The organism is Cellulosimicrobium sp. CUA-896, from assembly GCF_001942335.1.
GTDB lineage: Bacteria > Actinomycetota > Actinomycetes > Actinomycetales > Cellulomonadaceae > Cellulosimicrobium.
Map to the genome: position 1 here is coordinate 1 of NZ_MKKH01000023.1, position 46226 is coordinate 46226.

Annotated in this window: 30 protein-coding genes and 10 pseudogenes; 7 read left to right on the forward strand and 33 right to left on the reverse strand. The window is 75.0% G+C overall.

Going from position 1 to position 46226, the window contains the following annotated elements:
* Positions 1-1956: 1956 nt before the first annotated feature.
* A pseudogene (locus tag BJF88_RS21905) lies at positions 1957-2963 on the forward strand (YbhN family protein).
* 109 nt (positions 2964-3072) lie between these two features.
* On the opposite strand, the pseudogene BJF88_RS09155 reads toward BJF88_RS21905, so the two are convergent.
* From BJF88_RS09155 to BJF88_RS09215, 9 genes and pseudogenes are all read right to left on the reverse strand, one after another.
* Positions 3073-3911: pseudogene (locus tag BJF88_RS09155) on the reverse strand (CoA ester lyase).
* A 104-nt stretch (positions 3912-4015) separates the two neighbouring features.
* Positions 4016-4627, reverse strand: a complete 612-nt coding sequence (locus BJF88_RS09160) for a MaoC family dehydratase (protein WP_083649008.1) — start codon at positions 4625-4627, stop codon at positions 4016-4018.
* Positions 4628-4763: 136 nt separating this feature from the next.
* Positions 4764-5939, reverse strand: a complete 1176-nt coding sequence (locus BJF88_RS09165; RefSeq protein WP_075828576.1) for an acyl-CoA dehydrogenase family protein — start codon at positions 5937-5939, stop codon at positions 4764-4766.
* A complete protein-coding gene (locus tag BJF88_RS23425) occupies positions 5936-6118 on the reverse strand; it encodes a hypothetical protein (RefSeq protein ID WP_075828577.1) in 183 nt (60 codons plus the stop codon). Before BJF88_RS23425 ends, BJF88_RS09165 begins: the two co-directional genes overlap by 4 nt.
* A 37-nt stretch (positions 6119-6155) precedes the next feature.
* A pseudogene (locus BJF88_RS18305) lies at positions 6156-8355 on the reverse strand (biotin carboxylase N-terminal domain-containing protein).
* 5 nt (positions 8356-8360) lie between these two features.
* A pseudogene (locus BJF88_RS09185) lies at positions 8361-10023 on the reverse strand (carboxyl transferase domain-containing protein).
* Positions 10020-11741 (reverse strand): annotated as a pseudogene (locus BJF88_RS18310) (dihydrolipoamide acetyltransferase family protein). Before BJF88_RS18310 ends, BJF88_RS09185 begins: the two co-directional pseudogenes overlap by 4 nt.
* Complete coding sequence (locus tag BJF88_RS09210; RefSeq protein WP_255371911.1) at positions 11738-12751, reverse strand: alpha-ketoacid dehydrogenase subunit beta; 1014 nt, start codon at positions 12749-12751, stop codon at positions 11738-11740. The pseudogene BJF88_RS18310 and the gene BJF88_RS09210 overlap by 4 nt, the downstream one beginning before the upstream one ends.
* A pseudogene (locus tag BJF88_RS09215) lies at positions 12748-14024 on the reverse strand (thiamine pyrophosphate-dependent enzyme). The gene BJF88_RS09210 and the pseudogene BJF88_RS09215 overlap by 4 nt, the downstream one beginning before the upstream one ends.
* Before the next feature lie 140 nt (positions 14025-14164).
* On the opposite strand from BJF88_RS09215, the gene BJF88_RS09220 reads away from it, so the two are divergent.
* Positions 14165-14638, forward strand: coding sequence for an Lrp/AsnC family transcriptional regulator (locus BJF88_RS09220; RefSeq protein WP_075828579.1), 474 nt, complete (start codon positions 14165-14167; stop codon positions 14636-14638).
* A gap of 51 nt (positions 14639-14689) precedes the next feature.
* On the opposite strand, the pseudogene BJF88_RS23430 reads toward BJF88_RS09220, so the two are convergent.
* The 6 genes and pseudogenes from BJF88_RS23430 to BJF88_RS09250 all read right to left on the reverse strand — a co-directional run bounded on the left by BJF88_RS23430 (position 14690) and on the right by BJF88_RS09250 (position 19926).
* Positions 14690-16071 (reverse strand): annotated as a pseudogene (locus BJF88_RS23430) (YibE/F family protein).
* A 31-nt stretch (positions 16072-16102) separates the two neighbouring features.
* Positions 16103-16273, reverse strand: a complete 171-nt coding sequence (gene rpmF / locus BJF88_RS09230; RefSeq protein ID WP_075828580.1) for a 50S ribosomal protein L32 — start codon at positions 16271-16273, stop codon at positions 16103-16105.
* A gap of 155 nt (positions 16274-16428) precedes the next feature.
* Complete coding sequence (locus BJF88_RS09235; RefSeq protein ID WP_069387465.1) at positions 16429-16710, reverse strand: HU family DNA-binding protein; 282 nt, start codon at positions 16708-16710, stop codon at positions 16429-16431.
* Positions 16711-16904: 194 nt separating this feature from the next.
* Positions 16905-17720 carry a metal ABC transporter substrate-binding protein gene (locus tag BJF88_RS09240; protein WP_255371912.1) on the reverse strand — a complete coding sequence of 272 codons (816 nt, stop codon included), beginning with the start codon at positions 17718-17720 and terminating at the stop codon, positions 16905-16907.
* Between the two features lie 227 nt (positions 17721-17947).
* Positions 17948-19360 carry a zinc metallochaperone AztD gene (gene aztD, locus BJF88_RS09245; RefSeq protein ID WP_075828581.1) on the reverse strand — a complete coding sequence of 471 codons (1413 nt, stop codon included), beginning with the start codon at positions 19358-19360 and terminating at the stop codon, positions 17948-17950.
* Positions 19361-19488: 128 nt separating this feature from the next.
* A complete protein-coding gene (locus BJF88_RS09250) occupies positions 19489-19926 on the reverse strand; it encodes a Fur family transcriptional regulator (RefSeq protein WP_075828582.1) in 438 nt (145 codons plus the stop codon).
* Between the two features lie 450 nt (positions 19927-20376).
* Between BJF88_RS09250 and BJF88_RS09255 the strand changes: the two genes are divergently transcribed.
* The 4 genes and pseudogenes from BJF88_RS09255 to BJF88_RS23435 all read left to right on the forward strand — a co-directional run.
* On the forward strand, positions 20377-22188 hold the full coding sequence (locus BJF88_RS09255) for a choice-of-anchor M domain-containing protein (RefSeq protein WP_075828583.1): 1812 nt from the start codon (positions 20377-20379) through the stop codon (positions 22186-22188).
* A complete protein-coding gene (locus tag BJF88_RS09260) occupies positions 22185-22799 on the forward strand; it encodes a hypothetical protein (RefSeq protein ID WP_139315988.1) in 615 nt (204 codons plus the stop codon). The genes BJF88_RS09255 and BJF88_RS09260 overlap by 4 nt, the downstream gene beginning before the upstream one ends.
* A complete protein-coding gene (locus BJF88_RS09265) occupies positions 22796-23161 on the forward strand; it encodes an LPXTG cell wall anchor domain-containing protein (RefSeq protein ID WP_139315989.1) in 366 nt (121 codons plus the stop codon). The genes BJF88_RS09260 and BJF88_RS09265 overlap by 4 nt, the downstream gene beginning before the upstream one ends.
* A gap of 141 nt (positions 23162-23302) precedes the next feature.
* Positions 23303-24190: pseudogene (locus tag BJF88_RS23435) on the forward strand (GTP-binding protein); the annotation flags it as partial.
* Between the two features lie 63 nt (positions 24191-24253).
* Here the strand turns inward: BJF88_RS23435 and BJF88_RS09280 are convergent.
* From BJF88_RS09280 to rpmB, 10 genes and pseudogenes are all read right to left on the reverse strand, one after another.
* Positions 24254-25198 (reverse strand): anchored repeat-type ABC transporter permease subunit, encoded by a 945-nt coding sequence (locus BJF88_RS09280; RefSeq protein WP_222843969.1) that lies wholly within the window; start codon positions 25196-25198, stop codon positions 24254-24256.
* Entirely contained in the window at positions 25195-26031 is an 837-nt protein-coding gene (locus BJF88_RS09285; RefSeq protein ID WP_083649011.1) for an anchored repeat-type ABC transporter ATP-binding subunit, read from the reverse strand. Before BJF88_RS09285 ends, BJF88_RS09280 begins: the two co-directional genes overlap by 4 nt.
* Positions 26028-27011: a choice-of-anchor M domain-containing protein gene (locus BJF88_RS09290; protein ID WP_075828586.1), complete on the reverse strand. Its 984-nt coding sequence runs from the start codon at positions 27009-27011 to the stop codon at positions 26028-26030. Before BJF88_RS09290 ends, BJF88_RS09285 begins: the two co-directional genes overlap by 4 nt.
* Positions 27012-27072: 61 nt before the next feature.
* On the reverse strand, positions 27073-28599 hold the full coding sequence (locus BJF88_RS09295) for an anchored repeat ABC transporter, substrate-binding protein (RefSeq protein ID WP_255371913.1): 1527 nt from the start codon (positions 28597-28599) through the stop codon (positions 27073-27075).
* A 96-nt stretch (positions 28600-28695) separates the two neighbouring features.
* Complete coding sequence (locus BJF88_RS09300) at positions 28696-32544, reverse strand: TIGR03773 family transporter-associated surface protein (RefSeq protein ID WP_075828587.1); 3849 nt, start codon at positions 32542-32544, stop codon at positions 28696-28698.
* Between the two features lie 188 nt (positions 32545-32732).
* A complete protein-coding gene (gene ykgO, locus BJF88_RS09305) occupies positions 32733-32855 on the reverse strand; it encodes a type B 50S ribosomal protein L36 (protein ID WP_069387640.1) in 123 nt (40 codons plus the stop codon).
* A complete protein-coding gene (locus tag BJF88_RS09310) occupies positions 32852-33145 on the reverse strand; it encodes a type B 50S ribosomal protein L31 (protein ID WP_075828588.1) in 294 nt (97 codons plus the stop codon). Before BJF88_RS09310 ends, ykgO begins: the two co-directional genes overlap by 4 nt.
* A 23-nt stretch (positions 33146-33168) precedes the next feature.
* Positions 33169-33474 (reverse strand): 30S ribosomal protein S14, encoded by a 306-nt coding sequence (rpsN, locus tag BJF88_RS09315; protein ID WP_075828589.1) that lies wholly within the window; start codon positions 33472-33474, stop codon positions 33169-33171.
* Positions 33474-33641, reverse strand: a complete 168-nt coding sequence (gene rpmG, locus BJF88_RS09320; RefSeq protein WP_075828590.1) for a 50S ribosomal protein L33 — start codon at positions 33639-33641, stop codon at positions 33474-33476. Before rpmG ends, rpsN begins: the two co-directional genes overlap by 1 nt.
* Positions 33641-33876 (reverse strand): annotated as a pseudogene (gene rpmB / locus BJF88_RS09325) (50S ribosomal protein L28). Before rpmB ends, rpmG begins: the two are co-directional and overlap by 1 nt.
* 118 nt (positions 33877-33994) lie before the next feature.
* Between rpmB and BJF88_RS09330 the strand changes: the two are divergent.
* The gene (locus BJF88_RS09330; RefSeq protein WP_075828591.1) at positions 33995-35185 is read left to right on the forward strand and encodes a GTP-binding protein; all 1191 of its coding nucleotides are present in this window, start codon (positions 33995-33997) and stop codon (positions 35183-35185) included.
* A 219-nt stretch (positions 35186-35404) separates the two neighbouring features.
* On the opposite strand, the gene BJF88_RS09335 is transcribed toward BJF88_RS09330, so the two are convergent.
* The 8 genes and pseudogenes from BJF88_RS09335 to BJF88_RS09370 form a co-directional block, all read right to left on the reverse strand.
* Positions 35405-35824: a DUF1775 domain-containing protein gene (locus tag BJF88_RS09335; RefSeq protein WP_075828592.1), complete on the reverse strand. Its 420-nt coding sequence runs from the start codon at positions 35822-35824 to the stop codon at positions 35405-35407.
* A gap of 274 nt (positions 35825-36098) precedes the next feature.
* The gene (locus BJF88_RS09340) at positions 36099-38606 is read right to left on the reverse strand and encodes a DUF1775 domain-containing protein (RefSeq protein WP_075828593.1); all 2508 of its coding nucleotides are present in this window, start codon (positions 38604-38606) and stop codon (positions 36099-36101) included.
* A gap of 106 nt (positions 38607-38712) precedes the next feature.
* On the reverse strand, positions 38713-39954 hold the full coding sequence (locus tag BJF88_RS09345; RefSeq protein ID WP_075828594.1) for a Dyp-type peroxidase: 1242 nt from the start codon (positions 39952-39954) through the stop codon (positions 38713-38715).
* Positions 39951-40658, reverse strand: a complete 708-nt coding sequence (locus BJF88_RS09350; protein ID WP_075828595.1) for a copper chaperone PCu(A)C — start codon at positions 40656-40658, stop codon at positions 39951-39953. Before BJF88_RS09350 ends, BJF88_RS09345 begins: the two co-directional genes overlap by 4 nt.
* The gene (locus BJF88_RS09355; protein ID WP_075828596.1) at positions 40655-42145 is read right to left on the reverse strand and encodes a PepSY domain-containing protein; all 1491 of its coding nucleotides are present in this window, start codon (positions 42143-42145) and stop codon (positions 40655-40657) included. Before BJF88_RS09355 ends, BJF88_RS09350 begins: the two co-directional genes overlap by 4 nt.
* 159 nt (positions 42146-42304) lie before the next feature.
* Positions 42305-42601 carry a hypothetical protein gene (locus tag BJF88_RS09360; protein WP_075828597.1) on the reverse strand — a complete coding sequence of 99 codons (297 nt, stop codon included), beginning with the start codon at positions 42599-42601 and terminating at the stop codon, positions 42305-42307.
* Positions 42602-43184: 583 nt separating this feature from the next.
* A pseudogene (locus BJF88_RS09365) lies at positions 43185-45280 on the reverse strand (cytochrome c oxidase assembly protein).
* On the reverse strand, positions 45231-46112 hold the full coding sequence (locus BJF88_RS09370; protein WP_075828598.1) for a copper resistance CopC family protein: 882 nt from the start codon (positions 46110-46112) through the stop codon (positions 45231-45233). Before BJF88_RS09370 ends, BJF88_RS09365 begins: the two are co-directional and overlap by 50 nt.
* Between the last annotated feature and the right edge of the window lie 114 nt (positions 46113-46226).

The following is a 46226-nucleotide window of genomic DNA, read 5'->3' on the forward strand; positions in this document are numbered from 1 at the left end:
CACCGCGCGCGCCGTCACGCGCCGCCGACCGGTGCCCGGGGCGCCGTCGCCGACCCCCGAACGCGCGGAGGAAACGGCCAAATACCGCGCTCCTCCCAGGGCTGCGCCCTAGACTCGCGGCATGTCCTCGCCCGCTCCCGAGCCGCCCGGGAGCCACCCGCCCACCGGGCCCGTGGTGGAGGTCGGCAGCCTCGCGGCACCGGCGGCGCAGGACCCGCGCCCGGCGACGGCGCCCTCGCGTCCTTGCTGGCACGACCGGTGGACGCCGACGCGCGCACGGTCCGCATCGTCGACACGACCGAGTCGCGCGTGCGCCACCCCAGCGACGTCGTGAACCTCGTGCTCTGCGCGCTCGGCGTCGCGCTCGTCATGCTCATGTCCGTCTTCGCGCACGGCACCACCGAGGGCGTCGCCGAGGACGTGCGGAACTTCTCCGACCTCCTGTACGAGGTGCTGTTCATCCCCGTGGCCGTGCTCGAGGGGCTGCTCACGCTGTTCGTCCCCGCCGCCGTCCTCGTCGAGCTGGGGGTGCGACGTCTCGGACGGCAGGTCGTCGAGGCCATCGTCGCCGCCGCGCTCGGTCTGGTCCTCGCCGTCGTGGTGGTGCTCGCGGTGCGCACCTGGGGCTCCGACGAGCTCGTGCGCGGGTTGTCGGTCTTCACGCGCGGCGAGTGGCGCATCACCATCCCGGGCTACGTCGCCGCGCTCGCCGGCCTCCTCACGGCCGCCGGGACGCGCACGCGCCGGCGCACGGTCAAGTGGTCGTGGAACCTCATCTTCGTCGCGGTCGGCGTGGTCCTCGTCACCGGCCAGGTCTCGCTGCCGGGCATCATCATCACGCTGCTGCTCGGCCGCATGGCCGGGATGGCCGTGCGGTACGCCTCGGGCGTCCGCAGCGAGCGTGCCTACGGCCCCGATCTCGTCGCCGGCGTCCGCCGCGCCGGGTTCGTCCCCGCCGCGCTCGTCCGGGTGCGCGACGTCACCGACGACGAGGAGCTCGCGGAGGCCGCCGACGACCCCCTCACCGAGCTCGACGCCGAGGGCCACGTCACCTCCGAGGTGCACATCGGGGTGCTGCGCGCCCCGGGCGCCGCGCACGACGTCGGCACGGTCCTCACCGCGGACGCCACCCTCGCGCGCCAGCACCTCGGCGCCGGCCCGACGGCGGGGACGACGCTCGGCGACGGTGCCGGGGACGGCGCCCCGACCGCGACACGGGCGGGCACCTCGGCGGACGCCCACGGCCGGCGCGAGGGCGAGGACGCGCCGTCGGACCCCGCGGCGATCGCCCTGGCGCGCGCGGGCGACAACCGCGTCTACGCGATGATCGACGACGGCGGCGAGCGCCGCGACGTCGTCGTGCTCGACGGCGACCGGCAGGTCGTCGGCTTCCTCGCTCGGCTCTGGCGGTCGCTGCGGCTGCGCGGCATCGAGGGCCGCACCGCGATCTCCCTGCGCGCCGCGGCCGAGCGGTCCGCACTGCTCACCTACGCCGCGCGCGCCGCCGGCGTGCGCACGCCGCGGCTGCTCGGCGTCGCGGAGTCCGCCGACTCGATGGTCCTCGTGCAGGAGCACGCCAACGGGGCCGTGTCCCTGCGCGACCTGCCGGCCGCCGACGTCTCCGACGCCGTGCTCGACGAGGCGTGGCGCCAGCTCACGCTCGCGCACGCGGCGGGCATCGCGCACCGCGCCCTCACGTCCGACGTCGTGCTCGTCTCCCACGACCCGGCGACGGGCGCTCCCCGGGTCTGGCTCACCGGCTGGGAGCAGGGCGACATCGCGTCGTCCGAGCTGGCGCGACGCATGGACCTGACGCAGATGGTCGCGCTGCTCGCGCTGCGGGTCGGGGCGCGGCGCGCGGTCGAGTCCGCGGTCGACGTGCTGCCCGACGAGGACATCGCCGCGATCGGACCCCTCCTGCAGTCCATCGCGCTGCCGCCCAGCACCCGCGAGGAGATGCGGCAGAACAAGGAGCTGCTCAAGGACCTGCGCGCCGCGCTCGTCGACCGGCTGCCCGAGGCCGACGTCGAGCCGCAGCGCATCACGCGGTTCGGCGCGCGGACGATCCTCACGCTCACGCTGACGATCGTCGCGGTCACCGTCGTCGTCACGACGATCAACTTCGACCAGATCACCGAGGCGCTCGCCGAGGCGAACCCCTGGTGGGCGGTCGTGTCGTTCCTGCTCGGGATGCTCACCTGGGTCGGCGCGGCGCTCACGCTCGTCGCGTTCGCCCCGGAGCGCATCCCCATGTGGCGCGCGACCCTCACGCAGGCCGCCGGCTCCTTCGTCGCGCTCGCCGCGCCGGCCGGCATCGGTCCCGCCGCGCTCAACCTCCGCCTGCTCACCCGGCGAGGCGTCCCCGTGCCCGTCGCCGTCGCGACGGTCGGGCTCGTCCAGGTGTCGCAGTTCGTCGTGACGATCCTCATCCTCGTCGTGCTCTCGACGTTCACCGGCGAGGGCGGGCTCGTGCAGCTGCCGTCGACGACGGTGCTGCTCGCCATCGGCGGCGTCGCGCTCGCCGTGCTCGCGACGCTGCTCGTCCCCGCGGTCCGCGCCTGGGCACTGGCGAAGATCCGCCCGACGGTGCAGCAGGTCTGGCCCCGGCTGTCGGAGCTGCTCGGGCAGCCGGGCGCCTCGCGCTGGGCCTCGTCGGCAACGTCGTGATGACCCTCGGCTACGTGCTGGCGTTCGACGCCGCCCTCGCGGCCTTCGGCCAGGAGCTGTCGCTCGTCGACGTCGCGGTCATCTACCTCGTCGGCAACGCGGCCGGCGCCGCCGTGCCCACCCCCGGCGGCCTCGGCACCATCGAGGCCGCGCTCATCGTCGGGCTCACCGCCGCGGGCGTCCCCGCAGCGCTGGCGACGTCCGTCGCCGTGATCTTCCGCGTCGCGACGTACTGGGGGCGCATCCCGTTCGGCTGGGCGGCGATGCGCTACCTGCAGCGCAAGGGCGACCTGTAGCGACGCCGCTCGTCCTGGACCTCCGGGCACGCGCCCGGCGACCGGGAGGCCGCCGACGGGGAGGCCGCCGAACACGACCCTGGTGTCGTTCTGGCGCCCCTGACGACGCTCATGACGTGCTCGGCGGCGAGGAACGTCGTGCTCGGCGCAGCACGGCCTCGGCGTGGCGCAGCACCGGGCCGTCGACCATGCGGCCGTCGAACGTGAACACCGCGTCGGCGCCGCCCGGGTTCGCCGCGGCGGCATCGAGCAGCGCGCGGGCCTCGGCGACCTGGTCGGGCGTCGGCGCGTACGCCTCGCGGATCACCGGCACGTGGCTCGGGTGGATGCACGCCGTCGCGGCGAAACCGCTCGCGGCGGCGTCCTGCGCCTCGGCGCGCAGCCCGTCGAGATCGGCGATGTCGACGTGGACGGCGTCGACCGCGGCCTTCCCGGCCGCTCCCGCCGCGAGGAGCACGGACGCGCGGGCGTGACGCGCGACGTCCCGGTACGTGCCGTCCGCGCGGCGGTCGACGTCCCGCCGAGCGAGGCGACGAGGTCCTCCGCACCCCACATCAGCGCGGCGACCTCCTCGCGGTGCGCGAGCTCCGGCGCGGCCAGGATCCCGGCCGCGGTCTCGCACAGCGCGATCACGCTAACGCCCGGGAGCGTCGCGGCGAGCGCCGGCAGCGACGCCAGCAGCTCCGGGCCTGCCTTGGCGACCATCACGGTGCGCAGGCGCGTGTCCGCGAGCGCCGCGACGTCGAGCGCGTGCTCGGGCGTGCCGACGGCGTTGACGCGCACGACGGTGCTCTCCGGGTCGAGCGTCGCCGACGCCTCGACGACGGCCCGGCGCGCGGCGGCCCTGGCGGCGGGGGCGACGGCGTCCTCGAGGTCGAGGACCACCGCGTCGGCGCGCTCGGCGGCCTTGGCGAAGCGGTCGGGCCGGTCGCCGGGGCAGAACAGCAGCGCGGGCCCGAGGTCGAACGGGCGGGGCCCGGGGGACGCGGACCGGCCGGGAGCGGAGGCGGAGGCGGTGCCGGGCGCGGGCGGCTCGTACCCGACGTCGCGGCTCACCACGCGCCCTCCTCGTCGCCGGCGCGGAGCGTCGGCTCGCTGCCGAGCCCCGGGTCGTCCACCGATCCGGCGCCCGATCGGCGCGCAGCCCGGGGTTCGGCAGCGGTGGGTGACCCCGCGCCGTCGGGCACCGTGGCCTCGTGGGCGGCGCGCGTCCAGAACAGCGCGGAGCGGACGGCGCGCGCGACGAGCACGCCGTCCTGGTTGCGTCCGCGGTGCTCCATCGTGACGACGCCCTGCCCGGGCCGCGACGCCGACAGCCGCTTCTCGAGCACCTCCGTCTCGGCGTAGAGCGTGTCGCCGTGAAACACCGGCTTCGGGAACTCGACCTCGCGGAACCCGAGGTTCGCGACGATCGTGCCCTGCGTGACCTGCCCGACGGACAGCCCGACGAGCGTCGAGAGCGTCATCATCGAGTTCACGAGCCGCTGCCCGAACGGTTGGGTCGCGGCCCACGCGGCGTCGAGGTGCAGCGCCTGGTGGTTCATCGTCAGCGTGGAGAAGAGCACGTCGTCGGCCTCGGTGAGCGTGCGGCCGGGCCGGTGGCGGTACACCACGCCGGGCTCGAGCTCGTCGTAGTACAGGCCCCGCTGGACCACCTCACGCATGCGCCGTCCTCTCCCCACCGTCCGTGCCGTGCCGTGCCGTCCCCGTGCCGACCACGACTCTGCTCGCCGTCGAGCACGCGACCGGTGCCGTTCTGGGCATGAGAACGGCACCAAGGTCGTGCTCGGCGGTCACGGGTTACGCCTCCAGGCCCAGACTCCTCGCGATGACCATGAGCTGCACCTCGGTCGTTCCCTCGCCGACCTCGAGCACCTTGGAGTCACGGTAGTGCCGCGCGACCGGGGTCTCGTTGAGGTAGCCGTAGCCGCCGAAGACCTGCGACGCGTCGCGCGCGTTCGCCATCGCGGCCTCCCCACCGACGAGCTTCGCCACGGACGCCTCCGCCTTGAACGGCTTGCCGTGCACGAGCTTCTGCGCGGCGTCGAGCCAGGCGAGCCGCGCGGTGTGGACGCGCGTCTGCATGCGGGCGAGCGTGAACGCGACGTGCTGGTTCGCGCCGATCTCGCGCCCGAACACGACCCGCTCCCTCGCGTACCGCAGCGCCTCCTCGAGGCAGCCCTGCGCGGCACCCGTCGCGAGCGCCGCGAACGCGATGCGGCCCTCGTCGAGCGCGCGCAGGAAGTTGGCGTAGCCGCGCCCGCGCTCGCCGAGCAGGTTGGCCTCCGGCACGCGGACGTCGGTGAGCGTGAGCGGGTGGGTGTCGGACGTGTGCCACCCGACCTTGTCGTACGGCGGCCCGACCTCGAGGCCCGGCGTCCCCGCCGGCACGAGGATGCTCGACAGCTCCGTGTGCGGCGTGCCGTCGGGCCCGAGCCGTTCCCCCGTGACCGCCGTGATCGTCACGAGGCTCGTGATGGGGGTGCCCGAGTTGGTGATGAACTGCTTGCTGCCGTCGATCACCCACTCGCCGCGCTCGAGCCGCGCGGTGGTGCGCGTCCCGCCGGCGTCGGAGCCCGACTGCGCCTCCGTCAGACCGAACGCCGCGAGCGCCCGCCCGGCGAGCAGGTCCGGCAGCCACCGCTCCTGCTGCTCGCGCGTGCCGTGCCGGTAGATCGGCACGATGCCGAGCCCGACCCCGGCCTCGAGCGTCACGGCGATGGACTGGTCGGCGCGCGCGAGCGCCTCGACGGCGAGGCACAGCGACACGTAGTCCTTGCCTTGCCCGCCAACGTCGCGCGGGAACGGCAGCCCGAACAGCCCGAGCTCCCCCATCTGCGCGATGATCTCCATCGGCAGCCGGCGCTCGGTGTCGTACCGGTAGGCCGCGGGGGCGACGACGCCGTCCGCGAAGTCCCGCACGACGTGGTACAGCTTCGACTGCTCGTCGGTGAGCAGGGTGTCGACCTCGATCATGGTGCTCCTCGGGTGTCGGAGGTGACGCCGGACGCGGCCGGGTGTGCCGCGGGCGCGTCGGGTGCGGTTCCGGAGTCCTGGTCGGTGGCAGGGTCCGCGGCCCGGTCGGCAGCGGGCTCGACGACGGCGACGACCTGGTCGCGGCGCACGAGGTCGCCCGGCTGGACGGTGACGCGCACGACGCGTCGTGCGGCGCGAGGACGGGGTGCTCCATCTTCATCGCCTCCACCGTGACGAGGACGGCGCCCGCGGCGACGGGGTCGCCGTCGTCGACCGTCGCGACCACGGTCCCGGGCATCGCGGCGCGCACCTCCGGGTCGGTCGCGGTGGCTCTCCCGCGTGCCCGACGACGCGCGGCCCGGCTGCGCGCCCCGCGCTCGGCACGGTCCGGGGCGACCAGGGCGACGGTGCGCCCGTCGCGGTGCAGCCACACGACCGCGGGCTCGCCGTCCGCGGCCGGCCGGCGCGCGAGCCGCACGCGCTCGCGCACGCCGTCGAGCGTGAGCCACCACGCGTCGTCGGCGGCGGGGTCGGGCTCGAGCGAGGCCCGCACGGTGCGCGTCGTCGCGCCGTCGCCTGCCCGGCGCCCGCGGGCGCCGCGTCGAGGCCGGCGAGGTGCACGACGGCGTCCCGCGCCGTCCCGACGACCCGCACCTCGTGCTCGCGCCCGCCCGCCGGCGCGGTCGCGTCCCGCAGCACGACGACGCGCGGCGCCGCCGGCGCGTTGAGCCGCCACCCGTCCCCGCTGCGCCACGGGTCCCCGGCGCGGTCCCCGCCGACGACGAACAGAGCCGCCGCGACAAGATCGCAGAACGACACACCGGACGAGGTGAGGAGGTCGGGGCTGTGCGCGCCGTCGTGAGCGGATGGCGATCCGACCTCGGAGGCGAGGTGCGGGGGAGGGGGCGCGCCGTCGTGGTCGGGTCTGGCGGGAGCGCCCGAGGGACGAGGGCGCGGATGGTAGACGGCGCGCCCCCTCCCCCGTTCCTCGCCGGACCCGACCACGCCGCCGGACCCGACCAGCCGGTCGATCAACCCGGTGTCGAGCCGCCCCGCCCGCACGTCGCCGTCCGCGAGCAACGACCTCAGGAACCCGACGTTCGTCTCGACGCCCAGCACGACCGTCCGCCCGAGCAGCCGGTCGAGCCGCTCGACCGCCTGCTCGCGCGTGGGCGCCCACGCGACGGCCTTGGCGAGCACCGGGTCGTAGTGCCCGCCGACGACGGACCCGCGCCGGATCCCGGAGTCGAGCCGGAGCGGCGAGGCGTCGGGGCCGGCGCCCACGCTCGCGTCGTCGTACGCGAGCACGGTCCCGGTCGCGGGGAGGAACCCGCGCGCGGGCGCTCGGCGTAGACCCGTGCCTCGACGGCGTGACCGCGCAGCGCGACGTCGTCCTGGGCGAGCGGCAGCGGCTCCCCCGCGGCGACCCGGAGCTGGAGCTCGACGAGGTCGAGGCCGGTGACCATCTCGGTGACGGGGTGCTCGACCTGGAGGCGCGTGTTCATCTCGATGAAGAAGAACTCGTCCGGCGAGGCGCCCGGCACGAGGAACTCGACGGTCCCGGCGCCGACGTAGCCGACGGAGCGCGCGACCTCGCACGCCGCCTCGCCCATGCGCGCCGGTCGGCCGGGGTGAGCAGCGGCGACGGCGCCTCCTCGACGACCTTCTGGTGCCGGCGCTGGAGCGAGCACTCGCGCTCACCGAGGTGCACGACGTTCCCGTGGCCGTCGGCGAGCACCTGCACCTCGATGTGCCGCGGACGGTCGACGAGGCGTTCGAGCAGCAGCGTGTCGTCCCCGAACGACGCGGCGGCGACGCGCCGTGCGGACGCGATCGCGCCGGGCAGCTCGTCGGCCGTCCGCACGACGACCATGCCCTTGCCCCCGCCCCCGGCGGACGGCTTGACGAGCAGCGGGAAGCCGACGTCGCGCGCGGCGGCGACGAGCGCGTCGTCGGGCATCCCGGGCTCTCCCGCGCCGGGGACGACGGGCACGCCGCGCGCGGCGACGATGCGCTTGGCGGCGAGCTTGTCCGCCATCGCCTCCAGCGCGTCGACCCCCGGCCCGACGAACGCGATGCCCGCTCGCGCGCACGCGACGGCGAGCGCCGGGTTCTCGGACAGGAAGCCGTACCCGGGGTGGACGGCGTCGGCGCCGGTCGCGACGGCGGCGGCCACCACCGCGTCGACGTCGAGGTACGACCGCGCCGCGGCGGCAGGCCCGATCCGCACCGCGACGTCGGCCTCGTGGACGTGGCGGGCGCCGGCGTCCGCGTCGGAGTGGACGGCGACGGACCGGACGTCGAGGCGGCGCAGCGTGCCGATGACGCGGCACGCGATCTCGCCGCGGTTGGCGACGAGGACGGTGCCGAACGGGCGGCCCCGGGGGTCCGCCGGGTGCGCGGGAGTCGTCGTCACGGGGCTCACATCCGGAAGAGCCCGAACCGCGGGCCGGTCTCGAGGGGTGCCAGGGGTGTGCGCGCGCACACGCCGAGCGCGAGGCCGAGCACGCGGCGCGTGTCGGCGGGGTCGATGACGCCGTCGTCCCACAGGCGGGCGGTGGCGTAGTAGGGGCTGCCGTGCTCGTCGTAGTCGGCGCGGATGCCGTCGGCGAACGCGGCCTCCTCGTCGCGGTCCCACGTCTCACCGCGCGCGGCGAGCTGGTCGCGCTTGACGGTGGACAGCACGGACGCGGCCTGGGGGCCGCCCATGACGGAGATGCGGCTCGCGGGCCACGACCACAGGAAGCGCGGCGAGTACGCCCGCCCGCACATCGAGTAGTTCCCCGCGCCGAAGGACCCGCCGACGATCACGGTGAGCTTCGGGACGCGGGTCGTCGCGACGGCGGTGACCATCTTCGCGCCGTCCTTCGCGATGCCGCCCGCCTCGGCGTCGGTGCCGACCATGAACCCGGAGATGTTCTGGAGGAACAGGAGCGGGATGCCGCGCTGGTCGCACAGCTCGACGAAGTGCGCGCCCTTGAGCGCGGACGCGCCGAACAGCACGCCCTGGTTCGCGAGTATCCCCACCGGGTGGCCGTGGATGCGCGCGAACCCGGTGACGAGCGTGTCGCCGTACTCGTGCTTGAACTCGTCGAACCGGCTGCCGTCGACGAGGCGCGCGATGATCTCGCGCGGGTCGTAGGGCGCCTGTACATCCGTTGGGACGGCGCTGTACAAGCCCTCTCCCGTGGCGTCGCGCCCGGGCTCCGGCGCCCCGGAGCCGTCGGACCGCCCGACGACGGGCGGCTCGCTCGGCGCGACGTCCCACGCGGGCTCGGGGTCGGGCGGCAGCGTCGCGACGATGCGGCGCACGGTGTCGAGCGCGTCGTCGTCGTCCTCGGCCAGGTGGTCGACGACGCCCGACCGCCGCGCGTGCAGCTCGCCGCCGCCCAGTTCCTCGGCCGAGACGATCTCGCCGATGGCCGCCTTCACGAGCGGTGGACCGCCGAGGAAGATCGTGCTGGTCGCGCACGATGACGGTCTCGTCGCTCATCGCGGGCACGTAGGCGCCGCCCGCGGTGCACGAGCCCAGCACGGTCGAGATCTGCGGGATCCCCGCCGCCGACAGCCGGGCCTGGTGGTAGAAGATGCGACCGAAGTGGTCGCGGTCCGGGAAGACCTCCGCCTGCCGCGGCAGGAACGCGCCGCCGGAGTCGACGAGGTAGACGCACGGCAGCCGGTTCTCGAGCGCGATCTCCTGGGCGCGCAGGTGCTTCTTCACCGTCAGCGGGTGGTACGTGCCGCCCTTCACCGTCGCGTCGTTGCACACGACCATGACCTGCCGGCCGGCGACGAGGCCGATGCCCGCGACGACGCCCGCGGCCGGCCACGCGCCGTCGTCCACGCCGTGCCCGGCGAGCGGGGCGATCTCGAGGAACGGGCTGCCCTCGTCGAGCAGCCGGTCGACCCGGTCGCGTGGCAGGAGCTTGCCGCGCGACACGTGCCGGTCGCGCGCCGACGCCGGTCCCCCGAGCGCGGCGGCGGCCGTGCGCTCGCGCAGGTCGGCGGCGAGCGCCCGCTGGGCGTCGTCGTTCGAGCGGGCGGCCGCGGAGCCCTCGTCGACGGCGGTCGTGAGGACGGTCATGCCGGCGCCCCCTCCCGCTGCCGAGCCCCGGGTCGGGCACCGTTCGCGACGTCGAGCGGTGGGTGGTCCAGGGTTCGGCCGCCCAGCGCGAGCGCGAGCGCCGGGTCCTCGAGGAGCGCGCCGACGTCGGCGAGGAAGCGTGCGGCTTGCTCCCCGTCGACGACGCGGTGGTCGAACGAGAGGCTGAGCGTGACGACGTCCCGCAGCGCGACACCGCCGTCGTGCTCCCACGGAAGCCGACGCACCGCGCCCAGCCCGAGGATCGCCGCCTGCCCGGGCACGAGGATCGGCGTGCCTGCGTCGACGCCGAAGACCCCGACGTTGGTGATCGTGATCGTCCCCCCGGCGAGCCGTTCGGGTGCGGTGCGACCGCGCGGGCGGTCGCGGTGAGCTCCGTGAGCGCGTCCGCGAGCGCCGGCAGGTCGAGCGCGTCGGCGCGGGGCACGTGCGGGACGACGAGGCCGCGGTCGGTCGCGACGGCGATGCCGAGGTCGACGTGCGGGTGGTGCCAGATCTCGGCCGACCCGTCGGGCAGGTCGTGCCACGCGCCGTTGAGCTCGGGGTGCCGCGGCACCGCGAGGCACAGCGCGCGGGCGGCGAGCGCGGGGACCGTGATCCGGGCGCGCGCGCGAGCCGGTGCGTGCGCAGCCGTGCCAGGAGCTCGGTGCTGCGCGTGACGTCGGCGGTGAGGAACACGCTCGCGTGCGGCGCGGTGAACGCGCTCGCGACCATCGCGGCGGCGGTGTGCTTGCGGACGCCGCGCACGGGCACGACCTCGGTGTCCGTCCGGCCGGCCGACGAGCTGCGAGAACTTGTCGTGCCGGGAGGGCCGGGAGCGACAAGTTCTCGCAGCTCGCGTGCGGATCCGGCCGGGACGTCGGGGGGCGATGGTGCGTGATGCCGCGCGACGTCGTGGCGCGGCGGGCGCGCGACGTCGCGGTGGCAGCTCACGGCCGTGAGGACGTCGTCGCGCGTGACGAGACCGCCCGGTCCGGTGCCGGCGACGCGCTCGACGTGGACGCCGAGCTTCTTCGCGAGCGCCCGGACGGGCGGGGTGGACCGGGGTCGCTCGACCACGTTGTCTGCCGGGGCGAGTCCGTCGGGTGCGGACGACCGGGCGCCGTCGGGCACGGGTCCGGTGCCGAACCCCGGGATGTCCACCGATCCTGGCGCGGACGGGTGCGCAGACCGTGGCTCGGCGCGCTCCGCGCTCGGCGCAGCACTCGGAACGCCCCGACGTCGGCGGCGCGTCGGCCGCCCGGCGCTGTCGGGCCGCGCGCCGTAGCCGACGAGGTTCGGCTCGGGAGCGTCGTCCGCGGGCTCGCCGAGCCCGGGGTCGTCCACCGATCCCGGTTCGGAACGGTGCGCGACCCGGGGTTCGGCAGCAGGGGGTGCCGCCAGGTCGCCCGACGGCGGCCGGTCGCCCGACGCGGGACCGTCACCCGCCGCCGCCGCCGGCGGCGCCTCGGCCTCGACGTCGACCTCGAACGTGACGATCGGGTCGCCGACGCTCACGGTCTGCCCCTCGGCCGCGTGCAGCTCCGCGACGACGCCCGCGTACGGCGAGGGCAGGTCGACGAGCGCTTGGCCGTCTCGACCTCGGCGATGACCTGGTTGAGCTCGACGTGGTCGCCCGCGGCGACGTGCCAGCTCACGATGTCGGACTCGGTGAGCCCCTCCCCGAGGTCGGGGAGGCGGAACTCGCGCAGGGCGCTCATCGGGCCACCTCCCCGGTGAGCGCGGGCGTCCGGCCGAGCACCCGGTCGACGCCGTCGAGGATGCGGTCCAGGTCGGGCAGGTAGTGCTGCTCGAGCCGCGCCGGCGGGTACGGCATGCCGTGGCCGGTGACGCGCACGGGCGCGGCCTCGAGGTGCTCGAAGCAGCGGTCGGTCACGGTCGCGGCGACCTCCGCGCCGAGCCCGGCGTGGCCCGGCGCCTCGTGCGCGACGACGAGGTGCCCGGTGCGGCGCACCGACGCCGCGACGGTGTCGTGGTCCATCGGCGACAGCGAGCGCAGGTCCACCACCTCGACGGACACGCCCTCGTCGGAGGCCGCGACGGCGGCGTCGAGCGCCGTCCCGACGAGACCGCCCCACGTGACGAGCGTGACGTCGCGGCCCTCCCGCACGACGTGCGCGCGGTCCATCGGCGGCGCGAGCGCGAGCGGGACCTCCTCGACCTCGCCCTTGGCGTGGTACCGCCGCTTGGGCTCGAAGAAGACCACCGGGTCGTCGCACGCGATCGCCTGCCGCAGGACCGTGAACGCGTCCTGGGGGTTCGCGACGGAGACGACGCGCAGCCCCGCGACGTGCGCGAACAGCGCCTCGGGGGACTCGGAGTGGTGCTCGGCGGCCCCGATGCCGCCGCCCACGGGGATGCGGATGGTGATCGGCAGGCGCACCCGTCCCCCGGTGCGCGCGTGCATCTTCGCGAGCTGCGACACGATCTGGTCGAACGCCACGAACACGAAGCCGTCGAACTGGATCTCGCACACCGGCCGGTAGCCGCGGACGGCGAGCCCCACCGCGGTGCCGATGATCCCCGACTCCGCGAGCGGGGTGTCGAGCACGCGCCGTGGCCCGAACTCCGCCTGGAGCCCGTCGGTCACGCGGTACACCCCGCCGAGCCGGCCGACGTCCTCCCCCATGACGACGACCCGGTCGTCGTCCGTCATCGCGCGCCGCAGCCCGGCACCGAGCGCCTTGGCGAGCGTCATCGTCGTGGTCATCGCGACGCCGCCGTCCCCGCCGGAGCGTCGTCGAAGGACGCGAGGTAGCGCGCGTACGCGGCGCGCTCACGCGCGAGGGGCGCGTGCGGCTCGGCGTAGACGTGGTCGAACAGCGACAGCGGAGGCGGGTCCTCGAGCGCGACGCACCCGGCGCGCAGCTCGGCGGCGGCCGCGTCGGCGAGTTCGCGGACCCGGTCGGACGCCGCGTCGTCGAGCACGCCGACGCCGTGCAGGTACGCCTCGAACCGCGCGACCGGGTCGCGCCCGGCCCAGGCCTCGACCTCGGCGGCGTCGCGGTAGCGCTTCGGGTCGTCCGCGGTGGTGTGGGGGCCCATGCGGTAGGTCACCGCCTCGACCAGGGTGGGTCCGTCACCGCGCCGCGCCCGGTCGAGCGCGGCGCGCGTCACGGCGAGGACGGCGAGCACGTCGTTGCCGTCGACGCGCACGCCCGGCATGCCGAACCCCCGGGCGCGCTCGACGAGCGGGACGCGGGACTGGAGCGCGACCGGCTCGGAGATGGCCCACTGGTTGTTCTGGCACACGAACACGACGGGCGAGCGGTACGTCGAGGCGAAGACGAACGCCTCGTTGACGTCGCCCTGGCTCATCGCGCCGTCGCCGAAGTACGCGACGCCGACGGGCAGCCCGGCGGCGGGGTCGACGCGGCCGGCGTCGACGTCGAGCTGGACCCCCATCGCCCAGCCCGTCGCGTGCAGCGCCTGGGCGCCGATGATCACCTGGGGCGAGGCCATGCCGATCGCGTAGGGGTCCCAGCCGCAGACCGTCACCCCGCGCCACACGCGCACGAGGTCCACCGGCGCGGCGCCGCGCACCGACGCCACCGCGTGCTCGCGGTAGGACGAGAAGACGAAGTCGTCCTCGCGCAGCGCGCGCGCCGAGCGACCTGCGACGCCTCCTGACCCAGCAGCGGTGGCCACAGCGCGAGCTCGCCCTGACGCTGCAGGGCCGTCGCCTCGGCGTCGAGCCGGCGCGCGACCACCATGTCCTGGTGCAGCGTGCGGAGCGCAGCCCGTGCGCCTTCCGGGTCCGGCCCCGCCGGGTCGACGTCCGTGAGCCACCGGTCGTGCTCGGCGTCGGGACGGCGTGTGCCGTCCTCCGCGAGCAGCCGCACCGTGCGCGGCTCGCGCCCCGCCCGTGCGTCGTCGTCCCGCTCTGCTCGTACGTCGCGCGGGGTCTCCGCGCGGTGACCGTCGTGCTGCTCCGGCAGGGTCGCCGCCGTCGAGCCGGTCCGCACCGCAGGTTCGCCGGCCATGTCGCCACCTCACCTCTCGAGGCCGGGGCTCACCGTCGAGCCCCGGTTACGGCGAACGTAACCCCCGTCACGCACATGGCTCCACCGATGCTCCGCACGGTGTGCACCGTGACCGGCGTCACACCGATAGGCTGAGCAGCATGCACAGCGCCGACGCTGTCGACCTCGATCTCCTGCTCGCGCTCGCCGACGACCCGCGGGCCACGATCGTCGCGCTCGCCGACCGGCTGAAGCTCTCGCGCAACACCGTCGCGGCACGCCTGGCGCGGCTCGAGGCGGAGGGCGCGTTCCTCGACCTCGACCGGCGCATCGACCCGCACGTGCTCGGCCACCCGCTCACCGCGTTCGTCGAGGTGCAGCTGCGCCAGAAGGACCTCGCCCGCATCGTGGAGGACGTCGCGCGCATCCCGGAGGTCGTGCAGGCGCACGGGCGCAGCGGGACGGCGGACCTGCGCGTGACCATCGCGTGCCGCGACACCGACCACCTGTTCCGCGTCGACGCGGCGATCCTCGCCATCGACGGCGTCGAGCGCACGGAGACGTCGCTGTCGATGGGTGAGCTCATCCCCTACCGGCTGCGGCCGCTCATCGAGAAGCAGCGCCGGTCACGCTGACCCGCCGGTCCGGCGGCGTCGTCCCACGCCCAACCCCGGGTCGTGCGGCACTCAGGGCCCGTCGTGACGCGCAACCCGGGGTTCGGCATCGCCCGACGGCGCGGCGACCCCGCGCGCGGCGGGCTCGGGCTCGGTGTGGGCGGGTGCGGCGAGCGCCGTCGCGCCCGGGACGGTGAGGGCGGCGATCGCCGTCGTGACGGGGATCGCGAGGACGAGACCGATGGAGCCGACGAGCGTGCGCACGACCTCCTCGGCGATCTCGCCGGACGTCAGGCTCGTCGCGAGGTTCTGGTCGGACAGGTAGACCGCCATGAGCAGCGGCAGGGCCGCCCCGACGTAGGCGAACGCGATGGTGTAGACGGTCGAGGCGATGTGGTCGCGCCCGATGCGCATCGCCCGCGTGAACAGCTCCACGCGCGACGCGAGCGGGGCGACGGCCCGCAGCTCCCAGACGGCGGACGCTGCGTGATGGTCACGTCGTTGAGCACGCCCATGCCCGCGAGGACTATCCCGCACAGCACGACGCCCTGGATGTCGAGCGACGGCGCGTACTGCGGGATCCACAGCGACTCCTCGGACGTCAGGCCCGTGATGTTCGCCGCGCCCGACCCCCACCAGCCCAGCAGGGCGGTGAGCGCGAGCCCGATGAGCGTGCCGAGCAGCGCCACCGACGTCCGGGCGGTGAACCCGTGCGCGACGTAGAGCACGACGAACATCACGAGCGACGACGTCACGAGCGCGACGCCGAGCGCGTTCTCGCCGGTCAGCAGCGCAGGGAGCGTGAACCACGCGATGACGGCGAACGCCCCCGCGAGCCCGGCGAGCGCGGCGAGGCCGCGCCAGCGCGCGACGGCGAGCACGACGAGCGCGTAGGCGACGGCGAGGATCCCGATCGGCAGGCCGCGCTCGAAGTCGAGGAACACGTACGGCGTCCCGCCACCGGCCTCGGCGCCGGCGATGTGCAGGACGCGCAGGCGGTCGCCCTGCTCGAACCCGTACGCGAGGTACTCCGGCGGCGCCTGGACGGTGATCTCCTCGCCGCCCACGTCGCGACCCTCGGCCCGCGAGCCGTCGTCGAGCCGGGCGGGGACCGCGCTCGCGGCCTCGTCGACCGGGCCGGTCACGGTGGCCCGCAGGACCGCGCTGCCCTCGGCGGCGACCGGGATGCGGTCGGGCACGTCGTCGGCGGCCGGCCACAGCGCGACGAGCCCGGCGAGCGTCGCCAGCAGCAGCGGCACGAGCAGGGCCGTGAGCGTCAGGCGCACGCGCGGCGTCGCGGGCTCGGCCGGTCCGTGCGCATGGGCGTGCGCGTGCAGGGGCACGCGGCTCTGGACGAGGCCCCGGCCGCGCGCGTGGGCGCGGGCGGCGCGCCGGGAGGTCGGTGCGGTCACCGCACGATGCTGGCACGGCGCGCGACCGCGGCGGGCGACCACGCGCCGTCGGGCACGGATCGCCCCGCGGGCGTCATTCGGGCGGGGTGACGAGACCGCGGCGCACGCCGGCGACGAGGCGGCGCGGCACGGTGACCTCCGTGCCGTCGACGACGACGGTGACGAGCTGGGGAACCTGCGCCTTCCACTGCGAGCGGCGGGCACGGGTGTTGGAGCGCGAGAGCTTGCGCTTGGGCACGGCCATGGGGCTGTCCTTCCGGGAGGGGTCGCCCCAGCCTAGCCCTGATGAGAATCATGCTCAATCCTGCGGGCGCCCCGGGGACGGCGAAGGCCCGGACCCCGCGGGGTCCGGGCCTTCGTGCCGCTGACGGCACCGACGGCGGCGCGGTCAGCGAGACGTCACTTCGCGACGGCCTTCTTCAGCAGGCTGCCGGCGCTGATCTTCACGCCGTAGCCGGCCGGGATCGAGATCTCCTCGCCCGTGCGGGGGTTGCGCCCCGTGCGGGCGGCACGCTCGACGCGCTCGACGGACAGGAGGCCGGTGACCTTGACGGCCTCGCCCTTGCCGAGCGACTCGATGAGCACGTCCTGAAGGGCGTTCAGGGCGCTCTCGGCCTGCGCCTTGCTCAGGTCGGACTTGCTGGCGATCGCCGAGACGAGCTCGGACTTGTTGAGCGACATGCGGATCCCTTCTTCGGTTCACGACGCACGGTGTCCTCGCGCGGCGTCACGGTCTCAGTGTGCCAGCCGGGAGGCCGCGCACCGGGGACAACACTAGGGAACACGCGGAGTTTCGCGCGACTTCTCGCGGTTGCGTCGTCCCGGTGGCGTCCTCGACGGCGTCCGGGGCGCACCCCCGGGCAGGTCGTGCGGTGTCAGGCACCCCCGTCGCACGCGAGGCCGCCCTGCAGGGCCGCGAGGTTGGCCCGCATGACGTCCAGGTAGTCCGCGTCCTCGTCGGTGTGCCCCTCGATCGGGTCGAGCATGTCCGTCCCGACCCCGAGGTCGTCGGCGAGGGTCTGCGTGACCTTGGGGCTGACGAGCACCTCGAAGAACAGGGTCTGGACGCCGCGCTCCTCGACGACGGCCCGCACCTCCCGCAGTCGCGCCGGCGAGGGCTCCGCCTCGGGATCGATGCCGGAGATGCCGACCTGCACGAGGTCGTACCGCTCCGCGAGGTAGCCGAATGCCTCGTGCGAGACGACGAGAGTCGCCTCCGCGCAAGCCGCCAGGCCCTCGGCGTACTCCTGGTCGAGCGCCTCGAGCTCCGCCTCGAGCGCGTCGGCGTTCGCCGCGTAGTCGTCGGCGTGGTCGGGGTCGACCTCGGCGAGCTCGTCCGCGACCTGGTGCCCGACGGTCGCCAGACGCGTCGGGTCGAGCCAGAAGTGCGGGTCGAGCGCGCCCGACCCCGCGTCCGGCGCGCCCGCGCCGTTGGGCCCGCTCTCCAGCCCTGCCGCCTCGGCCGTGTCCACGACGTGCTCGGGCTGCCGCGACGCGATCGCGTCGTCGGTCGCCGCGGTCATGCCGGACAGGTACACGACGACGTCGGCCTCCCCCACCTCGCGCACCTGCGCGGGCGAGAGCTCGAGGTCGTGGGGCTCGGCGGCCGGGGGCGTGAGATTGCTGACGGAGACGTGCTCGCCGCCGACCTGCCGGGCGACGTACTCGAGCGGGTAGAACGACGCGAGCACGTCGACGGTGTCGTCGGCCTCCGCGCGGAGCAGGCGGCGGTCGCGGCGAGCACGAGCAGCGTCGCGCCGGCGGCGACGGCGTGGTGGCGAGGACGGGAGGAACGACGGCGAGGGCGACGGGTGGCGTTCATGGGGGTACGGCTCCGGGGACGTGCGGGTGTGTGCGGGCAGACGAAGGCCGCGGCACCGAGCCCGAGGGCGGTGCCGCGGCCGTCGCGGCGAAGGGGTCAGCCCTGGCTGGTCTCCTCGGCGTGCTCGTGGTCGTGCCCCTCCTCGGAGTGGTCGTGACCCTCCTCCGAGTGCTCGTCCTCACCCTCGGTGTGCTCGTGCTCCTCCTCGGAGTGGCCCTCCTCGGACGAGCCGTGCTCCTGCGAGCCGGCCTCGACGTCGCCGGAGACGCCGTTGATCTCGTTCGGCTCGACGTCGAGCTCGACCGTGTTCCAGACCTCGCCGGTCTCGATGTCGACCGCGTGGATGGCCTGGTTCGCGGGGTCGGTGACGTAGGCGGACCCGTCGAGCATGAAGATCGCGGGGCGCGGCGACTGCCACTCCTCCGGCTCCTCCCACGCGTCGATGACCGGGATGGAACGGGTGAGCTGCTTCGTCGCAGGGTCGATGACGTGGATCTGGCCGTCGGTGCCGAGCACCAGCGCCTCGCCGTCCTCACCACGGGCGAGGGAGCGGAAGGTGTAGCTCGACGGGAGGTCGACGAGCGTCAGCTCGCCCGTCGCGGTGTCGGTGAGCGAGACGCGCGTGGGGCGCTCGAGGTCGGCGTCGGGGTCGGACTTGTAGTCGCCGAGGACGACCGTCGACTCCTCGCTGCCGGCCTGGTTGCCGATGCGGCCGTACGCGTCGGGGCTCGCGACCTTCGTGATCTGACCGTCCTTGACGATCAGGACGCCGGTCTCGCAGCCGACGAGGACCGCCTCGTCCGCGGCCATCGCCTCGCCGTGGACACCGGGGCACTCGTCGGACGCGGCGACCTCGGTCCCCTCGGCGTCGAGCACGCGGATGCCGGTGCGGGCGTCCTCGGTGCCCTCGGAGACGACGACCGTGCCGTCGGACAGCTCGACCGCGACGCCGTGGTGCGCCTCGGGCGTCGTGAGCTCGCGCGCCTCGCGCGCCTCGTCCGCGACGTCGCCGGAGTCGACGATCGTGATCTCGCCGGTGCCGTCGTCGAAGAGCGCTGTGCGCCCGGCGTGCACGACCACATGGCCGGGCTTCTCGGCGTCGAACACGACGTCGGTGAGCTCCGGGTCGGCCGTGTAGTAGTGGTTGTGGTCGCCGTGCGGTTCAGCCCAGGCGCCGGCGTCGAGCACCTGGAAGCCACCCGTCGTCGAGACCAGGAGGTGACGGCCGTCGCCGGCCCCGTTGAGGCGGTTGAAGCCGTCGAGCTCGATGTCGTCGAGGACCTCGAGCGTCTGGGCGTCGAGGACCTGGATGCCGCCGTCGTACGTGACGGCGAGGCGCGGGGTGCGCGCGGCGGCCTCGGTGGGCTCGTTCGCGGTCTCCTCGGCGGCGGGCGAGCTGCTCTCCTCGGCGGCGGGGCTGCCGGAGGAGCACGCGGCGACGAGCGCCAGCGGGATCGCGAGCCCCAGGGCCGCCAGCGGCCGGCGGCGGGAGCGGGTGGTGAGAGACATGGGTGGTCGGGCTCCTGCGCGGAGACGCACGGAGCTCACTCCTTTCCGGTGGGTGGTCCTGATGCCGGCGAGCGGCGTCGCCGTCACCGTAGCAGGAAATGGAATCATTCTCATTATCCCGCCCGCCGTCACTGCCCGGCGGCGACCGACCTCCCGCACGGGGCGCACACGCCGTGCAGGCTCACGCGCACCTCGACGTCCACGAAGCGCTGGGAGCGCCCGGCCTCACGAGCCCAGGCGTCGACGACGCCGCGCGACGCACCCACGGCCGAACCGCACCGCACGCACACGAGGTAGAGCGGCGCCCCGGTCGGCACCGCGCCCCGGAAGCCGGCACGCCCGTCGGCGAGCACGGCGGCCTCGACGGCACCCGCGCGCTGGAGCTCGCGCGTCGCGCGGTAGACGGACGCGAGACCCACGCCCTGGCCGCGGCGAACCAGCGCGTCGTGGATGTCTCCGACGGCGCGGAAATGCTCGGACGCGCTCAGCTCGTCCAGGACGAGGCGACGAGAGGTCGCGCGACGACCCGGCGAGCGGGGGGATCGACGGTCGGGCGTCCTTGCCACCGCTGCCCTCCAGGGTGTTGTGGGGTCGCTACATGACAATGATTATCATCATGACGTAGCGCGCGGCCATCTCGGGCCGCGCGCCCGCGTCGGTGCCTCAGCGCCGACCCGCCGAGCACCGCCAGAAGGGACGACCATGCACACCCGTTCACGCGTCGCGGGGGCGATCCTGGGAGCGGCCGCGCTCCTCGCGACGTCGCTCGCACCGGCAGCCACGGCTGCCGAGGGTCCACCGCCGCCGAGCACCGAGCTGCAGGTGCTCTCGCGCGTCCACACCGACGCCGTCTCCACGTTCCTCGACGACGGCAGCCTGGAGCTGGGCACGAAGGCGGACCTGCCCGCGGGCAACGGGACCCGCCTCGACCCGGCGACGGTCCTGTTCCACGTGGACGACGCGTCACGGCGCACCGTCGCCGCGGGGTACGAGTTCATCGGGCCTGTCGCTCCGCCATGTGGGTCGCCCCCGAGGCGAACCCGTCGGGCGCGGGGGGCGGCTACACCCAGCTGTGGCCCGGGTTCTCCACCGAGTCGGTACCGGCCGGGGCGCTCGTCGACGACACGACGACGTTCACCCTCACCGACGTGCGCGGGCCCGGGGAGCTGGAGCTGTTCTCCGGCGGCGGCCTCGAGGACGTCCGGCGGCTGTGGTCGAGCGACGAGGACATCTCCTCGTTCCAGGTCGGCCGCACCCACATGCACGCCAACTGGGCGTTCACCGCCCCGGGCCGGTACGCCGTCGACGTCCGGGCCGAGGCGACCACGGCAGCCGGCGCCCCGGTCTCGGCGGAGAGCACCTACACGTTCGTCGTCGGGCCGATGGCCCCGGCGGTGGAGACGAGCACGACGCTGGCTGTGGACGCGACCGCGGTCCAGCCGGGCGAGACGGTGACGCTCGACGCGACCGTCACCCCCGCGGGCGCGGTGGGTTGGGTCGAGTTCCTCGACGGCTCCACCACGCTCGGCCACGCCGAGGCTACCGACGGCCGGGCCTCCCTGGCCGTCACCTCGCTCCCCCTCGGCGAGCGCAGCGTCACCGCGCGGTTCGTCCCCGCGGTGACGAACGACTTCGCCGGGTCGACGTCGGACGCGCGTGTGGTCACCGTGACGGAGGAGCCCGGGGGCGAGACGTTCGGGATCGCCGGCCTCCGCGACTCCTGGGCAGCGGGAGAGATGATCGAGCTGCACGCACGGGGCGTCACCCTGGGTGAGGGCGAGAGCCTCCGCTGGGTCATCCGCTCCGCACCGGACGCCACCGAGTACGTCGCCACGACCGGCGACACGTTCGTGCGTGACGCGACGACGGCGCTCGACGGCGCCGAGATCCTGCTCGAGCTGCGCGGCACGGTCGACGGGAGGGGCACGACCCTCGCGGAGACCCCCTACCACCGCCTGACCGTGACCGGCCCGGACGTCGGCTCCGGCGCGCCCATCACCCTCACCGGGCTCGAGGACTCCTACCACGTCGGCGACCCGATGGTCGTCACCGCGGAGCACGCGCCGCTCTTCGACGGTCAGTCCTACCGCTGGGTGATGCGCGGTGTCCCGTACGGTCTCGAGTGGGGCGAGGTCTACACCGTGCCCATCGGGGACAACCCCTTCACGCTCGACCCGGCTTGGGTGCGGTTCTCCGAGGTCGCGCTGCAGATCGTCGCGGCCGACGGGACCGTGGTCGGCCAGTCCCCCGCCATCCATCCCGAGACGGCCTCGCGGGAGCTCCTGCTGTCCGGCGCACGCTCGGTGTACCGCGCGGGCGAGACCGTCGAGCTGTCGTCGGAGCTCCACCCCGACCGGTCCGGTCTCACCTACGCCTGGAGCGTCGGCACCTCGCTGTACGCGTCGGAGCCGGTCGCGAGCGAGACGGGGACCACGGTGTCCGTGCCCGTGACCGCCGACATGGACGGCCACAAGGTGTTCCTCGTCGTGACCGACACGGCCACCGGGTTCCGCGTCGCGCAGTCGAGCGCCATCGTCCGCGTGACCGACGCGGCCCCGACGAGCAGCTCGTGCTGCTCGACGGCCTCGCCGGGCACTACCACCAGGGCAGCACCATCGGGCTGCGGGCCACCGCGGAGCCGGTCGCGAGCGACTCCGACACCTGGCTGTGGGAGTGGAAGCGCCCCGACCAGGACGCCTGGACGGCGATCCCCGGCGCGACGGCCGCGAACCACGACGTGGTCGCCGAGCAGGCGCTCGACGGGACGCAGGTCCGCGCCACGTTGCGCACGAGCGAGGGGACCGACCTGGCGACGAGCGAGACGGTGACGATCCTCGTCGACGACCACGGCGCACCGGCTCGGCAGAAGGCCGCGGTGACGGGGCTCGAGGAGCAGTACGCGGCCGGCGACGAGGTGGTGCTCGAGGCGACGGTCGAGCCCGTCTCCGTGCTCGACCGCTGGGAGTGGTACCTCCAGCGCCCGGGGACGGACACGCCCGCCCTGCTCGAGGACACGCTGACGTCGCGCCTGACGTTCGAGGCCGCCGAGGAGCTCGACGGCGCCGCGCTGTTCGCGCGCCTCACGTTCGACGACGGCCGCGCGTACGTCGAGTCGCCTCCGGTCGTGCTGTCGGTCGTCCCGGGGCCGATCCCAAGCCCGAGCCCGAGCCGAGCGATCCGGGCACCGAGCCCACGGATCCGGGAACCGCCCCGCAGCCCGAGCCAGAGCCGACCGACCCCGGCACGGACCCGGACCCGGCGCCCACGGACCCGGGCACCACCCCGGCGCCGCAGCCGACCGATCCGGGCACGGACACGTCCGGCGCGAAGCCCGACGGTGCCCCCGCCGGGCGGACGCCGGCGGACCTCGACGGGACGCCGCAGGGTGGCGTGGACCTCTCGACGAGCTCCCCGCGCCAGGGCCAGGTCGTCACGGTGAGCCTCGGCGCGGAGCACGCCGACGCGTGGGTCGCCGCGTGGCTCTTCTCGGAGCCGACGCTGCTCGGCGGCGACTGGGTCCGGGCCGACGCGGAGGGCGACCTCGCCGTCCGCATCCCGGCGGGCACGCCGACGGGTGAGCACCGCCTCGCGGTGTTCGCGACCGACGGCACGCCGATCGGGTGGAGCTCGGTCGAGGTCGAGGAGTCGACGGGCGCCACGCCGACGGACCGCCTGGCCACCACGGGCAGCTCGACGGTCTGGCTCCTCGCCGTCGCCGCGGCCGTGCTGGCCGTCGGCGCGGGAGCCGTCCTCGCGGCGCGCCGGTCGCGCATGCGCGCGGAGGCCACCCCGCAGGGCTGACGGTCCCGCCGCCGCCACGGGCGCGGTACCCGGCTCCGGCCGGGTACCGCGCCTGCTGCGTGGCGCCGCATTCTTGACGCCACTGAGAATGTTTATCATCAGAGGGTGCCGTCCCGCCGCACCACCGTGCCCGTGGTCGTCGTGTCCGGGTTCCTCGGGTCCGGCAAGACGACCGTCCTCAACCACCTCCTCACGCGGGCGGACGGGCGCCGCCTCGCGGTGGTCGTCAACGACTTCGGGCGCACCGGTATCGACCCCCTCCTCGTCGACGGCGGCGCGGAGAGCATCGACAGCGTGGCGGGCGGCTGCCTGTGCTGCGCGGTGGACGCCGACGACCTCCCGGCGCTGATCTCCCGTCTCGCCCGGGCGCGCCCCCGCGTGGACGCGGTCGTGCTGGAGGCGAGCGGCCTCGCCGAACCGGCCACGCTCGCACGGCGGGTCGCGCTGCACCCGGACGCGCGCGTGGCGGCGCTCGTCCACGTCGTCGACGCCGCGGAGGCACTGGCCGTGCTTGCGGACCACCCGCAGCTCCGCCGCCACGTCGCGACGGCCGACGTGGTCGTCCTCAACAAGACCGACCTGGCCGACGACGCCGCGGCGGCGGAGGCGTGGTGCCGCGGACAGAACCCCACCGCACCGCTCGTGCGGACGGTGCACGGCCGCCTGGACCCTCGCCTGCTCCTCGACCCCGCTCCGCGGCGCACTGCGCCGTGGCAGCCGCCGCTCGCCCTCGCGAGCGATACCTACCTGCCGCCGGACGACCACGACCACGACCACGACGAGGACGGTCAGGCGGCGCACGTCCACGAGGCGTACGCGAGCGTCGAGCTGGTCACCGACGCGCCCCTGGACCGCGAGCGGCTCGCGGCGGTCTTCGAGCCGCGCCCACCGGGTCTGTTCCGCGCCAAAGGTGTCGTGCGGGTCGCCGAGCCCGACGGGCAGACCAGGACCCTGGAGCTCCACGTCGTCGGGCGCCAGGTGCGCTGGGCCCCGCACCGCGGCACCACCGACGGCGTCAGCCGCCTCGTGTGCATCGGCGCGGGGGATGGACGAGGCACGCGTCCGGGCGCTGCTCGACGCGTGCCCGGTGCCCTAGGCGCGCGACCCGACCGGGGTCCTCTCCTCCGCCGGCCCGGGGAGGTCGGTGTCGCGCCGCGCCTCGTCCTCGGGCGTGCGGGCGGAGGAGTGCAGGCGCCGTCGGGCGAGGAGCCCGTGGCGGGGTGCGAGGAACCACGCGAGGAGGAACACGGCCGTGGCGACGAGCACGATGGTGCCGCCGGCGGGCAGGTCGAGGCTCCACGACAGGTAGAGCCCGACGAGCGCGGAGCCGCCGCCGATGACCGGGGCGAGCAGCATCATGACGCCGAGGCGGTCGGTGAGCAGGCGCGCCGCCGCGGCCGGCGTGATGAGCAGCGCGAGCACGAGGATGTTGCCGATCGTCTGCACGGAGATGACGATCGCGATCGTCACGAGCACGTAGAGCACGAGGTCGAGCCAGAAGACCGGGAGGCCGGCGGACCGGGCCATCTCGCGGTCGAGGCTGACGGCGACGAGCTCCTTGTGGAGCAGGAACGCCACGAGGAGCAGCACCGCGCCCGCGACGGCGACGACGTAGACGTCCTCGTCGGGGATGCCGGTGATGGAGCCGAAGAGGAACTGCTGGAGAGAGCCCGCGTACCCGGGCGCCGTCGAGATGACGACGATGCCGAGCGCGAACGCCGCGACGAAGAAGACCCCGATGATCGAGTCCTCCTTGAGCCGGCGGTTCTGCGAGAACACCGCGACGAGCACCGCGGTGACCACGCCCGCGACGGCACCGCCGAGCACGAGCGAGCCCTGGAGCACGAACGCGACGGCGAGGCCGGGGAAGACGGCGTGCGCGACGGCGTCGCCGATGAACGCCATGCCGCGCAGCACGACGTGGCAGCCGATGACGCCGCACACGACGCTCGACATCACCGCGACGAGGAGCGCCTTGGGCAGGAACGCGAGATCGGGGTTGAGCAGGTCCTGGACGAAGTCGCCGATCGAGATCACGCGTCCCCCTCGTGGTCGACGGTCGTGGACAGGCCCAGCGCGGCGAGCAGCGGCGACCCGGTGGCGATCCCGAACGCCCGCATCCACACCTCGGGGTCGCGGAGCTCGGCGGGCGTGCCCGTGGCGACGACGGTCCGGTTGAGCAGGCAGATGCGCGTGCACGTGTGCATCGCGGCGACGAGGTCGTGCGTCGTCATGAGCACGGCCTTGCCGTCCTCGCGCGCGAGCTCCGCGAACAGGTCGGTGAGCAGCTCCTGCGTCGGCACGTCGAGCCCGGTGAACGGCTCGTCGAGCAGCAGCACCCGCGGCCCGAGCGCGAGCGCCCGCGCCACGAGGACGCGCTGGCGCTGCCCTCCGGACAGCTCGCCGACGGGGCGCTTGCGCAGGTGCGTCATGCGGACCCGGTCGATCGACTCCCGCGCCGCGCGGTAGTCGGCCACGCCAGGTCGGCGCAGCCACCCGATGCCCCGGACCCGGCCCGAGAGCACGGCGTCCTCGACCGAGACGGGGAAGTCCCACGCGAACTCGTGCCGCTGCGGGACGTAGCCGACGGCGCGGGTGCCCGCGCTCCCGGACGCACCGTCGACGAGCACCTGCCCGGCCCGGCGGCGCACGAGCCCGAGCACGGATCGGAGCAGGGTCGTCTTGCCCGCGCCGTTCGGGCCGATGAGCCCGACGAGCTCCCCTGCGTCGACGTCGAGGTCGGCGTCGTGGAGCACGAGACGCCCGCCGAGCTCGACCGACACGTCCCGGACGCTCAGCGCGTGAGCGCCGGCACCGCGCTCGTCCGTGCGTGCGACCGGGGGCGCGCCGGTCGTCGCAGCGGCGGTCACGAGGCGTCCGCCTCGCGGTCGGCGGCCGCCCGCGCGCGCCGTCCTCGCAGGACGGTCAGGCCGACCGCGGCGACGAGGACCAGCACCACGAGGCCCGCCCACAGGGCGACGGTCGACGTGGCGGACTCCTCGTCCGTCCCCGCGGCGTCGTCGGACACGGCGCCACCGTCCGCATCCTCGTCGTCCGCCGGATCCGCGGTCTCGGACGGAGTCGGGCTCGCGGTCGCCGCGTCCTCCTGCGATTCCTCGGCGGCCGCGAGCGCGGTCTGCGGGTCGGTCGACGTCCCGACGGCGAAGCGCAGGACGGCGGGGTCCTCGACCGTCGTCCCGTCGACGAGGTCGGCGAGCACGGTCACGTCGAGGGTGTAGACGCCGGGCTCGGTGAACACCCAGTTGGCGTGGACATGGGTGTTGACCTCCATCCACAGGTCCTGGGGGTAGTCCGCGCCCGACGTCCACAGCACGTTGGGCGGGCCCGTGACGCCCTCCTGGAGGAAGAGGAAGAACGCGCCGGGACCCTCGACGCCGTCCAGGCGCAGGGTCGCGCCGCGCCCGATGCGCTGCGTGACCTCGGGGTCCTGCGTGTTCCAGCCGAGCCACACGACGTCCGGGGCCTGCACCTGCGGCACGACGTACAGCGGCGTCCCCGGGTCGACGCCGAGGAAGGCGAAGTCCGGGCTGTCGGGGGCCGGCAGGACCGACTCGTCGTGCACGTGCAGCACGGTCTCGTCCGGTGACCGCCACACGGGCGGGGCCGTCCGGTCGTCGCGCGCCTGCAGGGTCCACGTGCCGTCGAGGAAGCGCGGGCCGACGTCGACGTGACCCTCGGTCACGACCTCCGGTCCCTCGACGGTCGCCTCGTCCGCGCCGACACGCTGCTGCAGCCCGGGGTCCTCCGGCGTGTCACCGGCTGCGGGGAGCGCTGCGAGCGGCAGCGCGAGGAGTGCGGCGAGCAGCGCCGCGACCGATCGGGTGATCATGAGATTCCTTCGGGTGTGGGTCACGCGAGGCAGCGACGCAGCGAGTCGGCGTTCGCGCGCATCATCTGGACGTAGGTGGTGACGTCGCCGTCGAACGCGTCGGAGTAGAGGGGGCAGACCTGCACGCGTTCTCCTCGGCGACCTCGGTGAGCACCGACGAGCGCGCGGCGAGGTTCGGCTCGAGGAACACGGCGGGGACCTGGAGCGTGCGGACGGTCTGCGTGAGCTTCGCGCGCTCGGCCACGCTCGGTTCCGTCGCGGGGTTCGGGGTCACGAAGCCCGCGATCTCGACGTCGTAGGCCTTGCCGAGGTACGCGAACGCGTCGTGCGTCGTCACGAGGTGGCGTCGCGACCGGGGGATCTCGTCGATGGTCCGTTGCACGTAGGCGTCGGTCTCGTCGAGGGTGCGCAGGTAGGTCTCGGCGTTGGCGCGGTACTCCGCGGCGCCGGCGGGGTCGACCTCGATGAGCGTGTCGCGCATGATCTCGACGTAGGCCTGCGCGTTGCGCACGTCCTGCCACAGGTGGGGGTCGATCTCGCCGTGCACGTGCTTGCCGAGGACGGCCTGCGGCAGCTGGTAGATCTGCTCACCGGGCCGGCCGAGGAAGCCGAAGCCCTCGCCCGCCGGCACGGGTGCGAGCGCCTTGTTCGGCACCGAGATCACGGTGTCGTCGAGATCGTGCACGTGGTGGTGCCCGCCGACGTCCTCGGACGAGTCGGAGGCGACGACGATCTCCCCCGAGTCGAGCTGGACCGCCAGGTCCGCGTGGCCGCCGTCGAGCACCTCCGCGCCCTCCGTACCGGGCACCGACCACGGGTCGACCCCGACGGCGAACGTCACGGTCGCCGAGCCCACGTCGACGGGTTCGGCCTCGGGCGACGGGCGGAGCTGGGCCTCGAGAGTGAGCCGGTAGACCCCGGGCTCGGAGAACGTCCAGCTCATGTGGGTGTGCGCGCTCGTCGGCAGCGTCACGGCGTCGTCCTCGTCGAAGCCGTCGGCCGAGTCGAAGTACACCCGCGGGTTCCCGAACGTCTCCGTGAGGTAGCCGGTGAGCTGTCCCGGCCCCTCGACGTCGGTCGCGGTGAGCAGCACGTCCGACGCGCGGGTCGCGCCGTGCTCCGCGCCCGTGCCGTCGACGGCGAGGCCGAGCCAGATCGTGTCGAGGTTGACGTTCTCGACGAGCGGGATGATCTCGGCCGCGTACTTCACGGCGGACTCCGCGAGCGAGACGTTCGGGACGCCGTCCGGGAGGTTGGCGTCGAGCATCGTGATGATGCGGTGCTCCTCCAGGAGCATGTAGTTGCTGAACGCGACGTCGGTGTAGACGACGTCGCGCACGTCTCGCAGGGACGGCTCGTAGGAGTGCGGGTCGCCGCCCTCGGGCACGAGCGACGTGACCGTCGCGCGGTCGCCGGCCACGTTGCGCGCCAGGTCGGCGAGGACGCCCGTCGTCGTGACGACGCTCAGGCCGTCCGCGGGATCGGGCTCTCCCACCGCCGGGGCGCACCCGGCGAGCGCGCCGGCGAGGCAGCCGACCAGCACGGCGCGCACGGCGCGCTCCCGACGCGGGTGTTCACGGGGTGTCATGGCGGGAGCACTTTCTCGAGAGGTCGGGCCCGGCCCGCGGCGCCGCCACCGGAGGTGGAGGTGGAGGTGGCGCCGCGGGCGGGCGGTCGGAGGCGGTCAGCCGATCGGGTGCGCGCCTCGGCGTCGCCGGGACACCCCGTAGAGCACGCCGCCGGTGACGAGGAGCAGCGCCCCGAGACCGAGGGCGGACACCGGATCCGCGCCGGTGGACGCCAGCGCGGCCTTCTGCTCCGCGCTCAGCTCGCACTCCTCGCCGGAGGCGGTGCGCCCCACGTACGTGGTCTTCGTCGTCGTGCCGGACGAGTCCCCGACGGAGAACGTGAGCGTCGCGGTGTCGGACGCGGTGCCGCCGCTCTTCAGCGGGACGGACAGCGTGAACGTCACCTTGTACACGCCGGGCTCGGTGAACGCCCAGTTGGCGTGCACGTGCTGGTTCAGCGTGACCTCGGTGCTCTTGCCGAACCCGGGCATGGTGCCGAAGAACTTCGTCCCGACGCCGCCGAAGTTCCCGGTGCCGTAGACCCCGAGCCGGCCCGGTCCGTCGACCGCGTCGAGCCGGTAGGTGACCGGCCCGGCGGCCGCCTCGACGAGCGTCGGGTGCTGCGTGTTCCAGCCGAGCCACGGCACGCCGGACTCCTGGACCTGCCCGATCGACCAGATCGTCGACCCGGCCTCGCCGAGGAACGCGAAGGCCGAGCCGGCCGGGACCTCGTCCTGCGCCGTCTCGTCGAGGCGGAACGTCAGCGAAGCGGGATCGACCCAGCTCGCCGGCTGCTTGCGGTCGTCCTTCACGGTGGCCACGAGCTCGCCGTCCTCGACCCGCGAGCCGAAGTCGAAGTGCCCGTCGGTCACGCCGCCCGGCGCGGCCGTCCGGACCTGGCTCGTGACCGGCGTCGGGATGCACTGCTCGGGGGTCGGCGCACCGGCGCCCGCACCTCCCGAGCCGCCACCGGCCGCGTCACCACCGGCGCCGCCGCCCGGTCCGGGGGCGTCCGCGGGGGTCGCGACGAATGGCGCCCAGCCGACGAGGTCGCCGGAGGCCGAGTCGTAGATCGCAAGCTTGTGCTCGCCCGTCCCGACCGAGGTCGGGACGGTCACATCGACCGCACCACCCAGCGCCGAGGCGGTACCGGCGCTCGTGGGCTCGGAGTAGACGTACGCGACGACCTCCTGGCCGTCCGCGAGGGACGGCGACGTCGCGGTCACGTCGTCGCCCAGCGCGACCGAGGAGGCCGCGAGCTCGACGTCGCCGCGGTTGGCGTCGGTGAGCTCCGCGTCCGTGAGCGGCTCCCACGGCGGCACGTAGGCGCCGACCCGCACGTGGTAGTCCGCGGACTCGCCGGCGATCGTCCGCCCGTCCGCCGTCTTCAGGCTGGGCGTCACGGTCAGCCGGTAGTCCCCGACAGCCGTGAAGACCCAGTTGGTGTGCACGTGCGCGTTCGCCGTGACGGGGATGGTGCCGCGTGCGGACCGCGTCGTGTCGACGTACCGGTTCACCGGGTTGCCGAACGAGTCAGTCTGGAACGTGAACACGTCGCCGGGACCCTCGACAGCGACGTCGAGCGTCACGGGGCTGCCCGGTGCCGGCGTGATCCCCGTCCCCTCGAGGCTGCCGAGGAGCCGCTCCGTGCTCCAGCCGACCCACGGCAGGTACTCCTGCTGGTCGCCGCTCTGGGTGCCGACCCAGGCCTCGGTGCCGCCGTGCTCACCGAGGAACGACCACGCCCCCTCGGCCGCCGGGAGCCGCTGCACGCCGCGCTGGTCGGCGTACGCGATGGTCACGTCGGACGGCGAGCGGTACGCCGAGCGCGGCTCGTAGATCCGGGTGTCGTCCTTGACCGACAGCACGAGCTGCTCGCTCGCCGCGTCGTAGGTGGTCTCGAAGCCGTCGACGTGCCCGCGGTCGAGGACGAACGTGCGGTTCGGGTCGGACGGGTCCGTGCCCGGGTCGGGACCGGGGTCCGTGCCCGGGTCGGGACCGGGATCGGGGTCCGGCTGGCTCTCGCCGACCTGGAACGTGTACGTCTCCGTGTCGCTCGTCAGCTGCGTGCCGTCGGACAGCGAGCCCTTCGCGGTGACGCGCAGCGTGTAGGTGCCCTGCTCGGTAAAGCCCCAGCTCGTGTGGACGTGGGCACCGACGTCGACCGGGACCGCGTCAGGTCCGCCGTCGCCGCTGTCGAAGTGGATGCGCGGCGACCCGCCGAGCCCGCCGGCCCACGCGGAGACGCTGCCCGGGCCGTCGGCCTCGATCTCGTAGCGCAGGTCGGACGCCGTCACGCCCTCGGGCAGGCTCTTCTCGAGGCGCTCGGTGGTCCAGCCGGGCCAGGGCAGCCCCTCCGTCTGAGACGACGGCAGGACGAAGACCTCGTCGCCGGGCTCGCCGAGGAAGTCGTACCCGGCCGCGGGGACCGGCGTGGCCGCGAGCGCGGGGTCGACGGACACCGTCACGGCACCCGGGGCGCGGTCGACGGACCGGTTCGTGTGCTGCTGCGTGTCGTCGACGACGGCCAGCGTGAGCCGCCCGGCGTCGAGGTAGAGGTTGAACAGGTCGATGTGGCCCTCGCTGAGGACGACGGGCGTCTCGTCGAGGACGGGCGCCTCCCACGGCACCTCCCGCACCTCGGGGATCACGACCGGCTCGGACGTCGCGAGCTCGGCGCCCTGCGGGTCGAGCGCGACGACGCGCCACGCGACGCCCACCACGTTCTCGTTCGCGCGCAGGGACAGCTGGGCGTCGTCGAAGACGCTCGGGAAGAAGGGCGCGAACTCCGTCTCGTGGACCCCGCGCTGCTCCCAGCGGTACGTGGCACCGTCGACGGCGGGCTCGAGGACCGCGTCCAGGTAGATCGTGCTGTCGAGGGCGTACCACTCGTCGAGACCCGTGATCGTCACCGTGTGCGACGGCGGCGCCGGCCGGACGGCGAGCGTCGCCGGCTCCGACGTGCCTGCCGCGCGGTCGCCGTCGAGCAGGACGGCGCGCACGCGTGCACCGTCGTCCGCGAGCGAGACGACGCGCTCGTACGTGGCGCCGGTCGCGCCGTCGACCGGAACGAACTCGTCGCTCCCTGCGGCGGCGACCTCCCAGCGGTACGTCGCCAGCTCGGTCTGCGGGTCCTGCGTCGCCGTGAACGTGGCGGTCGCGCCCTCGACGTGCTCGGTCGCGTCGAGCGCGACGGACACCGAGGTCGTCACCGGCTCGGGCGCGCGCTCACCGATGCCGAAGTGGTAGGTGGCGGGGTCGCCGGTGATCGTGCCGTGCTCCGTGGTGGCGAGCGACGGCGTGACGACGAACGTGTAGTCGCCCTCGGCCGTGAAGATCCAGTTGGTGTGGACGTGGGCGTTCTGCGAGACCGGGATCGTCCCCCCGGCGGAGGTCGTCGTGTCGACGTAGCGGTTGATCGGCTCGCCGAACGACCCGTTCTGGAACGCGAAGACGTCGCCCGGGCCCTCGATGCGCACGTCGAGCGTGACCGGCTGGCCCGGCGCGGGCGTGATGCCGGTCCCCGCGAGCGTGCCCGGGAGCCGCTCGGTGCTCCACCCGACCCACGGCGCGTAGCCCTGTTCGCCGCCGCTCTGGGTGCCGAGCCACGCCTGCGTCCCGCCGTACTGGCCCAGGAAGGACCAGCCGCCGGTCGCCGGCGGCAGCGTCGCGACGAGGCGCTCGTCCTGGTAGGCGAAGGTCGTGGTCTCCGGCACGCGGTACGCGGCGCCGGACCCGTAGATACGGGTGTCGTCCTTGACGCTCAGGACGAGCTTGCCGCTCGTGGCGTCGTACGTGGTTTCGAAACCGTCGACGTGGCCGTGCGTGAGCACGAACTCGCGGTCGGGGACCGCGGCCGCCGCGGACGGCAGGGCGCCACCGAGCACGGGGACGAGGAACGACGCGAGCAGGGCGAGCACGCCCAGGGCGGCCGTCAGCGGCCTGCTGCGGGTGGTGAGTGACACGAGGTCTTCCTCTCTAGGCCGCACGGAGGCGGCTGCGGGGAGCCGGCGGCTCCGGACCGGGCACGGTCGCATCGGACTATATAGATCGGGAATCATTCTCATCAAGTCGCCGAAGAGGCCGGAGGCCGCACGTGGCGGCCTCCGGCCTCGTCCCCTCGCGGCGGCCGTCCGGCGCCGCGTCGCACGCCTCAGCCCTGGCGCGCCTTCCAGCGCGGGTTGAGCTTGTTGATGACGTACGTCTTGCCCCGGCGCCGCACGACCTTGGCGCCGGGCTTGTCCTTGAGCGAGCGCAGCGACGCGCGGACCTTCATCGCGCACCCCCGCCCTGCGTGCGCGTGCCGTAGCGCTGGCGGAACCGCTCGACGCGGCCGGCGGTGTCCACGACGCGCTGCGTGCCCGTGTAGAACGGGTGGCTCGCGCTCGAGATCTCGACGTCGACGACGGGGTAGGTGTTGCCGTCCTCCCACTCGATCGTCTCGCGCGGCACGCCGGGCCCGCCGGGGTGGTTGCCGACGAGGGTCGACCGGGTCAGGAACGCGAAGCCCGCGGACTTGTCGCGGAACACGACCCGCCCGTACTCCGGGTGGATGTCCTTCTTCATGGGTGTGCCTCCTCCGGCTCGACCTACCAGCTCGACTTGGTGACGCCCGGCAGCTCGCCGCGGTGCGCCATCTGACGCATCCGCACGCGCGAGAGGCCGAACCTGCGCAGGTAGCCGCGGGGGCGGCCGTCGGCGACGTCGCGGTTGCGCAGGCGTGTCGCGCTCGCGTCGCGCGGCTGACGCTGCAGCTCGGTGACGGCCGCGGCCTTCTCCTCCGGCGTCGCGGTCGTCGAGGCGACGACGCGCTTGAGCTCGGCGCGTCGCTCGGCGTACCGGGCGACGACCTCGCGCCGCTGCTCGTCGCGGGCGATCTTGGACTTCTTGGCCATCAGCGCTCCTCACGGAAGTCGACGTGCCGGCGCACGACGGGGTCGTACTTGCGCAGCACGAGCCGGTCGGGGTCGTTGCGACGGTTCTTGCGCGTCACGTAGGTGAACCCGGTGCCCGCGGTCGAGCGCATCTTGATGATCGGACGCAGGTCCTGGCGTGCCGCCATCAGACCTTCTCCCCCCTCGCCAGGATCTCGGCCACGACGACGTCGATCCCCTTGCGGTCGATGGTCTTGATCCCGCGTGCGCTGACGCGCAGCGTGACGTGGCGCCCGAGCGAGGCACCCAGTAGCGCTTCTTCTGGATGTTGGGGTCGAAGCGCCGCTTGGTCCGCACGTGCGAGTGCGAGACCGCGTGGCCGAACCCCGGCGAGGTGCCGAGCACCTGGCAGACGGCAGACATGGTCGTTCCTTCCTCCGGACCCGGCGAGACTAGGGAGTGAGAATCGTTCTCGTCAAGGTGTAGGGTGCAACGCGTCCGCCCGCCCGGATCTTCCCGCGGCCAGAACTGGAGCACCCGCATGACCACCCACCACCCGGACACGACCGACACCCGTACCCCGCTGAGCGTCCTCGCGACCGTCGACCCCGTGCTGAGGGACTCCGCCGTCTTCGGCCTCGTCATGGGCTCCCCCGGCGTCGTCGTCCTGCGCCACGACATCCGCGCGAGCGAGGGAGAGCTCCGCCGGGTCGTCGTCGACGCGACCGGCGTCGTCGAGGACGAGCGCGTCCCGCTCGAGCACGCGTGCCTGTCGTGCGCGGTCCGCGAGGACGCCGTCCCCACGCTGCGCCGCCTCGCCGAGGACGGCCGCTGGGACCACCTCGTGCTCGCCCTGCCGGTCGGCGCGGAGTCGCTGCCCGTCGCGCGGGCGCTGTCGGCCGCCACCACGCCGGGCGACCTGCTCGACCGGCTGCGGCTCGCGACCGTCGTCGCCGTCGCGGACGTCGACACGCTCGAGCACGACCTCCTCGACGACGACCTCGTCGACGAGCGCGGCATCGCGCTCACGGACGACGACCAGCGCGCCGTGGGCGAGGTGCTCGCCGCCCAGCTCGAGCACGCCGACCTCGTGGTCACGACGGGCGACCTCGCGGCGTCGGCCACCGGCTCCGGCCTCGTCGACCGGCTGCGCGGCGCCGGCACACGTCGCCTCGACGGCCTGCACGCGCTCGACGCCGCCGACCTCGCACGCGGCCACCACGACGCGGCCGCCGGCGAGCGCCGCGCCCACCCGCTCGGCGCACGCGGCGCCGGCCGCCCCGCCGACGTCGAGCACCGCCCCGGCGACCGGAGCTGGACGCTCGAGCTGCGCTCGTCGCGCCCGTTCGAGCCCGAACGCCTCCTGCGCCGCATCGAGGACCTCGGCACGGGCCGCCTGCGGTCGCGCGGAGTCTTCCACGTGGCGAACCGGCCGGACTCGCTGTGCGCGTGGGACGGCGCCGGCGGCCAGCTGTGCATCGGCGAGCTCGGCACGTGGGACGACGCGACGAACGCCGAGGGGGAGACCGTCCGGCCGCACACGCGCATCGTCATGGTGGGCTCCACGGAGCCCGACGCCGGGCCGGGGACGCAGGACGTGCGGGACCTGCTCCTCGCGGCGTTCCGCGACGTGCTCACGACGCCGGACGAGCTCGCCGACGGCGGGCTGCGCTGGCTCGGCCGGGACGACGTGCTGGCGCCGTGGCTCGGCGCACGCTCCGACGCGCTCTGACGCCGGCCCCTCGCCGCCCTCGCGAGGGCGAACCCGGGAATGACGAACCGGTGGCGGTCCGCCACCAGAGCTCCCCCCAGCTGAGCTCTCGTCGCGGACCGCCACGGTCCGGGCGCCGCCGCGTGACCCGTCGCGTCGGCGTTTCCCCCACTACCGAACGAGGGCGCGAGGCCGCGTTTCGTACGGCACCCTACAGTGACCTGCGTCACAGCTCATGGTTCACCCGCCGCGTCGGTCCATCCAGCGCGCCCGCGCCCACGCGCCGCCCGCACCCGCGAGCGCCGACACGCCCAGCACGACGGCGACGAGCGGCGCGAGCGGGGTCGGGGACCCCGCGGGCACGGTCGGCGCCCCGGTCGGTGCGGTCGGGGCGGTCGGTGCGGCGAGCGTGGCCGCCGTGGCGACGAAGGACGGCGCCGGGTGGGCACCGGACGGGTCGGTGTCGGTCCACGCGTGCGCCGCGCCCGACGGGCAGGACTGCTCCGCCGGGAGCACGAACGACTGGCCCACCTCGCCCGTGACCCGGACGTCGACCGTGAAGGCGGCACGCTCGCCGTCGGGCACGGGCTCGCCCTCCCAGCGCACGGCGTCGTCGGAGACCTCCGACGTCCACCCGTCGGGCTGCCCGGCGGCGAGCACCTCGACGCGTCCGGCATCGTGACGGCCAGCGCGTCGGTCGGCTCGCCGTCGCACCCGTGGTCGAACGTCAGCGTGAGGGTCGCCGTCCCGTCGCCGCGGGGCTCGACCGTCTCCACGATCACGTGCGCCGCCGCGGGGGTCGCCGCGAGGACGACACCCGTGACGGCGAGCCCGGTGGCCCCCAGCACCAGCCGGGCCCGGGCACCGAGCGGGGCGTGCGCCCGCCGAGCCGGTCGGGACCCGTGCGCGCCGCTCCTGCTGCGGGTCGTGCGACTCATGACGCCACCTCCACGGGGATCTCGACGATCGGGTTGTCGTACTTGGACGTGCGGACGCTCACGGAGACCGTCCAGGCCCCGGGCATCGGCAGGTCGAGCGTCGCCTCGTACGTCCCCGGTCCGGTCCGGGTCACCGGCCGGGTGAACGGTCCGAGCGCGGGCTCGGCGAGCCTCGTGGACAGCTCCGGGGCGTCGACCGGCTCGAGCGGCTCGCCGTCGGCGTCGAGCAGGACGAGCTCGAGCGCGTTGACCCCCACGGCGCCCGGCGTGACGCGGGCCCGGAGAGTGCCCTCGCCGAGCGGCCGGGTGACGTCCACGCCCACGGGCGTCGCCACGTCCGAGCCGGGCGGTGACCCGGCCTGCTCCGCGGCGTCCACGGGGCTGCGCGAGACGAGCAGCCCCGTCACCGCGAGGACGACGACGAGGAGTCCCGCCTCGGCCGCCACGGTCCGGCCGAGGCGACGGGAGACCTCGGCGTCGGCGCCCATCCCGACGACGCTCGTCGTCCGGCGGGCGGCCCGCGCCGCGAAGGACGGGACCAGCCGGTAGCGGTTCCACGCCGCGAGGGCGACGATCACCAGCGCGACGCCGACCTTGACGAGCAGCGTCTGGCCGTACGCCGTCGTGACGAGGGCGTCCACGGTGCCGAGAATCCGCCACCCGAGGACCACTCCGGTGACGGCGAGCGCGAGCACGACCCACGCCCCGAGCGCCGAGAAGCGCGTGACGGTCACCGCGGCACGCCGCGGGTCGACCTGCGCCGACGGGGCGAGGACGAGCACCAGCCCGACGACGCCGCCGAACCACACGGCCCCCGCGACCACGTGGAGGACGTCCGCCGCGACGACGAGCGGCGCGGGGCCGAAGGTGCGGGTGTGACCGACGAGCACGAGCGCGGAGAGCGCGAGCCCCGACGCGCCCAGCGCCACCCCCGCCGGCCACAGCGCCCGGCTCTCGCGCGCGGCCCGCGGCGCGAGGAGCGTCGCGCCGAGAAGCCCGGCGACCCCGAGCGCCGCCGCGACGCCGGTGTCCGACGTCAGTCCCTCCGTCCACGTCGATCCCTCGAGCAGGGCGTCAAGGCTGCGGCCGGCCTGCCACGCGGCCGTGAGCGGCACCCCGAGCGCGAGGCCGACCCCCGCGACCGCGAGCCCGAGCCTCCGGGCACGGTGCAGCCGGGAACGCAGCCGCGGCATCCCGCCGGGCGGCGCGGGCAGCACGAGGAGCTCGAGCACGACGAGGCCGGCGACGAGGAACGTGCCGAGGTAGACCGCGGTCTGGTCGACGGCGCGCGCGACCTCCACCCCGGCCGACGGCTCGGCCGCCGCCCCGGCGGCACCCGCCCCGACCGGCCCGCTCGGCGCGCCGACCGAGAAGGAGAAGGCACCGGCGACCGGGTGGCTGTCGAGCGAGACGACGCGCCAGCTCACGACGTAGGTGCCGTCCGCCAGCGGCTCGGCGGGCGTGACGACGAGCGCGGCGTCGCGGGCGGCGACGTCGACGGCGACCTCCGCGCCGTCGGCCGAGAGCAGCGTCGTGCCGGACTCGACGGCCCGCACGGGCTCGTTGAACGTGATGGTCAGGTCGTCGGGCGGCGCGTCGAGCACGGTGCCGTCCTCCGGGTCGGTCCCCAGGAGGACGGCGTGCGCCGCGGCCGGCCCGCCCGCGAGGACCGCGAGGAGGAGCGCGGCCGCGGCGACGACGACGGCCAGCGCCGGCGCCCGGTGCGGGACCGGGCGCCGGGCCGTTCTCGTCATCGGACCGTCAGCCCTGGGCGCGGCGCGAGCGCGCGAACGCGATCGCCCCGAGCGCGAGGCCGGCGGCGCCCAGAGCGAGGGCGATCCACGAGACGACGGGCGTGGCCGCGTCGTCCGAGGCCGCGTCCGCCGACGCGTCGTCCTGCGTCGCGCTCTCCGCGGCGACCTCTTCCGCCTCCGCGTCCTCCGTCTCCGACGCCGCAGCATCGGTAGAGGTGTCGGACGAGGTGAGGACGAACGACGCGCCGGTGACTCGAGGTCGTCGCTGGTCTGGCCCTCCGCGGGGATCTCGACCCACGCGGTCTCCCCCTCCTCGCAGGTCTGGACCGTCGGGAAGTCGAGCGTCTCGCCCGCGGCGTCGGGCAGCTTGAGGGACAGCTCGAAGGAGTCGCGGTAGCCGTTCGGGACCGGGGTCTTCGCCGTGTACACGACCTCGGCGACCCGCTCCGTGTACTCGCCGCCGTGCCCGTCGTCGACGGGCGTCTCGAGGTCCTGCATGACCTTCTCGACGTCCCAGCCGGGGTGGACGGCGGGCGCGACGGAGATGACCTGCTCGGGCATCTGGATCGCGATCTCGGTGGTCGCCGACTCGCCGCACCCGTGCCCGAACGCGAACGTCAGGACGGTGTAGGAGTCGGCCGTCGTGACGCTCGGGGTGACGGTGACGTGGGCGGACGCCACGGTCGCGCCGGTGGCGACGAGACCGGTGGCGAGGGCGGCGACAGCGGTGGCGCGCAGGGACTTTCGCATGGGAGTGCCTTTCAGGGAGGTGGGGATGGTTCGGTTCGGGACGAAGGAGTCGGTCGGGGACGGGTCGGTCGATCGCGAGGGCGGGGAGCGCCCCGGCTCGCCCCGCCTACGCGGGCGCACCGAGGAGCCCCTGTCCGAGGTACTCGCCGTCCCGCGCACCCGGCGGGACGGCGAAGACGGCGGACCCGACCGGCGTCGTCCACTCGTTGAGCAGGTCGAGCTCGTCGAGCCGCCGCTGGATCGGGACGAACTGGCGATCGACGTCGGCCTGGAACGTGACGAACAGGAGGCCCGAGTCGGAGAGCGCGCCGGCCGGCGGCGGGTCGTCGTAGTTGTACGCGCGGCGGAGGAACCGCTGCTCGGGGTCGTCGGTGCGCGAGCGCCGGATGTGCGCGAACGACCCGATGACCTCGAACCCGTTCGGGCCCTTCGCGTCGAGGTCGGGCTCGTCGTGCTCGCGGGTCCCGGTGAGCGGGGCGCCCGTGTCCAGGCGCCGGCCCACGGCCTCCTCGCGGCCCGAGCGGTCCAGCTCGTCCCACGTGTCGAGGTCGATCGCGATGCGCCGCACGACCATCGACGTGCCGCCCGCGAGCCAGCCGCGCGACGTGTCCGCGTGCCACACGAGGTCGGGGTCGACCGCCGGGTCGAGGTTGCGGGTGCCGTCGACCTGCCCCATGAGGTTGCGCATCGTCGTGCCGGGACGCTCGGTGCCGGGCGACCGGCGGAACCCGCGCTGCACCCAGCGCACCGTGGTGAACGTCCGTGCTTCCTTCACGAGCAGGCGCACCGCGTGCGCGACGGTCACCTCGTCGTCGGCGCAGACCTGCAGGAGGAGGTCGCCGTCGTTCCAGCGGTCCTCGAGCCGGTCGACGCCGAAGGGGGGCAGCGGGCGCAGCCACGTCGGACGCCGGTCCTCCAGACCCGCTGCGGTGAACACCGCGGGCCCGTAGCCGAGCGTCACGGTCAGCCGGGCGGGCACGGCCGCGAGCTCGGGCTCGGTGTCCGTCAGCCCCGGGCGCCCGGCCATGAGCCGCTGGACGTCGTCCGTCCAGATGCCCATGAGCCGCACGAGCGCCTCGCGGTCCACCCCGTCGACGAGGTCGAGCGCGACGAACGCCGCGAACGACTGCGGGACGGTGTCGACCCCTGGTTGCCGCACCCCGCGGAACGCGACCGTCGCCCGGCCCGCGGCGTCGGGCGGCTCGGGTACCGGGCGCGGCTCGGCGGCCGCGGCGTCCCACGCCGAACGCCCGCCGACGGCCAGGGCGGCGCCGCCGAGCGCGGCGGCACCACCCTGGAGGAACGCGCGGCGCGAGGCCCCGCGCGAGGCCTTCTCCGTTCCCCTCACGAGTCCGCGTGCTCGCCGTCGTCCTGGCCGGAGTCCCCGGAGCCGTGACCGGCGCCGTCGTCCGCGTCCTCCATGCCCTCCATGCCCTCCATGTCACCGCCGTCGCCGTGGTACTCCTCGTTGGCGCCGGAGAACGAGCGCGCCGGGGCGGTGAACTCGAACGTCGAGCCGTCCTCGGCCGTGAGGGTCACGGCGACCTCGTCACCCGGCTGCACCGGCGTCGTGAGGTCCATGAACATGAGGTGGTCACCGCCGGGCGACAGCTCGTGCGAGCCGCCCGCCTCGAGGACGAACCCGCCCGCCTTCTGCTGCATGACCATCGCGCCGTCGTCGCCGGTCGCCATCTCGTGGAGCTCCATGGACGACGTCACCTCGCTCGTCGCGGAGACGATGCGGACGTCGGTGTCGGAGCCGTTCTCGAGCGTGCCGAACGCGGCGGTCATGCCCGCGTCGGCGGCCTTGACCCACGGGTCGGCGATGGTGAGCGCCGCGGCCTCGGTCGTCTCGGGCGCCGCCGCGGCGGTGTCGCCGCCGGCGTCGGCGGTGCCCGTCGAGCACGCGCCGAGCGCGGCGGCGAGGGAGAGGGCGCCGACGCCGGCCAGGAGGCGGGCGCGCGGCGAGGTGCGGATCGGGGTGGGGATCGTGGTCATCGTGGTGTCCTTCGGGTTCGTCACGTAGGGGGAGGCGCGGTGCGGGGCGCTCATGCGGCGGCCTCGGCCGCGCGGCGTGCGCGTGCGGCCAGCAGCAGGTCGACGAGCAGGAAGACCGCGAGCGGGATGCCGAACAGCGGGAGGAACCAGCCGACGACGGCCGCGAGCGCCAGGACGGTGAGCGAGAGCCACAGCGGGGCGCGGCGCAGCGCTCCGCGCGGGACCGCCGGGCCGGGGAGCCGGGTCGCGGACCGCGTGGGTCGTCGCTGCCACCACATCCGGTAACCGAGGACGATCAGCGTGATGAGACCGATCGCTACGACCGCGAGGGCGAGCTGGTTCCAGATCCCGAACAGCAGGCCCATGTGCGCGTCGATGCCCCAGCGCGTGAGCTTCGCCGCCGCGGGCTGGTCGGCGAAGTCGATCCGGTCCACGACCGCGCCGGTGGCGCCGTCGACGGCGATCGCGTCCTGCTGCGACGGCCAGGAGCGCTTGTGCTCCTTGACGACCCACGCCTGCCCGTCCTCGGCCGGGGGCGTGATCTGCAGGGGGTTCTCGCGCAGCCCCTCGGCGCGGGCGACCGCCAGCACGCCGTTGATCCCGACGCCGGCGGTGAGGACGTCGTCGGACGACGGGCCCGCCCCGCCCCCGTGGCCGGCGTGCTCGCCGGACGCGGCGGGTGCCGACGCGCCCGGCAGGGCGGTGTCGACCGTGGGCGTGCCCCAGGACAGGGCGCTGCGCAGCTCGCCGATGTTCGCCCCGGCGTTCGCCGACCAGGTGAGGCCGGTCGCGGAGAGGCCGAGCAGCCCGAGCACGATCACCGTGCCGACGGCGCCGTGCCAGGACAGCACCCGCTTGCGGACGCTCTTCGCGCGCACCTCGGGCACGACGAGGCGCCGGGCCTTGCGCGTGCGGGCGACGCGGGCGATCCACATCGCGAGACCGCCGAGCGCGACGACCCACAGCCACGACGCGGCCAGCTCGGAGTACCAGCGCCCGGCCTCGCCCAGGTGGAGGTTGCGATGCAGGTCGTCGACCCACGCCCGCACGGGCAGCCAGCTCCCGTACGTCGCGAGGTCGCCACGCACCTCGAGCGTGTAGGGGTCGACGAACACGGTGCGCGTGTATCCCTCGGGAACGTCGTCGGCCGCGAGGACGACCCGGGTCGTGCCGTCCTCGGACGACGGGGGCACGACCTGCGTCACCGTGCCCTCGGGGTGCGCGTCGCGGGCGGCGGCGAGCTGCTCGTCGAGCGCGTGGGTCGAGGTGCCGACCTCGTCGACGAACAGCTCGTGGCGGTGCACGATCGGCTCGAGGGTCGGGGTCGCGGTGTACATCAGGCCGGTCACGGCGGCGACCAGCAGGAACGGGCCGACGAGGATGCCGGCGTAGAAGTGCAGCCGGTGCAGCAGCGGGCGCACGGACTCCCACAGTCCCGGCCGGGAGGGCGGGGGCAGGTCGGTGCCGCTCGGTGCCGCGTCGGGCTCGGTGGGCGGACGGACGGGGATGTTCTCGCTGGTGCGAGGGGTCACGGAAGTCATCGGGGGTGTCCTTCGAGGCAGCACACGGCGTCGCGGGGACGCGGACGACGCGTTCGACGGGCACGTCGACGTGCCCGTCACTCGGCGAGCCGCGTGCACGGGAAGAGGGCAGCGTCCGGCCCCGCCCGCGCGCCGCGCCCTGGTGGCGCGGTGGTGTCGCTAGGCGAAGGCCGGCGAGGACACCGGAGGACCGCGTCGCGAGACGACGGTGCGGGCAGCGCGCGCCAGCGGGGGAAGGATCCGCGGCGCGCACGGCACGTCGGCGCGCCGCGGGGTCGGGACGGGCAGCTCAGCCCCGAGCAGGACGGGCAGCAGGCCGGTCCACAGCGCGAGCGCGAGGGTGGCGGCGCGCTCGCTCGCCGCGAGGGCGGCGGCCGTGACGACGACGGCGGCGGCGTGGGCGGCGAGCATGGCGGGACCGACGGCGTGCGCGGCGTGCGCGTGCTCGGCGGCCACGGTCGCGAGCGCCCCGCCGTCAGCCGCCGGGACGGCGTGGGCAGCGTGGCCACCCCACCCAGGGGCGGACGCGTGCCCCGGCGAGCCGAGCGGCAGCGCGGCGGCGCGCCGGGCGCGTCCGGCGGCACGGCGAGGAGCGCGATCCCGTGGTGCAGGACGACCTGCACCAGGGCGAGGAACGGCACCTGGACCAGGACGCGCGAGCGCACGCGCGCGACGAGGGTGGCGAGCGCGACGGTGAGGGCGGCGAGCGCGGCGAGGCCCGCTCCGTCGGGCAGGGCGCCGCCCGCCGAGGCGTGCGCGCCCGCGGCGACGGTGAGCGACGTCGTCGCGAGCACGACGCCACGCACGCGCGGGCGACGTGCTGCGGCAGGCCGCGTCCCGCCGTGTCGTCGTGCTGCCGGTGCGCGCTCATGCCCGGCGCGCCTCCGCGTCGGCGCCGCACCGCAGCCGCGGCGTCGTCCTCGTCGTGGTCGTCATCGACCTGCCTTCCCACCCTGCCGGGGCGCCACGTCGCACCCCTGGTCCGGTTCCCGGCGAACGTACCGGGACTTCTGGCACACGTCAATCAAAAGTTGCCCGTTCATCGCGATTGCTCGTCGCGCCGCGCGAGCTCCGCGAGCCGGGCGTTGTACGCCGCGAGCTCCGCCTCGCCGTCCCGGTCCGCCTGGCGGTCCCGACGGCGGGCGGTGCGCTCGTCGTCGCGCGTCCACTGGACGGCCACGATGATCGCCGCGACGACGACCGGGAGCTCGCCGGCCCCCCAGGCGACCGACCCGCCCACGGCCTGGTCGGCGAGCAGCGCCTCGGTGTCGGTGTACTGCATCGCCGTCCACCAGTCCGCGGCGAGCAGCTGCTGGTCGGCCATGACCGCGACGCCGAAGAACGCGTGGAACGCCATGGTCACGAGCAGCACGAGGAGGCGGATCGGGTAGGCGACGCGCGCCGGGCCGGGGTCGACGCCGAGGATCACCCAGAAGAACAGGTAGCCGCTGAGCAGGAAGTGCACCTGCATGAGCAGGTGCCCGGGGTGCTCGAACAGCGCGTACTCGAACCAGCCCGTGTAGTAGAACGCGACGAGGCTGCCTGCGAAGATCACGCCCGCCACGGGCGGGCGGGTCAGGAACCGCGAGTACCGCGAGTGCACGACGACGAGGATCCACTCGCGCGCCCCGCGGGAGTGGTCCCGGCGGGCCGGCAGGGCGCGCAGCGCGAGGCTGACGGGCGCGCCGAGCGCGAGGGCAGCGGCACGAACATCATGAGCGCCATGTGCTGGACCATGTGCGTCGAGAAGTGCACCGACCCGTACACGCCGGCGCCGCCGCTCGTCGCCCACGCCAGCGCGACGCAGCCGAGCAGCCACATCACCGTGCGGCCCGCGGGCCACCGGTCGCCGCGGCGGCGCAGCCGCACGACGGCCGCGACGTACAGCCCCGCGAGGCACGCCGCGATCCCCAGGAAGAGCCAGTCGGGATGGAACGACGTGATCATCCGCGACAGCGACACCGGCTCCGGGTAGGGGAACCCGAGCAGCGAGTGGCGCACGTCGTACGTCACCGGGTCCTGCGGCACCGGCGGGGCGGACCGCGACAGCGCGACGGACGCGCCGAACGTCGCCGCCATGACGACGACCTCGCCGACGGCCAGCCGCGCGAACGCCCGCCCGCCGCCGGGCCCGTCCAGCCGCGGGATCACCCGTCGTCGCTGCACCCAGCCGGCGACCCCGAGGAGCACGAGCGCCACGACCTTGCCCGTCAGCAGCAGGCCGTAGGACGTCGTGACGAGGTCGGCCGGCGACCCGAGACGCAGCGACGCGTTGACGACGCCGGAGAACGCCGCGCCGGCGAAGCACCAGGCGGCGACGACGGAGTAGCGCGCCACGACCGCGGGCAGCGCGGTGCGCACGCGCGGGCGCAGGAGGACGAGACCGGCGAGACCGCCCACCCACACCGTCACCGCGACGAGGTGCACGAGCAGGCTGTTCACGGCGTTGAGGTGCTCGTCGGAGCCGGCGGCGTGCCCCGACAGCGCGACGGGGAGCAGGGCCGCGAGCGCGAGCACCGCCGCCGCGCCGACCCGGCCCACGCGCCGCGCCCCGGCCGACGTCACGAGCGCCGCGGCGACGAGCAGCGCCGAGACGGACAGGAACTGGCCGAGCTCGATGCCGGTGGCGTAGTAGCGCACCTGCGCCCAGAAGCCGGGTTCGGTGGGTGCCATGCCGACGCTGTTGCCCGTGGTCAGCACGATGACGGCGACGGCGGCCGCGAGCCAGACGGCGGCCGCGCGCGTGGCCCAGCGGGTCGCCGTCCACTGCGCGTACGAGACCGCGCCGGGCAGGCGGCCCTGGCCGGGCAGGACCGCCGCGGCGAGGACGAGCAGGCCGAGGGTCAGGGCGGCGGCGCCGTCGTGCACGACGCGCGCCACCGGGAGCCCGAAGCGCACGACCGCGCCCGGGTCCATGAGCAGGCGCGGCGCGAGCTCGCCGGTGAGGGCGACCCCGGCGATCGCGACGACGACGGCGAGCGGGAGGCACGCGAGCAGCACGAGCTCGGCGGGGCGCAGCGACGGCAGTTGGAAGCCGTCCACCTGCACGTCGGGCCGCGCGTCGGGGGTCGTGCCGGGCGCGGGGTCAGAGGTGGCCCTGGGAGGCCCCGTGTCGGGGCGGGAGTCGGTGGTCATGACGTCTCCTGGTCGCACGGGATCCCGGACGGCGCGCGCGCCGCCCGGTCCCGAGCCGGTCCGTCAGTCCTGGGGGCTGCGGGGCGCCCGTCGGGCCGTCACCGCGGCGGCGCAGCACGAGGACCGTCACGACGCCGGCCACGACGACGAGGGCGACGACGATGCCGAGGACGAGCGGCAGGGCGCTGCCGCCCTCCTCGGCCTCGCCGGCCGCGGCCCCGTCGGCCGTGAGGTCGTCGGCAGGGGTCGTGGCGTCGGCGGCGGACGAGCTCGCGTCGGCCGACGGTCCGGCCGACGCCGTCGCGTCGTCGGTGGCGTCGTCGCCGGTGTCCTCGGCGGCCGGCGGCGCGGCCTGTGCCGGCTCGGCCACGGCGAAGCCGAACGTCCCCTCGATGGGGTGCCCGTCCGAGGAGACGACGCGCCACGCGACGGTGTAGGAGTCGCCGCCGAGGGTGGCGGTGTCGAGCGGCAGGGTCGCCGTCGGACCGGCGATCGTCGGGGCGCCCTCCGCGACGACCGTCCCGGCGGAGTCGGTGACGACCACCTGCGGCTCGACCTCGAGCGGCTCCGTGTTGAACGTCAGCGTGATCGCCCCGGGGGGTGCGTCGAGCTGGGCGCCGTCGGCGGGCTCGGAGCCCGTGAGGCGGTCGTGGGCGTGCGCGGGCGTGGCGGCGACGACCGCGAGCACCGCCGTCAGCCCGAGCGCGCAGAGCGCGGCGAGCAGGGCGGTGAGCAGCGCGGGGGCGGGCCGGCGGGCGGCGACGGCGCGCGTCCGGGCGGGTCGTGCCGCGGTCGCGGGTCGTGCGGGGTGCGTGGGTCGTGCAGCGGGCATGGGGAGAGCTCCGTCCGGGGTCGCGGCGAGCCGCGGCGTCGCCCCTGGCCGGCGCGGGCCGGCGTGCCTCGTCGGGGGTCGCGCTCGCGCGCGGGTGGGGCAGGTCAGACGTGA

What these genes read in the sequence shown, in the direction of transcription:
- BJF88_RS09160 (WP_083649008.1), bottom strand. Translation starts at nt 4,627, where the DNA reads ATGCGTGAGGTGGTCCAGCGGGGCCTGTACTACGACGAGCTCGAGCCC.
- BJF88_RS09165 (WP_075828576.1), bottom strand. Translation starts at nt 5,939, where the DNA reads ATGATCGAGGTCGACACCCTGCTCACCGACGAGCAGTCGAAGCTGTAC.
- BJF88_RS09210 (WP_255371911.1), bottom strand. Translation starts at nt 12,751, where the DNA reads ATGACCACGACGATGACGCTCGCCAAGGCGCTCGGTGCCGGGCTGCGG.
- BJF88_RS09220 (WP_075828579.1), top strand. Translation starts at nt 14,165, where the DNA reads ATGCACAGCGCCGACGCTGTCGACCTCGATCTCCTGCTCGCGCTCGCC.
- rpmF (WP_075828580.1), bottom strand. Translation starts at nt 16,273, where the DNA reads ATGGCCGTGCCCAAGCGCAAGCTCTCGCGCTCCAACACCCGTGCCCGC.
- BJF88_RS09235 (WP_069387465.1), bottom strand. Translation starts at nt 16,710, where the DNA reads ATGTCGCTCAACAAGTCCGAGCTCGTCTCGGCGATCGCCAGCAAGTCC.
- aztD (WP_075828581.1), bottom strand. Translation starts at nt 19,360, where the DNA reads ATGTCTCTCACCACCCGCTCCCGCCGCCGGCCGCTGGCGGCCCTGGGG.
- BJF88_RS09255 (WP_075828583.1), top strand. Translation starts at nt 20,377, where the DNA reads ATGTGGGTCGCCCCCGAGGCGAACCCGTCGGGCGCGGGGGGCGGCTAC.
- BJF88_RS09290 (WP_075828586.1), bottom strand. Translation starts at nt 27,011, where the DNA reads ATGATCACCCGATCGGTCGCGGCGCTGCTCGCCGCACTCCTCGCGCTG.
- BJF88_RS09295 (WP_255371913.1), bottom strand. Translation starts at nt 28,599, where the DNA reads ATGACACCCCGTGAACACCCGCGTCGGGAGCGCGCCGTGCGCGCCGTG.
- ykgO (WP_069387640.1), bottom strand. Translation starts at nt 32,855, where the DNA reads ATGAAGGTCCGCGCGTCGCTGCGCTCGCTCAAGGACAAGCCCGGCGCC.
- BJF88_RS09310 (WP_075828588.1), bottom strand. Translation starts at nt 33,145, where the DNA reads ATGAAGAAGGACATCCACCCGGAGTACGGGCGGGTCGTGTTCCGCGAC.
- rpsN (WP_075828589.1), bottom strand. Translation starts at nt 33,474, where the DNA reads ATGGCCAAGAAGTCCAAGATCGCCCGCGACGAGCAGCGGCGCGAGGTC.
- rpmG (WP_075828590.1), bottom strand. Translation starts at nt 33,641, where the DNA reads ATGGCGGCACGCCAGGACCTGCGTCCGATCATCAAGATGCGCTCGACC.
- BJF88_RS09330 (WP_075828591.1), top strand. Translation starts at nt 33,995, where the DNA reads ATGACCACCCACCACCCGGACACGACCGACACCCGTACCCCGCTGAGC.
- BJF88_RS09340 (WP_075828593.1), bottom strand. Translation starts at nt 38,606, where the DNA reads ATGCGAAAGTCCCTGCGCGCCACCGCTGTCGCCGCCCTCGCCACCGGT.
- BJF88_RS09350 (WP_075828595.1), bottom strand. Translation starts at nt 40,658, where the DNA reads ATGAGCGCCCCGCACCGCGCCTCCCCCTACGTGACGAACCCGAAGGAC.
- BJF88_RS09355 (WP_075828596.1), bottom strand. Translation starts at nt 42,145, where the DNA reads ATGACTTCCGTGACCCCTCGCACCAGCGAGAACATCCCCGTCCGTCCG.
- BJF88_RS09370 (WP_075828598.1), bottom strand. Translation starts at nt 46,112, where the DNA reads ATGCCCGCTGCACGACCCACGCACCCCGCACGACCCGCGACCGCGGCA.